Source organism: Novosphingobium sp. HII-3 (assembly GCF_002916655.1).
GTDB classification, from domain to species: Bacteria; Pseudomonadota; Alphaproteobacteria; order Sphingomonadales; family Sphingomonadaceae; genus Novosphingobium; species Novosphingobium panipatense.
Genome location: NZ_PPSM01000018.1, coordinates 1 through 48,974, shown reverse-complemented (window position 1 = coordinate 48,974; position 48,974 = coordinate 1). Strand labels below are relative to the sequence as shown.

Below are 48,974 nucleotides of genomic sequence, written 5' to 3'. Positions count from 1 at the left end.
ACCCATCGCTCCCCCTTTCTTGCGACCGGGGGAAACCAGCTGTCCGTCTCTCTTGGCGACCGCTGCAAAACCGTGTGGTCCGCTGCGGTGAAGCGCCCTCTAAGGTGACCCCGCGATTCGGTCAAACACTAATTTCAAAAATGTTTTCAACAGAACCCGGTGGATGTTCCATCGTCCTCAAACCATCGAAGCGGTGGCACTGCCGGTCCTGCTCCCCATATACAAAATGCAGTCGACAATCGCCTCTGGAGAATGCATGGCCGACATAGACCCCAAACAGGCATCGAAGGGCCGCTGGATTTTTCAGTGTGGCCTCAAGGGCCTCTGCCCCCGCTGCGGCAAGGGGCCGATGTTCCGCAGATGGCTCAAACTGCAGGATCACTGCCCCAGTTGTGGGCTGGACTACGGGTTCGCCGCGCCTGATGATGGCCCGGCTTTCTTTTCTCTCTGCATAGTGGCGTTCCCGCTCACCTTCTTTGCAGTCTGGCTGCAGGTTCGGTTCGAGCCGCCGCTGTGGGTCCACCTTGTGACGTCCTTCCCCTTGCTGGGTCTGGGGTGCGTTCTTCCCCTTCACTACATAAAGGGATGGCTGGTCGCTTCCCAGTATGTGAACAAGGCGCAGGAAGCAGGGACCGAAAAGCTCTGGGCGGACCTGAACTCCAGACATTCAGGAGACGCGGAAAAGCCCTGAAGGCCGCCTTGCGGCGCGAACCCGGAGGGCTTGCGCCTTGCACTTTTGAGCGATGCGCGTATAGGGCGTCGCGAAAACGTGCGCGCGATTCCTGCGCATGTCGTGGTCTGCGCCAGCGACACGATGGCAAACGCCGGTTTCGGCACCGCCCTTTGATGTACCAGTGTTTATCGAGGATAGAAGTTGATGAGCGATCGCAAGGCAGAGGCCGCCACCTTGGCTCCTTCGGCCGTTCTGGAGCCCACCGGAGCGTTGACGGTGGAAGAAGTGCTGTCCGTACGCCATTGGAACGAGCATCTCTTCAGCTTCAAGATCACGCGACCGGCTTCGTTTCGCTTCCGCTCGGGCGAGTTCGTCATGATCGGCCTGCCTGGCGACAACGGGAAGCCGATCCTTCGCGCCTATTCCATCGCTAGCCCCTCCTGGGCCGAGGAGCTCGAGTTCCTTTCCATCAAGGTTCCGGATGGCCCGCTGACATCCAAGCTTCAGCTGATCCAGCCCGGCGACCACATCTACCTCGGCCGCAAGCCCACCGGGACGCTGGTGACCGATGCGCTCCTGCCCGGCAAGCGGTTGTTCCTGTTCGGATCGGGCACCGGCCTTGCGCCGTTCCTCTCCCTCATCCGTGACCCTGACGTTTACGAGTACTTCGAGCAGGTCGTGGTGGTCCACTCAGTGCGCACTGTGGCGGATCTTGCCTTCCGCGAAGAACTGGAAAGCCAACTGGCGGGTGATCCGCTGGTGGAGGATCAGGCCCTGCTGCAGCTTACCTACGTGCCTACGGTGACGCGCGAGCCGTTCCACACGACGGGGCGCATTAATACGCTGATCGAGAACGGCCGCCTGTTCCAGGGCCTCAAAGGCGAAGCACGGCTTGATCCCGCGACCGATCGCGTGATGCTGTGCGGCTCGATGGCGATGAACAAGGACATCGCCGCAATGCTGGAAGGCATGGGCTTTACCGAAGGCTCGAACAACAAGCCCGCCGATTTCGTCATTGAGCGCGCTTTCGTCGGTTGAGACGAACACAAGCCGCCTGAAGACGGCCTGCCCCTGCCGGGCGGGCCGTTTTTTTTGTGCAAGCTGCCGGACGGCTAGGGATCGAAAAGCGGCCAGCACCATCTACCTTCATCTGTCGAGTGATGCGGGAACGCCGTGCGCATCCGCGTGTTAGCGGATGCAGCAACAGGAGGTTCGCACGTGTCGCACGGTTCCGCCGACTTTTCCTTTTCCCGTCCTGATCGGATGATCAACGAGCTTGGCGCGGAGTACACCGGAGAAGGCACGCATTTCGGCGTGTTTTCTGAAAACGCCGAAGCCATTGAACTATGTCTATTCTCCGAGGATGGGGAGGAGGAGACGGCGCGCCTCGAACTGCCCTCCCGCGAAGGGTCGATCTTCTCAGGCTACCTGCCCGGAGTGAGGCCGGGCCAGCTTTACGGTTTCCGGGCGCACGGGCCCTATGATCCGGCGAACGGACACCGCTTCAACCCGAACAAGCTGCTGCTCGACCCCTATGCGCGCGAGGTGTCCGGTTCACTCCACTGGGATGATGCGCTGTGGGGCTATGACCTTCTGACCGGTGACGACACCACGTTCGACACTCGCGATTCAGCCGCGTTCATGGTGAAGGGGGTCGTCCAGGACCCGGACTTCGACTGGGAGGGTGACAAGGCGCTGGCCCGCCCGTGGACAGAGACGATCATCTACGAGGCTCATGTGCGCGGCCTCACGATGCTGCACCCGGACGTTCCCGAAGCTCTGCGCGGAACGTACGAAGGGATGGCCAGCGAACCCATTCTCGATCACCTCAAGAAGCTGGGCGTCAGCGCGATAGAGCTGCTGCCTTCCCAATTCTTCCTTGATGACAGGATGCTGCTCGACAAGGGACTGTCGAACTACTGGGGTTATCAGACGCTCGGCTTCTTCGCGCCGGAACCGCGCTTCCTGCGCAACGGCGATCTGGCGCCCCGCGCCATCCGTCAGTTCAAGGATATGGTGAAGCGGTTCCACAAGGCCGGGATCGAAGTCATCATGGACGTGGTCTACAACCACACCGCCGAAGGATCCGAAAAAGGCCCGACCCTCAGCTTCCGAGGGCTGGACAATGCCAGCTACTACATGCTCAGCCCGGAAAACCCGCGGTTCAGCTTCGACAACACGGGCACGGGCAACACCCTTTCGGTCGCGCACCCGATGGTCATGCGGATGGTGCTCGACAGCCTGCGCTACTGGGTGCAGGTCATGCACGTGGATGGCTTCCGCTTCGATCTGGCATCGACACTGGGACGTGAAGGCCACGGTTTCGACCGCGAGGGCGGCTTCTTCGATGCCATTCGCCAAGACCCTATCCTTTCCGGCGTAAAGCTGATCGCGGAACCATGGGACATCGGCATGGGCGGTTACCAGGTCGGCGGCTTCCCACACCCGTTTCGGGAGTGGAACGACAAGTTCAGGGACGATGTCCGGGCCTTCTGGCGCGGTGACGAGGGGCTGGTGGGAGACATCGCCCAGCGAGTCATCGGGTCGCCCGTCCAGTTCAACCATTCCGATAGAGCTGCCACCAGCTCGATCAACTTCCTGGCGGCGCACGACGGCTTCACGCTGATGGACACAGTGTCCTTCAACGATCGCCACAATGAGGCGAATGGCGAGGAAGGCGCGGATGGTCACGACAACAACATTTCGGACAACATGGGCTGCGAAGGGCCGTCCGAGGACGAAGGCCTCAATGCGGCTCGCGCGCGGCGCCGGCGGGCCATGGTCGCAACGCTGATGATCAGCCAGGGCGTTCCCATGCTGTTGTCGGGCGACGAGATCGGCAACAGCCAGCAGGGCAACAACAACGTCTACTGCCAGGACAACGCCACGGCGTGGATCGACTGGGAAGCGGCGGACGGGGCGTTCCTGGATTTCTGCAGCCGCATGATCGAATTGCGCCACCAGTTCCCCGTGCTGGCGCAGGAGAACTTCCTTCTCGGCAAGACCGGCGACAACGAGCGTGTGGAAGTGGCATGGTTCCAGCCGGACGGGCGCGAAATGGACGAGGAGCTGTGGAGCCAGGCCGGCCTGCGTGTGCTGGGCGTGCTGGTCGACTATTCCACGCGCGAAGTGTTCCTGGATGGCGGCCGTCCGCTCTTTGCAGTGCTCAACGCGGGTGACGGGCTGAACTTTGCCCTGCCGGAAGGCAGCTGGGTCCGAATGCTCGACACCGCGAGAGACGATCCTTTCGCGGAAGAGCCGATCGGCGAGGGGGTGGCCGCCATCTCTCCGGCAAGCGTCTGCCTGTTTCGCCCTTCCTGATGGCCCGGCAGACCTGGGGCGCTCGCCCGCTCGACGACACGCGCTGGTCCTTCGCTCTGTGGGCGCCGGATGCCAGCAGCGTTGAACTGGAACTTGCCGGCAAAGCCCTGTCCGCGGCACCGGACGGCGACGGAGGGTGGCGCGTGGAGGCCGCCGCCGCGGCGGACCTGCCGTACCGCTGGATGATCGACGGCACGGCCTATCCCGACCCCGCAGCGCGCGCGCAGATGAGCGACGTCCACGGCCCGTCCCGTCTGGTCGATCCGCGAGCCTTCACATGGAGCTGCGAGTGGCCGGGGCGCCCCTGGCACGAGGCGGTGATCTACGAATTGCATGTGGGCACGTTTACGCCGGAAGGCACGTTCCGGGCCATGATCGACCAACTGCCTCGCCTTGCCGAGCTCGGCGTTACCGTCATCGAGCTGATGCCCGTCGCCCAGTTCGAAGGCGCGCGGGGCTGGGGTTATGACGGCGTACTGCCTTACGCTCCGCACCCGGCCTATGGCACGCCCGACGATCTGCGTGCGCTTGTCGATGCCGCCCACGGCCTCGGCCTCAGCGTACTGCTCGACGTGGTCTATAATCACTTCGGGCCTTCCGGGAATTACCTCGGCGCGTGGTGCCCGTCCTTCTTCCACCCCGAGCGGGCCTCACCCTGGGGGCAGGGCATTGCGTTCGAGACGCCGGCCGTGCGTGAGTTCTTCATCGAAAACGCCCTGCACTGGCTGGACGAGTATCGCTTTGACGGACTTCGCCTTGATGCCGTTCACGCGATTGAGGATCACTCAAGCCTTCATTTTCTGGACGAACTGGGTCAGCGGATACGCGCGCGGGGTTACGAGCGGCCGATTCAACTGGTGACAGAGGACGAGCGCAATCTTGCCCGTTACTTCGCGCCGGATGCGCCTTATGACGGCACCTGGAACGATGACTGGCATCACGCGGCGCACTGCCTGCTCACCGGCGAGGACGAGAGCTACTATGCTCCGTTTGCAGTGGATCCCGTCGGCGATCTTGCGACGGCACTTGCCGATGGGTACGTCGAGCAGGGGCAGGTTCGCAAGAACGGCGATGCTGAAGGCCGTGGTGAGCCTTCGGGTACCCTCCCGCGCACCGCCTTCGTGAACTTCCTCAGCAATCACGACCAGGTCGGGAACCGCGCGCGGGGCGAACGGCTGCACCACTTGACAGACGATGCGCACGCGTATCGCGTCGTGACCGCCCTCACCCTCCTTGCCCCCTTCCCGCCCATGCTGTTCATGGGAGAGGAGTTCCTCACCGAAGCTCCCTTCCAGTTCTTCGTCGATTTCGGGGGCGATCTGGCCGAGGCTGTCCGCAAGGGCCGCGCACAAGAGTTCGCAAGATTCAGCAGCTTCGGGGGAGAGGTTCCGGATCCTGTTTCCCGATCCACCTTCGAGGCCTCGAAGATCGGGAGTCCCAGCCGCTCGGAGCAGCAGGAACACCAAAACTTCATCCGTAAGCTTCTGGAGCTGCGGCGAAAGCATGTCATTCCGCTGCTGGGCAAAGACCCGCATCCGGTCTCCAAGGTGCGGCGAAGTGAGTCTGACATATCCGCCCGCTGGGATTTCGGCGGCGGCGCGCTGCAGATCGACGTTCGCCTGGGAAGTAGCGCTGATCCCTTCCAGCCGGGTTCCGAACCCTTCCTGCTCCTCACCGATGAGGCATCTCCCTTCGCCTTCTCGGCGAGCGTCACCCCGGAATGATAGCAATGCCGTTTCCCACTCCCGTCGCCACCTACCGTCTCCAGCTGCGCAACGGCGTCGATCTTGATCGCGCGATCGGCCTTCTCCCGTGGCTCCGCCATCTGGGTGTGAGCCACCTGTACCTTTCTCCGCCCTTTCAAGCGGCCCAGGGATCGACTCACGGCTACGATGTGATCGATCCGACCCGGATCGATCCTGTCCTGGGAGGTGATGACGCCTTCCTCCGCCTGGCCAACGCGGCCAGGGACGTGGATCTTGGCATCATCGTCGATATCGTACCGAACCACATGGCCTTCGTCCCGGACAACCCCTGGCTTGCCGACGTCCTGCGGAACGGCCGAGACAGCGAACATGCCAGGATTTTCGACATAGACTGGGACCGCGGGCGCCTGCATTTTCCCGTGCTGGACGGAACCCCCGCAGACCTGCTCGCGAACGGCGATATCGGCATGGAAGGCCCGTCCGACGATCCCCGCCTGAGGATCTACGACCGTTTTTATCCCCTCCGCCTGAGCCCTCTATCCGAAAAGCTTGCCAGGGACCCTGCCTTGCTGGACGACGCGACGATGGCCCGCCTGCTGGACGAACAGCACTGGTCGGTCGGCCACTGGCGCGCGAGTGCTGCGGACATCATCCACCGGCGGTTCTTCAACATCACCGAATTGATCGGCGTGCGCCAGGAGGACCCCGACGTCTTCGCGTTGACGCACCGCTGGATTATAGACCAGGTCGGCGCGGGTCGCATTCAGGGTCTGCGCGTGGATCACATCGACGGCCTGGCTCGCCCCGGAGCCTATCTGCACCACCTGCGTCAGGCGGTGGGCGACACCCCGATCTGGATTGAGAAGATCGTAAAGGCAGGCGAGGATCTTCCGGCCTGGCCGATCGAAGGCATGAGCGGCTACGAGTTCATGACTCCCGTCACCCGCCTTCTCACCCATAGCGAGGGCCTCGATACCATTCGCGAAGCATCCGACGGTGCCGTTCCGGCCGACTATGCGCAGGAAGTGCGCAAGGTCCGCCGGGAGTTGCTGGACGATGTCTTTCTTCCCGAGCGGCGCCGCGTCGTTACAGCAGCCATGGCCGCCCTGGCCGCTGCGGACGATCTTCGGGCTGACCTCGACGAGGCGATAGCTACGCTAGCCTCACTGTGGCCGGTCTATCGCTCATACGCGGCCGATCTCGTGCCATTGTCCAAACTGATCACCGATGCCGTGGCCACACCGGAGGCGGCGCACTGCAAGGCGCTGCTTGACCTGTTGCGGGCACCGGACGATCCCCTCGCCCGCGCCTTCGCCGCCCGCTTCGAGCAGCTAACGGGCGCGCTCACTGCGAAATCGGAGGAGGACACCGTCTTTTTCCGCAGCGTAGCCTATCTGCCGCTGTGCGAAGTCGGATCGGAACCGGACCTTGGCAGCCTCGACGCGGAGGCGTTCGCCACGCAGATGAGGGAACGCGCGGACCGAACTCCCCTCGCGCTGAACGCTCTCTCCACTCACGACACCAAACGTTCCGCTGATGCGCGGGCCGTGCTCGTGGCGCTCAGTCACTTTCCTGCCCTCGCGCGCCGCCTCTACGACAAAGCGCGGCGGCAGGCCCGCGAGGCGAACCTTCCCGAGGGCTGGGGTCTCTACGCCCTGCAAACGGCGCTCATGCTGGCCGGCGAATCCGAAGCGCACGAGCGCATCGCCGACCATATCGCCAAAGCCATGCGAGAGGCCAAGGATCTCTCCCGTCATGAACTGCCCGATGGGGCTGCGGAGGATGCGGTGATCCAGCTCTGCCGCAACCTCCATCACGAATACGCTGCAGGTGGCCTCCTCCACCCAGCGGAGCGGGACGCGCTGAGGGCGGCGATAGAAACGCTCGTGCTCGCCCAGGCTGCGCTGCAGCTTACCGCCCCCGGCATTCCGGATATTTATCAGGGAACGGAAGGGGTCGCGATTGGACTGACGGATCCTGACAACCGGCGCGCGGTCGACTGGGCTGCTCTGGAAACTGGCAACGCCACGACCCTTGCGTCTCGCAAAACAGAACTGACCCGCGCGTTGCTGGCGCGGCGGCGCTCGCAGCCGGATCTGTTCGCCCGAGGCTCCTACACCCTACGGACGGAAGACGACGCATGGGTCGTGGAGCGCCGCCTGGAGGAGGAAAGCTTCACCCTGCGGATCCCCTGCCCCTCGTCACAGCACGGCTCCTCGACCCGCAAGTCGTAAATTTCATTGCGATAACGCAGTATTTGCTCAAGGCTTCTGGCGGCCCTTTTTACTGGAGAATGCCTTGACCGGCTCCTTGTCGCGCCGCATCGTTGTGCTCTGCGCGACGATATGCCTCTTCCTCGCCATCCTGGCGGGACTGCTTCTTGAAGGTGCCGCCCAAACGCGGAGCAGCCTTGAGTGGGTGACGCATTCCACGCAGGTGATGCGCACTGCCAACCAGGCGCTCCTGCATCTCCAGCAGGCCGAATCCGGGGAGCGCGGATTCCTCCTGACCCGCCAGCCTGACTTCGGTGAGACCGTCCAGGACGAGGTGGCCGCCTCCCGCAAGGCGGCCGCCGAACTTGTGGCACTGACCAGCGACAATCCGGCCCAAAGCCTGCGCGCCAAGCAGATCCGCCTCCTGATCCATCAACGCGCCACCTTGCTTGAAGAGATAGCCCAGCAGGCGTCGAACGGCGATTTCACGACAGCGCTGAACGCGGTCGCCTCGAGGCGTGGTCGAAATCTCATGCAGCTCGTCAACGGGCGGGTGGGTGATCTCCTCGCAGCCGAGCGGCACCTGTCCACATCCCGTACGGCAGCCGTGAAACGCCGACTCGACTTCATTACCTGGGTCGTGCTGATCGGCGTGCCGCTCGGCATTGCGGCGGTGACGTTGCTTGCCGCCCTGCTCGTGCGCCGCATACGCCGTCCCATGGAAGCCATGATGACGGTCATGAGCCAGCTCGCCGCCGGGGATCGATCGGCACGCATCCAGACGGCCATGGAGTCCAGCGAGTTCGAACGCCTCGCACGCGAGTACAACGCCATGGCCGATCAGCTGCAGGCGGCCGTTGCGCATCAGGAGGAGAGCCAGGACCGCCTTCACGCCGCCAACGCGGAACTGAGCCGCAACACTGAAATCCTGCAGGAACGCGGCGAAGTCATCGAGCTGCTGGGCGGCATGGCACACCGTATGCAGGCGGCGCGCACGGATGAGGAACTCGCCGCCATCATCCGCGTTTTCGTGCCTCGGGTGCTGCCGGATCTTCCGGGGGCGCTCTACACCCACAACAATTCGCGTAACCTGCTGGCGCCTCTGGCGTGCTGGGGCGGTCTGGAGGTTCCCGCGGCCGGCTTTGCGCCGGAGCAGTGCTGGGCTCTGCGGCGCGGGCGCAGCCATCACGTGGCCGGTCCGCAGTCGGACGTCGTCTGCGCCCATGTCGACCGGCAGGTCGATTGCTACCATTGCGAACCCCTGCTCGCCGGCGGCGAAGTCATCGGCGTCCTGTATCTCGCCGGAGAGGTGGAAGCCGAGACGCGCTTCCGACTGACGGTTCTTGCGGAGAACATCGCATCCGCGCTCGTCAACCACCGCCTGCAGCGGGGCCTTCGCGAACAGACGATCCGCGATCCGCTCACCGGCCTTTTCAATCGCCGCTACATGGAAGAAGCGCTGCCGCTGGAGATCGCCCGCGCTTCCCGTTCGGGCGATCCGGTGAGCCTCGTGATGTGCGACGTGGATCACTTCAAGCGCTTCAATGACGAGTTCGGCCACGACGCTGGGGATGCGGTGCTGCAAGCGGCGGCGGCGGAGATGCGCAAGCGTTTCCGCGAAGGGGATGTCGTATGCCGTTTCGGCGGCGAGGAGTTTACGATCATCGCGCCGGGAACCTCGGCCACAGCGCTGTCAGGTCGCGTCGATGTAGTGCGCGAGGCGATCAGTCAACAGGTGGTGCAGGAGGGCGGCCGCACCCTCGGCTCGATGACCATGTCCTTCGGCATCGCGACCTGGGAAGAAGGCATGGAGCGCGACGGATCAACGCTCATAAAGGCCGCGGATGCGGCGCTTTACCGCGCGAAGCGGGAAGGCCGCAACCGCGTGGTCGTGGACGAGCGCTCGGCCGCCATCATCGACGGCGGAGGAGGTGCGAAGGCCGGGTAGGCCGACCTTCCGCCTACGCCCGCAGTCTCGCGGCGTGCCATCCCACGTGCTCGGCCATGAAGGTGGAGATGAAGTAGTAGGAATGGTCGTAGCCTTCCTGCATCCGCACGGTTGCCGGCTGGCCCGCCTTCTCACACGCATCGACCAGAAGGTGCGTCTTCAGCTGTTCCTCAAGGAACCCGTCAGCCGTCCCCTGGTCCACGAGGATATCGGGCACGCGGCAGCCGTCCTCGATGAGGGCACATGCGTCGTACTGGCGCCACCCAGCGCGATCCTCGCCGAGGTAACGGGTCAGCGCCTTGACACCCCATGCGCATTCCAGCGGGGAGACGATAGGAGAGAACGCGCTGACCGACCGGAAGCGGTCGGCGTTGCGCAGCGCCAGCGTGAGAGCGCCGTGACCGCCCATCGAATGCCCGGTTATGCCCTGCCGCGCCATGTCGGCCGGAAAGTGGTGCGCCACCACTTCCGGCAGTTCGCGTTCGATATAGGAGCGCATGCGGTAATGCTGCGCCCAGGGCTCCTGCGTTGCGTCGACGTAAAAGCCGGCGCCTTTTCCGAAGTCGTAGGCCTCATCATCAGGAACATCGTCCCCGCGCGGCGAGGTGTCCGGGGCAACGAAGATGATGCCATATCGTGCGCAAGCCTCCCGGAACTCCCCCTTCTCGGTCACATTCGCATGGGTGCAGGTAAGGCCTGAAAGATACCACAGGACCGGCAGCCGCACGCCTTCCTTATGATCGGGCACGAAGACGGAAAACGTCATGGGCGTTCCGGTCTCCAGGCTGGCATGGCGGTATACGCCCTGTTTGCCGCCATGGCTCCGGTTGGTTGAGACAGTCTCCAGTTCCATGATCACACCTGCGCCGTGTGCCACAGGCAGATCTTGTTGCCCGTGGCATCGCGCAGGTAAGCGCCATAGGCACCCGGGAACATCTCCCTCGGTCCCGGCTCACCCTCGCATGTGCCGCCGTTGGCAAGCCCTGCGGAATGTGCGGCAGTCACCGCCTCGGGAGTGGCGGCCGCAAAGCCGATAGTGCCGCCGTTGGCGAAGCTGGCGGCATTCCCGTCCCGGGGGATCACTGCCGCGAAGAAACCCGTGCCGTTGCTGTAGCCGACGCCGCGCCCTTCGTTGAGCAGGGTGCCCTCCCCGTATCCGAGAGCACCCAGGACCGCGTCATAGAAGCCCTTGGCAGCCTGAACGTCGTCTGTGCCGATCATGATGTGCGTGAACATCCCTTTGCCCCTCAGTAGACCACGACGGAGCGGATGGATTCACCCGAATGCATGAGGTCGAAGCCCTTGTTGATCTCTTCAAGCGTCAGGACATGAGTGATCATGGGATCGATCTCGATCTTGCCGTTCATGTACCAGTCGACGATCTTGGGCACGTCGGTCCGGCCCTTGGCTCCGCCAAACGCCGTGCCGCGCCAATTCCGCCCGGTGACGAGCTGGAAGGGACGGGTCGAGATTTCCTTGCCCGCCTCGGCCACGCCGATGACGATCGAGGTACCCCAGCCGCGATGGCAGGCTTCGAGCGCAGTGCGCATGACTTCCGTGTTGCCGGTGCAGTCGAAAGTGTAGTCCGCCCCCCCGTCAGTCAGCGCCAGGACCTCGGCTATGATCTGGTCACGGCTTTTGCCCTTCGCATCGATGAAGGCATTCATGCCGAAACGGCGCCCCCATTCCTCCCGATCCGGATTGAGGTCAACGCCCACGATCAGACCGGCGCCTGCAAGCCTGGCGCCCTGGATCACGTTAAGGCCAATGCCGCCAAGGCCGAAGACGACCACGTTGTCACCGACCTCGACCTTGGCGGTATTCACCACCGCACCCACCCCGGTTGTCACGCCGCACCCGACATAACAGCTGGTCTTGAACGGAGCATCCGTCCGGATCTTGGCGACGGCGATCTCCGGGAGCACGGTGAAGTTCGAAAACGTCGAGCACCCCATGTAATGGAAGATCGGCTGCCCTTTGTAGCTGAAGCGCGTGGTGCCGTCCGGCATCAGGCCCTGTCCCTGCGTGGCGCGAATGGCGGTGCAAAGGTTCGTCTTGCCGGAGAGGCAGGATTTGCACTGCCGGCATTCCGGCGTGTAAAGCGGTATCACGTGATCGTCGGGCTGCACGCTCGTCACCCCCGGTCCGACCTCCCGCACAATGCCGGCGCCCTCATGGCCCAGAATGGAAGGGAAGATTCCCTCGCTGTCGAAACCATCAAGCGTGTAGGCATCGGTATGGCAGATGCCCGTCGCCATGATTTCCACCAGCACTTCGCCTTCCTTCGGCCCCTCGAGATCGACTTCCACGATTTCAAGCGGCTTTTTCGCTTCGAAGGCTACGGCGGCGCGGGTCTTCATACGGTATCTCCTTGTCTGGAGCCGTTCTAGCGACCTGCCATCGCATCGTTAATAGGGTTCCTCGAAAAAGCGCGGCCTTGTGCAGAGCGCGAATTCAGGCGGCGGGCATCGGCCTGGCCGACACCCCCTCCCCGACTCCTTGCGGCGCGGACAATCGCACCATGCGCCGCCAGGCGTCAGCGGCTGCCGAAGGCGTAGCGCACGTTGATGCCAAACTCGCGAGGAGCGGTCGTCGTCACGCCTGTGTAAGTGCTGTTGAACGTCGTGGCTGCACCGCCCGCCTGAATGTTGCGATAAGACGTGAACAGCGGATCGGTCCGGGTCAGCGTCTTGGTGGTGTTCAGGATGTTTTTGGCGAACAGCGACACCTCCCAGGCACCCTTCGGGTCGCGGATGCCGGTGTAGAGATTGAGCAGTCCGTAGGAGCCGACGTCATCGAACACGTTGACCGGATCGGATTGCGATCGGCCAAAGACGTTCAGCAGGCCGCGTAGATACCCGTCCATGTTGTCGTTCAGGGCGAAGGTATATTCGCTCGTAAGGGTCGCGCTGAACGGTGCCTGGAAGCCGGAACGCTGATTCACGCGGCACGCGGAAAGATTGTCATCGCCGACTACCGCTCGCAGGTCGTCCAGCGAAGGTGCCGCGGTCACCGCATCCGGCACGCCATCCCCGTTCAAGTCATTGCACGGCACCAAGCCACCCTTGATCTTGCCGACCGAGTAGCTGGCGATCAGGCCGACATTCCAGCCGTCCATCACGTCGAACCCGATATCGCCTTCGATGCCGTTCACCTCCACGGGGACGGCGCCGACGAAGTTGAACTGCGTCACGACCGGGTTCGCCACATTGGTATAGTCGATGTAGTAAACTCCACGTCCGCCGGTACGGTAGGGATAGTTCTTGAACGTCTGGTGATAGGCGGTTGCATTGAGCCGCAAGCGACCACCCATCAGCGTACTTTTGAAACCCAGTTCGTACGACTTGGACGTTTCGGCGGGTAGGTTGACGAAGCTCTCTTCAAGTTCCGACGGTCGCTGGCTGAAGTCCCCGACCACGTTGATCCCGGGGCGCCAGGAACTTCCCGTGCTTGCATAGACCATGAAGTCGGGCGAGAAATTGTGCTTGATTGACGCTGAGTAGATCCACTTCTTCGCGTCCTGGCCGACGGTCTTCACCAGTGCGTCGTTGATGATCAGCCCGTTCTCCGATTTATAGGAAATGTGCCGGAGACCACCGGAGATCTCGGTGCCCTGTCCGAGATGAGCCGTGATGTTTCCAAAGAACGACTGCTCGTGGCTTTCGGAGGTGCGCTCAATGGCGGTGTCGATCGTGGCGTAGACGATGCCCGTGGATGCTCCCGGTGCAGTGGGGAAGCCTAGAATGGTGGGTCGGGTCAGAACGGTCGGATTGTCGTTCCTGTAGTCGAAGTAGCCGACGACATAATCGAAGATGTCGGCAATCCGTGCATCGTTCTGCAGGCGGATCTCGTGCGAAGTCGCTTTCGGTGTCGAATAGGTGTCCTGATTGATCGCGCCGGGAAAGAAATTCGCCTCGTCCTGCACTTCCACACCCCGGATCTTCTGAGTGTAGTGCTGTCCTTGATAAATCAGGACCTGCCCCATCCCGGACGCTTCCGCACGCCAGTTGTAGATGTCGTACACCTGGTGAATCGGACGCGGCGCTTCCATGATCGACCGTCGATCGGAGCTGTCGATATAGATCGGGCTCGCGGGGGCGTCCGGATTGACTTCGCTGAAGGAGGCAACCTGGTCATACAGATACGCCCGGCGGTCGAGCTTCTGGTACATGCCCTCCAATCTCAGCCATTCCAGAGGCTGGACAAGCGCGGAGATGCGGCCACTCTTGGTGCGGGAGAACGGATCGCGCGATGGCGTGATCGGACGGACGCGGTCCGCTTCGTTTTCATCCCAGACGCCGGCGACGCGGATCGCAGCGATGCCTTCGATCACGGGTACGTTGACGCCGCCCTTGAAGTTCAACGTGCCGATATCGTTGGCCGTCATGTCGGCAAAGCCACCGAAGGTATACAGGTCAGGCTTCTTCGCGCCGATCGTGATCGAGCCGGACGGCGCCGCGCGGCCGCGCAAGGTGCCCTGGGGGCCGCGCTGCACCTCGATCTGCCCGATGTCGTAGATCTGCTGGAGGACGACGCCGGCCGTGATCGGAGCATCGTTGAAGTAGAATTCCACCGTGGGGTTCGTGCCGCTGGCCGACACGTCGAAGTTCACGCCGCGAAGGCGGCCGCCCCCGCCGACGCCGTTCGCCTCGGTGGTGAGTTGAAGGCCGGGCACAACCGTCGAGACTTCCCTGAAGTCACGCAGGTTCAGCTTGGCGAGATCGTCAGCCGTAACCGTGTCGATGACGGCAGGAACATCCTGCACAGCCTCGTCTCGGCGTCGTGCCTGGACGATGATGACGTTACCCGGCGCGGCTTCATCGACGGCCGCGTCCGTGCTCTGCGCAAAGGCCGGAGTGGAAAGGCCCGCCAGGCTGGCGGAGCACAGGAGCACAGACGAAAGCAGCCTCATCACATCATCCTCGTTATTGGTCTTATCCCTCTGGCTGTTCGCCGCGATCCCTTGAGATCTCCGGAGGCAACCAGCAGCCACCCCGGCCGAGCCCGGGCAACTGTGTGATCAATCCTGCGAGAGGATCGGTCGGTCCAATCAGGCTTTCTGCAGTCCCTGGCTGGTCCTGCCAGCATACGTAGAGGTCTGCAGCGAATGAAGCGGCTGGAATGAACATCTTCCCTGCGATCATAGGATGTTCGATCTTCGCCCACGCGATGTATGGCGCACATCGACGAAGCTCCGACTTCTTCGTAATGTCATGGAAGTCATCGATATTTCAGAGGCTTACGTGTGGGGCTCCTGGGCGGGGAAAGCGCGAAGAAATTGGTAATGCCAGTCCTTCTTCGAGGGCACAGCGGTGGACAGGTCGGCTACTGGTCTGATGAGCGATCTGCGATTCGAGCATCCCGATCATCGAATTGGGTGGAGTGTCATGAATGACAAAGCGCAGGCCCGGTCCTGATAGGGGATTCTCGGGATTCCATTTCTGTGCTCTATTTCGACCTGCTATGTTCCATCATGCCCTCACCCAGCCGAATGGCGGCCAGATCAGCGAGATGGCGGCCCTGCTTGATCATGTGGCGCAGGCCAGCACCCGGCCGCGCTATGCATTCATGGTCCTGAACCTGATCGCCGAAGTTGCACGCCCCGATGGCAGTGCCGGCCCCTTCGTGTTTCGCGAGGGATCTTCCACTCTCCTGCGAGATTGGCTGTGCGATGCCTTGGCCCCCATGGGCGCGCGCGATCCGAAACGGTTGATGCTGGTCGAAAAGGTCCGGACCGAACTGCAGGCCACCGGATCGGCGCCTGAAGATCCTGCCGTAGAAGAAGCGGCGCTGGCGGCTGCAATGCATGAACGGATTCGAAAGTCCGGCAAGACCAACCTCAGCCGGGCCGTCTCCGAACTCGTCCGGGCCGGACTGATCCGTCGCCACTATCAGGGTTTTCGGGTGGATCACCACAACCGCGGCGCAGGTCGGCACGCCGTCTACACTCTCCTTGGACGTGCCCGTTGTCTGATGGGCCGGTCAGGCCCCTGCCCTCCCCCTTCTGAAACCAGGATCGACCCGAAGCCCCGCCAGGGCGAGTTGCGCTTCAACTGAGGCGGGAACATTGTTCAGGGGCTTCCTGAGAACTTCGCTGCCCTCCGGGGCGAACGGCACCGAGATCATCGGTCACTCCTCGTCGGAATTGCTCCGCCGTTTGGCGTAGCTGATCACGAAGGACTCCCAGACACGCAGCCATTCGGTTTCCGTGCGTCGCTTGGCGATACCCGGAAAGCCTGCGCGGAAGGCATCCGCCATCTGATCGACCGACCACGGATGCCCCTTCTCCAGCCCGACGCGCCTGAACGCCCCTTCCCGCTCGCCGAAGCTCAGACTTCCGCTTGGAAACGCCAGCAAGACCGGCTTCGTATCAGGGGCCGCAACGGTCGCCGTGTCGGGCACCGATGATCTCGGTGCCTTTTCCGCAGCCGACGCCCCCAGTAGTCGCAGGTGAGCGCCTACGAGCTTGCGTTCGAGCGGCGCGGGCGAAGGATGCAATACGACCTTTCGACCAGATAGATCGACATTGGCGTTGGGGTAGACCGCCGAAACCAATTGCATGGTCTCCCGTACGGTCTGACGAAACCGTTTGCTGTCCGCATCGTTGCCGAGGTGGCGGGCAAGCTGGTCCCACGAGATCGTCTGCCCCTTGTCACTTGCAATGCGCGGCAGACGATAGGCAAGGTAGGTATAGAGATCGAGCGCCGTCGGCGTGCCCTTAAGTTCACGGATGGCGACTTCATTGAGCGGCACGGCATGATCGATAAGGTGAGCGTAGAATCCTTCCGACATCCGGATCTCGCGGGCGAAGGCACCGTTCTTCTCAAGCGACCCGGCATATTCGTTGGAGATCTTGACGTCGCGTACGGCAAAGGCGTTGTCCTCTGCTTCGGTGCCGTCCCACCGGATCTGCCACTCACAGGCAAGCAGGCGATCGACCTGCTCCCGCATGCGATTGGCCGTCCCGCGTGGCCCATAGGAGACGGTCTGATATCCAAGGCGCCGCATCCACTCCGTGAAGTTGCGGCCGAGATAGACGTCGCGCGAACGCTTGGTGACGGCTTGGGACAGGAGGTAGATCAATGCCACGCGAGGATAGGCACCGTAAGGCACGCCCAGGCTCTTGAGGACGGGCTTGCCGTCTACATTCTGAAGAACCGGCCGCGGGTTGATCGCCAGGGCATACTTCCCGTCCTCCCGAAGGATGGGCTGCGTTTCATCTTTGGGTCGTTTAGTCGGGAGCGACATGGCACAGAGGGCGGAGTGAAGAAACGCCGGTACGGGTTCTTCATCCCGAACGCGAAGAAACGCGTCCATGGTGATCTGCGTGCCAGCAGCGCGGGCGACCGAACGCACCTGCTCCTCTCCACCGTCGAGCATGGCGAGAGCGTACTGGTGTCCAATCGGTTTGGTACTGTCCCCGTTCATGCACGCCCTGCCTTGCTCCGACTCAGGAGCGTTTCCACTGCCGTTTAGACAACAGGTTTCACGCAGGATGGCAAGTGTCTTGGCAGTTCCGGCTCGATCGGGCGGTTGAAACTTACAAATTGACCGATGATCTCGGTGCGTCCTGCAACGAAGGCAGATTCTACTCCTCAAAAGCCGATTACCGGAATCGGAATTGATTAGGGATTCTTGTAATAGGTTAGGGCTCCGAGATCATCGGTCTCAGACGCTCTGAGATCATCGGCGTTTCGCACCGCAATCATCGCTGCGCACCGAGATCATCGGTTACGCGAGGATCTGAGGTTTTGGCGGTTGCTTTCGCTCCCTCCCCGGCCCCTGCGGTCCTCAACACAGCTCAAAAGCGCACGGAGATCATCGGTCTGATCGGCGGCCCAGCATCGATCGGCGACTCGCAAGAGGGTTATAGAGCGGCAAAAGGCTCGGAGATCATCGGCATTGTTGTAAGGTCGATGGACGATCGTTGCTCGAAACTTACAACGCGGGTAGGGTGTGGTTTCAAACCTTCAAAATGGTAGATATGGCCACTCATCCCGCTAACGAAGCTCCCGCAGACGTTCACGGTGACGAACTGCTCGACGACACGCTCGGTTTGCTCCACCGCAAGGCGTTGACCATCCTCAAGCGCATTCGTGACGGGGCGCTGGATCCGGAGACGGGCCACAAGGTCGGCCCCTCCTACCCTATATCCAAAGCGGCGTCGCTGGTCGGCCGAACGGCTTCGGCCATTCGCGAAGCCGAACGGGACGGGCGGCTCCCTCCTCGCGATCGAACCGCCTCGGGGCATCGCGTGCAGTACACGCTGGAAGAACTCGATCATATGCGGGCTGTCTTTGGAACACGGCCGTGGCGAGCGCCCGGCGATGTTCCGGCCATTATTTCCGTCTCCAACTTCAAGGGCGGCGTGGGCAAGTCCACCCTGGCGCTTCACCTGGCGCAGCACTTCGCAGTCCGCGGCTACCGCGTCCTCTTTATCGACTGCGACAGCCAGGCGAGTTCGACGATGATGTTCGGTTACCGGCCGGACGTCGATCTGGGGGAGGACGACACGCTCTATGGACACTTCCATAACCCCGAGCTTCTGGGTGTCCGGTCCATCATTCGCAAGACGCACTTCTATGGTCTCGATCTCATCCCGGCCAATCTGAAGCTGTACAACCTTGAATACGAGATCGCCGGTTACCTTGCGCAGAACCAGAGCTTCGACATCATCGACCTGATCGCGCAGGCCATCGACACCGTAGTGGACGATTACGACGTCGTAGTGATGGACCCGCCACCTGCGTTGGGGATGGTGTCGATGGCGGTCTTGCAGGCGGCGAACGCCATGGTGATCCCTGCCCCGCCGAGCGTGATCGACTTCGCCTCGACCGTATCCTTCATCGACATGGCGCGCACGACCATGCGTCAGCTGGAACAGCTGGGCGGGCGTGTGAAGCCGGCTTACAACTTCATTCGGCTCGTCGGCAGCCGCGTGGATGAGAGCAAGTCGATGCATCGCGAGATCCTGTCGATGATGCGACAGGTCTTCGGAGGCTCCATGATCAGCTCCGTTCTGAAAGTCAGTGCCGAGATCGACAACGCGAGTTCCCGCATGAAGACGGTGTATGAGCTCGAGCGGCCGGTCACGTCCCATGAGGTCCACAACCGCTGCGTCCGCTTCCTGAACGACGTTTGCCATGACATTGAAATGGATGTTCTGCGCACGTGGGAAAGCCGTGCGCACAAGATCGACTGAGCCGTTGCCACGTGGCAACTGCAGCCCGGAGCAGTCCGCGCCGGGCGTTGCGGCAAAGCCGATCACCGAAATGACAGCCGTTGCCACGTGGCAACAAAAGTGGGGCGCGGAAAAGCCCGAAGGAAGATGAGTATATGGGCAAGGGTAATCGCGGCTTTGGCAGCAACCTCATGGCCGGCCTGGATGATGCGGAACTCGACTCGGCAGCGCCGTCCGAAAGCATCATGGCGAGCCGAAGCCAGACACTTGCCCGGCTCGCCTCAGGCAAGGTGGTGACGGATCGCACGGAGTGGGTCGACCCCGCTCGGTGCCGCCCGTGGCGTTTGCACAACCGTGACCTCGACCACCTCAGCGAGGAGAGCTGCCGCGATCTCATCGATGCGTTCCTGTCAGCCAAGAAGCAGCGCATCCCCGCCATCGTTCGCCGCTTGCACAATGACCCGGATCATGACTACGAGATCATCGCCGGTGTGCGCCGCTGGTGGACCGTCAAATGGCTCCGGGCTCATCACCACCCGGATTTCGAGTACCTCGTCACTATTCAGCATGTGTCCGATGAGGAAGCCTTCCGGGTTTCCGACATCGAGAACCGGTCGCGCAAGGACATCTCGGACTGGGAGCGTGCGAACGAGTACATGCGGGCGCTGGAGGAGTTCTACGACGGTTCGCAAAGCGAGATGGCGGAGCACCTCAAGATCTCTCGCTCATGGCTGAGCCGTCTGCTCGACGTAGCGCGCCTCCCGGCGGAGCTCGTGGAGGTCTTCGCCGACACGCATGACATCACGGTGCGAGTGGCGCGCGACATCAAACCTCTCTCCAACGATCCAAGAGCCCTCGCACTCATGCTTGAGGAAGGAAAATCCATTCGGACGGAGCGTGACGACCTTGGTGTCCGCCTCAGCGGACCCGAAGTCGCAAAGCGGCTTCTGCGGGCCACCATCGCCAAGACGCGAAGCGGGTCAGGCGAAGTGACGATCGCTGCTTCGAGCGGTGCACCTATGCTTCGCTATTCGCGCTCCCCACGAAATGGCCTCAACTTGCGCATTCTGCCCAAGTCTGGCGCCCCGGTTGACGAAGTGCTGTCAGCCATCCGGCAGTTGATTGAGGGATGAGGGGACGAGCTCAAAAGACCGGTAATTCCCGCCGCCCGGGCAGGCATTTGGCGATTTCTGGCCTGGAAGGCCGCGTGAGAGGCTATGCGTAGAAAATGACCCGCAGGCCGACTGCTCTGCCTCTTGGGCCTCTAAGCCCCGTTTCCGGGAAGATCTTTTTCGCAGAAGCCGTGTTTTTCGAGGCCTGAACATTTCGTCAAAGGGGGTGTCAGTCTTTCTCGTCCGGAAGAAGCCGGTCGAGGGCAGCGAGAGATGCTTCGAATTCATCCAGCGCGGCGGGTGAAAAGGCCGCTTCGGAGATGACCGCGACTGATGAACTTCGCTCCAGATGCGACCGCGCTTCGAACAGGTGAGAGCCTGCGATGCGACGCCGGTCAATCAGATGTGCTTCTTCAAGAGCGCTCGTCATGCTGCGGATGCCGAGCCGAGAGGCCGAGAGCATCGTTTCCAGCTGGCTTGAGCGGAGCGGCCCGAAGCCGGCGATCAATGCGAAGAGATCGGGTGCGCGGGACGAACTCCTGAATTGGGGAGGGCGGGGCTCTATAAATTGTGCCTGCTTGCTGGCCTCTGCAAGGAGGTCAAGCAGGGTGCTGATGGCCTCAAAAAGGTGAGTCGCCTCCGGGATCGAAGGCCGGGCATCCCCGCCATCCGGCTGTGCGCGAACAAGGCCGGGGCAGGGGAGGGCGGGAAGCCATCCTCCCGAGGAGCCAAGCCATTGTCCGACGAACAGATCCAACGCCCAAAGTGGCGGCGACAGTCCACACTCGGCGTTCAGGTCAAGCGGCCGCTTCAGATCCGGTTCCGGCTTGCGCGGAGCGAACTGGAGACTTTCCTTCATTTCCTTTTGGAGGCGCCGCAGCACGACGACCGGAGAAGGGTTTCCGAGGGAGAGTTGCGATACGAGCCGCGCGGTGAGCGCGCCCGCTTCGCGGACAACCTGGAAAGCTTCCTGATGCGCTTCGGGGCTGGCGAAATCCTGGGGTGCCAGAAACGCTTCCCTCAAGGAAAGAGCCAGCCCGGAGAGGGGCTCCCACGGGCTATGGCCAAGTTCCGTGAGGATCGCGAGGCACACGGCGCGAGGAGGGCGGCCCTTTCGCGGTACCGCGTCGGACAAGGTGGCGAGACCGGCGAACCAGGCATGAAAGCGCGTGTGGGTGAACGCATGACCTTCCTGCCGCAAAGCGATCATCAGGCAGGCTTTCAGAAGTTTACCGGCGAAAATGCTCCTTGCCGCTGACGACAGGTGCCGAAGCGATCCTTCCAACTGGCCAAGCGCGTACATGGCTCTTCCGGACCACTCCACGGCTTCCATGCCCGAGGATTCATCGAGGTAAGGCATTGGAACCGCTCACTAAAATTCATCATGTAAAGCTACAGCTAGTTAGCTATACACCATGGCAGATGCCCCTGGAAGTGGTCTTGTCTCCCCACCTGTGAGGCTGGACTCCAACCGAACTGTTGGCTCGCAACATGCCCGTCCGGCCCTTGTGCGATGTTGCATAATCAGGCCCGAGTGGGGCCGAGTGACCTTGACCCGCCGGTAGGCGCCGGGAACAAGACGGTCGGCAAGCCATTGACGGCATTGCCGACGACTTTGCACATTCGGACGTGGCCCCGCCAGAGGGAGCCTCGGTAGCCTTGCTGCCCGCCAGCACCTAGACGCAGGATCATGAGCACGCGATGAGCGTAAGCAAAAGCCCCCTCACTTCACCGGCTCCTCAGAAGTCTCCACTCCCCGACGTGACCGCACAGCTACCGGATCTGTGGCATTCGACGATGGCCTGGTTCCAGACCTATTGGCTGCAGATCATCATCTCGATCGGGATCGCGCTGCTCATTGTCACGGCTCTCTATGCGCTCCGGCGGCTCGGTGCGCGATTGTGCCGCGAGGAGCGTGGGCGCGGGGACTGGCTGACGATCCTGGGGCGGGTGGTCAACAAGACGATGAACTTCTTCATCATAATGGTCGCCGTCCGGGCGGTCGATGGGTACGCCAAGACGCCGCCGGCGCTGGACAGGGCGGTGGCGTTCTTCTTCACGCTCGCAGCCGTCATCCAGGCCGCGATCTGGGCGCGCGAATTCATACTGGGCGCTATCGAGCACAAGACCTCCGCCGAACACTTCAAGGGCGAGGCGATCATCAATGCGATGGGCCTGATCCGCCTGCTGGTAAGCGTAGCGGTCTTCGCGGTGGCGGCGATCGTCCTGCTCGACAACATCGGCGTCAACGTAACCGGACTCGTGGCCGGCCTCGGCGTTGGCGGCATCGCGATCGGCCTTGCGGCACAGGGCATTTTCGCCGACCTGTTTGCCGCGCTCGCCATCATCTTCGACCGGCCCTTCTCCAAGGGAGACCAGATCAGCTTCGACACCAGTTCGGGAACGATCGAGGCGATCGGGCTCAAGTCCACAAGGATCCGCGCGTATACGGGTGAACTGCGGATCATCGCCAACAAGGTCCTGCTCGACAAGGAAATCCTGAATGTGAGCGGGCGCGACCACATCCGCCTGCCGTTCACGATCGGCGTGGCCTACGAGACCCCGCCCGAGACGCTGGCTCGCATCCCGGACATGCTCAAGGAGATCGTCGAGGCCGAAGGGGGCAAGCCTTCGCGCGCGGGCTTCGAGAGCTTCGGTGCAAGTTCGCTGGACTTCACGCTGCTGGTCGATGTTCCAGGCAACGACTGGGCCGTCGCGCATCCCTTGCGCGACCGCCTTGTGGTGGCGATCATGACGCGCTTTGCGAAGGAGGGTATCTCGATACCCTACCCGACGCAGACGACCTATACAGCGGCCCCCGATGGAACGCTGATCATGCCCTATCCGGACAAGCTTCTGTCAGAGGCGCTGAAAGGCTGACGATCACAGGACGTTCCCCGACGATCAGGGAACGCGTTCGTCGAACCGCTGATGCGCCGCGCATGAGAATCGGCTACTCGTGCGCGGCAATGGAGCTGTCACGCCATATCTCTGCCGATGCGGGCAGACCGGAACTTGATAACGTTCTGATCGAGACGTTGGAACCGCCCAGGCCGCCGCGGCGCAAGAGGTCCTGGCGCAAGCGAATTGTGCGCGGGCTGGCGGTGCTCCTGCTCCTGCTGATAGTCCTCATCGGCTATCTGGCGGTCACCGCTACCCTTTCTAAGTCGCTGCAGCCGGTCGCGCCGCCAGAGATCACCTTGCTGGCGGCAGACGGCACTCCGATCGCGCGCAATGGTGCCGTCATCGCTGAGCCGGTCAAGATCGCGCAGTTGCCACCACACGTCGTTCATGCCTTCCTGGCGATCGAGGATCGGCGCTTCTACACGCATTGGGGTATCGATCCGCGCGGCATCGCGCGTGCGGCGCTAAGCAACCTGACCGGGGGCAGCACCCAGGGAGGGTCGACGATTACCCAGCAGCTTGCGAAATTCACCTTCCTCACCGCCGAGCGGAGCCTGACCCGCAAGGCGCGCGAGATGCTGATCGCCTTCTGGCTGGAGGCCTGGCTCACCAAGGACGAGATCCTGGAGCGGTACCTGTCGAACGCGTACTTCGGTGACAACACCTACGGCATCCGGGCGGCGTCCCTGCATTACTTCCACCGGCGGCCGGAACGGCTGACCATCGGGCAGGCGGCACTCCTCGCAGGTCTGATGAAGGCACCCTCGCGTCTGGCACCCACCAACAACCTGGACCTGTCCCGGAAGCGCATGCGGGTGGTGCTGAAGTCCATGGCAGACGCCGGCTACCTGACGCCTGCGGAGGCGCGGTCCGTTTCCGCGCCCAGGCTCGATGTCCGCAGCCGCGCGGAACTGCCGACCGGCACGTACTTCGCGGATTGGGCCCTGCCGCAGGCGCGACAGATAGAAGCGGCCGGCTATGCCGGCCCGACGTACCGCACCACGCTCGATTCCCGCCTTCAGGCTGCGGCGCATCGGGCCATCCGGCAGGCGGGTGCAGGCACACAGGTCGCGCTTGTCGCTATGCGCAGGAACGGCGAGGTCGTCGCGATGGTCGGCGGCCGGGACTATTCCAAAAGCGCTTTCAACCGCGCGACACAGGCGCGGCGGCAGCCAGGCTCCACCTTCAAGCTGTTCGTCTACCTCGCTGCGCTGAAATCCGGTATGGAGCCGCAGGATACCATTCCCAACGCCCCTATCGAGAGCGGTTCCTACAAACCACAGAATGCCGGAGGGGCATACTCCACCACCATCACTCTTGAGGACGCCTTCGCACGGTCCAGCAATGTCGCGGCGGTGCGACTGTTCAACCGGGTTGGCGACGAAGCCGTCATCGATATCGCGCGGCGGCTGGGTGTCACATCGCCGTTGCCCAAGGGTGATCCCAGTCTGGCGCTCGGCACGGCCACGATGACGCTGCTGGAGCTGACGGCCGCCTATGCGGGCGTTGCCGCCAACAGCTTCCCGGTCGTGCCCCGGGCGTTTCCGGTGCCGGAAGCAGGGTGGTTCGACTGGCTGCTCGACGGGAAGCGCTCGCTGTCCTCGCATGATCACAAGGCTATCGAAAGCATGCTGCGAGCGGCGGTCAACCGGGGCACAGGACGAGCGGCGATGCTGCAGGCGCCCAATTTCGGCAAGACCGGCACCAGCCAGGAAAATCGTGACGCGCTTTTCGTCGGCTACTCCGGCGACTTCGTCGTCGGCGTATGGGTGGGCCGCGATGACAACACGCCCCTTGCCGGAGTTTCCGGTGGCACCGTACCCGCGCGGATATGGCGTGATTTCATGCGGGTTGCTCTAGGTGAGCGGTCCGCCCCACCTCCGCGGCCTGCGGCCGATCCGCAGGGGCCAGTCCAACCCCTCGACGTGCCGGACCTCGAAGACATTCCCGTGGGAGGCGAAAGCCGCATTCGGATAGAGGATGGGCAGGCCGTGCTCAGTACCGCCATCGATGGAGTCCCGCTCGACGTTCGGCTGGACAGCGAGGGGCTACGGGTGGAACCCGCGCCCGCCCCTCCAACGGCACCGAGATCATCGGTCCCGTCGCCACCCGGCCCCTGAACGCGCTCTGCCCCGCGGCAAGCGGCCCTGACCCTCACGGGCGTGGTGTCGTTCCCGAACGACCGGCCGGTGAGCAGCCCTGAAAGGTCGCAGCCGGCCCGAGCGTGGGGTAGCGATCGAGCAGCGCGGCCGTGACGCCGTTGGTCCAGCCGAAGCCGTCTTGCAGCGGATATTCTCCGCCTCCTCCCGGCAGGCGTTCTTCAACATCGTACTTCTCGAGCATCTTGCCCGTTTCCAGGTACGTGCAGTTGACGGTGCCGATCCAGCGGGCGGCGATGTCCTGAGCGAGGGCATTGTGCCCATAGCGCCACAGTCCTTCGACCGCGACCCACTGCAAGGGTGCCCAGCCATTGGGTGCATCCCATTGCTGTCCCGTGCGAACAGTGGTGGTGCGCAGCCCTCCATCGGCCACAAGAGTGCTGCGCGTGGCCTTTGCCATCGCGCCGGCCTGGGCCGGGGTTGCCATGCCGACGAAGAGGGGGAACAGGCTCGCGCTCGAAACAACCTCGCTAGGCCGGGAGGACGGCGCGATCCAGTCGGCGAAGCGGTTCTGCTTCGTGTGCCAGAGAAAGCGCTGCACGGCGGCCTTACGGGCGGTGGCACGCTGGCCGAACTCACGGGTGCAGGGCTGGTCTCCTGCCTGACGGCACCCTTTTTCGATGCGCTTCTCCATCGCCCACATGAGGGCGTTGAGATCAACGGGTACGACGTCAGTGGCGTGAATGGTCGAAAGATCGTGAGGATCGGACAGCCAGCGGGAGCTGAAATCCCAGCCGCTCTCCGCACCGGCCCGCAGGTTGCGGAACACCTCGCCAGTTGGACGAGTAGAGGCTTTTGCCGCCGTCGCCTGATCCTCGGCAAAGGATTCGTCGCGAGGGGTATCCCTGTCGTCCCAGTAGCGATTGAGGACGCTGCCATCCGGCATTCGCACGACGCGCTTGCAGGCTTCGGCGGTCGTTGCGCAGACTTCGCCCGCCATCCAGTAGTTGTGCTCCTTGCGCAGCGCGGCCAGGCGGCGGGCACGGATGGTTCCGTCCGTCGCCTTCGACAAATCGAGCATCAACGCGAAGAAGGGCGGCTGCGAGCGGCTGAGGTAATAGGTGCGGGTGCCGTTCGGAATGTGGCCGAAGCGTTCGATCAGGCTGGAGAAGTCTTCGAGCATTCCTTCCACCAGATCGTCCCGTCCGTCTGCGACGAGCCCAAGCATGGTGAAGTACGAATCCCAATAGTAGATCTCCCGAAAACGACCGCCGGGCACGACATAGGGAGCGGGCAGAGTGATCGCCGAGCTTCCGGGCGGCACGTCCGGCGTCCTGCGCTCCAGCTGCGGCCAAAGGGCCCTGATGTGCTCGCGCAGCGGCGGCAACGGCCGATCGTTGACGCCGGGCACCACGAAGTTGTCCAGCACGAAGGCCCGCAGCGCGGCGCTACTTCCCGGAGCCGCCCGTTCGTAATCTGCCATGATGGCGTCGGGCGCCCGCTTTGGTACCGCGTCGGCGAACGTCTTTCCGTCCGCGAAAACATGCTCCTTCTGGACCGCGGCGAACAGGTCGCCGAACTGGTCGGCGGGGGAGGGCGGGGCATTGGCGCACAGCAACGCCGCGAGGACGGGTGCGCAGAGGAACATGGGAAGCTTGAGACGCTTGCGGGCCGAAGCCTCTATGTTCCCCAGGTCAGGCTTCCGAACCACGCTTGCCTCCTCGCCGTTTCGCACGAGGCAGCAACGAGTTGGACTGCGCGGGGTTTCTGCCTTCACGTCCAAGGCGTGGCAAGGGACAGATGATCTCCGAGCCGTTTTCCGCGAGGACGGGCTATTCGCCGCCCCCGAAAGACATCAGGGGCTGAATACGAGCACCAGGAACACCGCGAAAAGCGAAAGGTGCACGGCCCCTTCGAGCATGGTGGTCCGGCCTCCCGAGAACGTGATGCTGTTGAGGACCAGCGTCGCCGTCAGGAGAACCATGTTGGCCGCCGACAGGCCCAAAACGACGGGCTGATCGCTGACGAGGCCGATCAGGAGCACGGCGGGAACGGTCAGCCCAAGGGTCGAGGTGGCCGCACCAAGGCACAGGTTTATCGCGCGTGTCAGCTGGTTTGCGGCAACGGCGCGAAGGGCGGATATGCCCTCGGGCGTGAACACCATCATTGCGATGATTATGCCGCCAAGAGCCGTTGGCGCGCGAACGGCCTCGACGCCTGCATCCAGCAGCTTGGCAAGGCTCTTGGAAAGGATGACGATGGGCAGGATATTGGCGAGAAGCAGTATCACATGCCGCCCGATGCTCCTCCGTTGCCCGGCGTGGGGCAGGGGACTTGCATCCTCCACCTCGATCGCGGCCCCCAGGGGCTGGAAGAAGCCCCGGTGCCGCCCGGTCTGGAGCCAGAGGAAGAGAGTATAGAGTAGGATGGTCAGCAGCGAGAACAGGACCGACTGCGAAGGCGAGAGCGTCCCCCCGTTGCTCGAAACCGTGAAGTTCGGAAGCACCAGCGCGATCACGGCAAGAGGTATGATCACCGCAAGATAGGCGCTGGCGCCCTGAAGGTTGAAGCCTTGCTGATGGTGCCGCAGCCCTCCGATCAGAAGACCCAGGCCCACCACGCCGTTGAGCACGATCATAAGGACAGCGAACATGGTGTCACGTCCAAGTGTCGGTACCGCCTTTGCGCCCAGCATGACGGCGGAAATCAGCGTGACTTCGATGATGACGATGGAAAGGGTGAGGACGAGAGTGCCGAATGGCTCGCCCAGCATCTCGGCGAGTTCCTCTGCCTCGTGGACGACGCCGAACGCGGACCACAGGACCACTCCCAGCATCCAGGCGAAGAGCAGCCCGGCGAGGATCGGTGACATCGCGGCGGGCACTATCCGGGGCGCCACAAGGATGGCTCCGACCGTCAGCCACGCCAGGGGAAGCCGAAAAGTGGAAAGAGGCATGCCGTCAACCCTACACGAAGCGCTCGGACGTGTCGCGGGTGGAGGCGTCCTTCTCCTAGCGTGCCGTTCTGCCGGGCCGCAGGATGCCCGCAGCCCCCATGGCGTGACCGGTGCGCCGGACGGGCGGGGTCATTCCCGCCGCCACTCCCCGAGCGCCTGTTCCAGGTCCGCGATGAGATCGACCGGATCTTCCAACCCGATGGCGAGTCGCACGCCGTGTCGATCCTCCGGACACAAGGCCGAAGGAGGCCAGGGCATGACGCTGCGATGGCGGGAGGGTTCGATTGGGATGGCCAGGCTTTCGAACCCACCCCACGAGTACCCGATACCGAACAGCTTTAGTGCATCGATGAAGCGATTGCGCGCAGCGGCGTCGCCGCCCCGGAAGACGAAGCTGAAGAGGCCGCAACCCCCGGTGAAATCGCGTTTCCAGATATCATGGCCGGGCGCGCCTGGCAGCATCGGGCACAGCACCTGCGCGACTTCGGGACGAGTGCTGAGCCAGCGGGCCACAGCAAGGGCGCTCTGCGTTTCCTGTGCCAGGCGAAGGTGAAGCGTGCGCAGGCCCCGCAGTGCCAGCGCGGCATCGTCCGGAGAGACGATGTTGCCGAGCTGCTGCGCCCGTTCCCGCAGCTTCGCGTGGAGTTCCGGTCCGGCGCTGGCGCTGCCCATCATGAGGTCCGAGTGCCCGCCGACATGCTTGGTGAGAGCCATCAGCACAATATCCACCCCGCGCTGCAGGCCGGCAAAGCCAAGCGGGCTCGCCCAGGTGTTGTCGAGGACCGAAATCGCTCCCTTTTCCCGCGCGATGCGGGCGAGAGCAGGAACGTCGGCCACTTCCATCGACAGGCTTCCGGGCGCCTCGATCAAGACGGCCCGGGTCCGCTCACAGAAAGCGGCTGCATAGCCATCGAGGTCGAGCGGGTCGAAGAAGCGTGTCTCGACCCCGAAGTCGGTCAGCAGGCCAGTGCCCATGCTGCGGCTGGGATCGTAGGCATTATCGGTGATGAGCAGGACATCACCCGGCCGCAGGAGCGTGAGCATGACCCCGGTTATGGCCGCAACTCCGGAAGGATAGAGGACTGTTCCTGCGGCGCCCGGCTCAAGCGTGGTCAGGGCATCGGCCAAAGCCCATTGCGTCGGGGCGCCGCGCCGGCCGTAAAAGAACCGCCCGTCTTCGTTGACACGCGGTCCTTGAGCGAGGGCGGCGGTGTTCTCGTACAGATGCGTACTCGCCCGCCACACCGGCGGGTTCACCACCGGGCCGGTCCACTCTGCCCGGCGGCCTGCGCCCACGATGACCGTCGCCTCCTGAAGAGGCGCGGAGGCGTTTTTCGTGCTCAAGGTCGTCTCCGTCAAAGGGAAAGACTGCTCCTTAAGCGATTTAGCGCTGGTAGGAAAACTTTGGCTCGTTCAAACTCCGGCCGGTTGGGGCTGGAGCCACGAGAGCGGATAGGCACGCGCGGCCTCGACTTCGCGGACGAGGAGACCGCGATGTTCCATCGGTCCCTTGTCCAACCGGAGCGGTGCCAGCGCGTGGTCCCCCGGCAGACCTATGGTGAAGACCCGACGCACCGGCGCAACCTCGGCACTGTCGAAGACCAGACAGAGACGCAGCAGGGGCACGAACAGGGAGGCGTTGCCGCGCTGCAGGGGTCTGATCGCGCCGAGTGGCAACTGCACCTCGCCCTGGATCGTGGCGCTTTCCCCGGGTTGGAGGGGCTGGAGCGCGCCAAGCTGTTGCTGTGCCTCGACCGGAGGCGCCAGTTGTTCCTCGGCGGTCATAGAGGCGTGCGCACCAATCATGTCACCAAGGAGAGCGCCCCCGGGCGTCGGAGCCGAAGCGGTCAGCGTCACGCGGTACTGCAGGGTCGCAAAGACGAGGGAGAGCCGCAGTCCGCGCACCTCGACCGCCACTTCCACGATCTCGCCGGTCGCTGTGTTCGCCGGAGGAGAAGCGACCGGAGAGCTTCGCGGCGCAGGAGGCGTGCTGGCGACAGGAGCGGGCGCCGGCACCGGCACAGGCACAGACGCAGGGGGCGCGGCCGTTTGGGGCTCAGGCTGAGGGGCGGGGCGGGAACGCCTGCGAAGCATGAAAAACGCAAGTCCCACGATCGCCAGAGCCGCGAGGGAAACGATCCAGATCCAGGGCAGCTTACCATCCCCGGGATCGGCCGGCGCGGCTTCCACAGGTGAAACCTCCGGCGCCCCGGTCGGCGTGGCCGGCACAGGCGTCTGGACGGCCGGAGCAGGAGGTGAAATTGCTGCCGGAGAAGGGGGGGAAGCGGCCGGTGTCGGTTCGGGAGAGACTTCGGGTGCCTTTTCCTCTGCCGGGGGCGAGCCGGAAGGAGACGGCGCAGGTTGCGGGCGCCGGGTTGGCGTGGCGCTCGGCGTGGGGGTGGCGGCCGCTGTGGGACGCTGCGCGGTTGCCGAGGGGCGCAGCGCGGGCGGCGGTACGATCGTCGGGACGGGCGAGGGGACCGGCGTGCCGGTGGAACGGGGCCGCACGACGGGGTTCTGCGCATCGACCGGCCCCTGGGCACGGGGTGTGGGCGTACCGGTCGGCTCGGGAAGGCTCCAGGTTTCGCCGGATTGCGCCAATGCGCCCGCGCTCGGCACGGCAAGGAGCGCGCCAGCTATGGCCACGCAAACGGTTCTGGAAATGGTACCCCTCATGATCATCCTGGACTTCGCCGATTCCGGTGTGAATGGAGGGTTAATGCACTCTGCGGCTGCGGCAAGACGTGGGATGCATTCGTCCACCGCCGATGCTCTTGCGCTGCCTGCGCCTTGGCGGCATGGCAAAGGGATGACTGACGACTCCAAGACCACCCTTCCGCTTCACCTCGGGCATCAGAGCGGCCTTCCGGCCTCCCCCGAAGAGGCGGTGCTGGACTATGTTCCTAATCCTCGTGCGGGTACGCTTTACCTGGTGCGGTTTGCTGCACCCGAATTCACGTCACTGTGCCCGGTGACCGGACAGCCTGACTTTGCTCACTTGGTGATCGACTATGCTCCGGGCGAGACGATCGTCGAATCCAAGAGCCTGAAGCTCTTCCTGGGTTCGTTCCGCAACCATGGCGCGTTCCACGAGGACGTGACGGTCGGGATCGGGCAGCGTCTTTTCGACGAAATGAAGCCACGCTGGCTGCGTATCGGCGGCTACTGGTATCCGCGTGGAGGAATCCCCATTGACGTGTTCTGGCAGTCAGGCCCGGTGCCTGAGGGCCTCTGGGCTCCGGATCAGGGAGTAGCGGGATATCGGGGCCGGGGCTGAGATCAGTATCCGGCGGAAGCGAACTGCACCCCGTTCAGCCGGGTAAGATCGATCGTTCCATCGCCGATTGATGCCAGTTGCCGGCTGGTCAGGCACTGCGCATAGACAGTCGGAGCCTCGGCTTTGCGTGCGGCCTCGCTATCCAGCGCCTGATCCAGTACGGCGTCGCAACGGCTCATGCTCTCATAGGTCTGGACCGGAGCGTCGAGGCGCTGACAGGCCGTCCCATCGTCCGAGCAGGCGAACAGGGCGAGTGCGAAAAGGCTGGCGCTCATGTGATGTCTCCTTCCGTATTAGGAACGGCCGGGGCGCCGGAAATATCCCGAAAAGATGAGAAAACCTCACTTCGGCCAAAGTCCGGATGGTGCCGCAAATGGCCGGAACTCGCGGCCCTCCGGTGCGTTTCACGCGCCTCATGGACCAGATAAAAGCCAAGCTCATCATCCGCCAGGCCACCGTGGGGGATGCGCCCGCCATCGCGCGTCTTTCCGCGAAAGTCTACGGCAAGCCAGACGCTTTCACCCGTGCCGAGATCCGGGGCCAGGTGATAAATTTCCCGGAAGGCCAGTTCGTCGCCGAGTACGAAGGCAAGATCGTCGGTCATTGCGCGACGATGGTCGTTACCGCGGACCTGGCGTTCAAGCCGCATACCTGGGAAGAGATCAGCAACGGCGGCTACGGCCGCCCTCCGGCGCCGGACGGCGATGTCCTCTACGGCTTTGAGGTCTGCGTGGACCCCGACTACCGCCGCCTGCGCATCGGCCAGCGCCTTTACCGCAAGCGGCGGGAGGTGTGCCAGAACCTGGAGCTCAAGGGCATTGCGTTCGCAGGTCGGATGCCGGGCTACGCTCGCCGCCGGCGCCAGTTCCCAAACCCGGCCGACTACGTGCAGGCCGTGGTCGAGAAGAAGGTGCGCGATCAGGTCATCAACTTCCAGATCAACGAAGGCTATGAGCCGCGCAGTATCCTGCCGGACTACATACCGGCGGACCGTGAAAGCGGTGGCAATGCTGTTCTCATGTATTGGACGAACCCGCTGGCCCCCCAGGACACCGGCAAGGCCATCCAGGGGCTGAAGGAGCGGGTGCCTTCAAGCGTCCGTGTGGCCACGGTCCAGTTCATGATGCGCAAGATCGAGACGATTGACGAGTTCGAGGCGCAGGTGGAGTACTGGATCGATGTCGCGTCCGACTACGAGAGCGACTTCGTTGTCTTTCCCGAGTTGTTCACGCTCGAACTGCTGTCGATCGAGGAGCGCAAGCTCGAGCCCGTCGAGGCGATTGAGAAGATTGCGGAGTACACTGAGCGGTTCGTGACCTTCATGCAGCGCATGGCGGTAAGCTATAACATCAACATCGTCGGGGGTTCGCACCCGACCCGCATCGCGCTTGCATCCGGCGGCAGCGAGATCCGCAACGTAGCCTACACTTTCCTGCGCGACGGAGCGGTGCACGAAACGCAGAAGCTGCACCCGACGCCTTCCGAACGGCGCTGGTGGAACATCAAGGGTGGCTATGGGGCGAACGTCATCCCGACCGACTGTGGGCCGATCGGCGTCATGATCTGCTACGACAGCGAATTCCCCGAACTTGCGCGCCACCTCGTCAACCAGGGCGCGCTGATGCTGTTCGTACCGTTCTGCACGGACGAGCGGCGCGGATACCTGCGCGTGCGGTACTGTTCACAGGCGCGGGCGGTCGAAAACCAGTGCTACGTCGTCACGTCGGGCGTGGTAGGCAACCTGCCGAACGTCGAGAACATGGACGTGCACTATGCCGAAAGCGCGATTCTCACGCCTTCCGACTTCCCCTTCGCGCGCGACGGAGTGGCGGCCGACACGGCCGCCAACACCGAGACGATCGCGATTTCAGATCTCAGCCTCGATGCCCTGCTGACCGCGCGGCAGGCCGGCGCGGTGCAGAACCTCAAGGACCGCCGGTTCGATCTGTACCGGGTGGAGTGGGCGCAGCACTGAGCTCGGCTAGTGGCGCGACCGCGTCTTTGCCTCTATGCGCCTATCGTATCCAAAGGTACGTACAGGCATGATCAAAGACCCGCCCCCCGCCATTCCGCAAGGTGTCGCCAGCCAGCGCGTCGCCGACATTCTCGCCGAACGCATTCTCTCGGGCGACCTTGCCCCGGGCGCGCGCATCAAGCAGGACGAACTGGCCGAGGAACTCGCCACCAGCCGCATTCCCGTCCGTGATGCGCTGCGCATCCTGGAAGCGCGGGGGCTCGTCACGATGCGGGCCAATGCAGGCGCTCGCGTGACGAGCCTGACGCGGCGCGATCTCGAAGTCTCTTATGAAATCCGCGAAAGGATCGAGCCGCTGCTCCTGGCGGACAGCGTGCCGAACCTGACGGACGCGGATCTGGCGGATCTGCGCGATGTCATGGAGCGAAATGCACGCACCACCGACGTGGACGAAGCAATCGCCCTGGGGCGCCAATTCCACTGGATCACCTATCGGCGACACTCGGTCCCCCTGCTGGCGCAGATCGTAGAGCGGGTCTGGGATACGACGCAGAGCTACCGGCGCGCGTACATGAAGCTGGCGATGGCGGCACCGCATTCCGAGGCCGGGCGGACGCACGACGTGGAGCACCAGCTCCTCTACGAAGCCGTCGCGAAGGGAGAGGTGGAGACGGCGCAGGCCGCGCTTGTCATGCATATTCGCCGTACGCGCTCTGGCTTGCTGCGGTATGGCCACCTTCTCAGCGACGGGGCGATGCCGATACCGCTCACGTGATTGGATACATGCGGAGTTGCGCGGGCCCTTGGGCCAAGGCTAGGAACGTCCCCTCTCCTGGCTGCGGGGTGGAGGCTCCTGTCGCATGATAACTCTCGACCAATCGCGTTCGATCGTCGCCGCTGCCCGCGCAGAGGGGCGTGAATTGCAGTTGAACCCGCTGACCGTGGCGGTGCTGGACGCCGGCGGCCACCTCGTCGCGCTGGAGCGGGAGGATGGAGCCGCCTTCGGCCGGCCGGAGATTGCCGCCGGGAAGGCGGCGGGGGCTCTTGCGATGGGGCTGTCCAGTCGCCGGTTGGGTGACATGGCGGCCGAGCGGCCCCAGTTTATGGCGGCGCTTTCGGCGGCATGGCAGGGCAGGCTGATCCCTGCGGCAGGCGGCGTGCTGATCCGTGACGCGGACGGCACCTTGCTGGGGGCCGTAGGCGTCAGCGGCGATCTTTCCGACAAGGATGAGGAGGTGGCCATGGCCGGCATCGCAGCGGCAGGTCTTGTGCCCGGCTGACGCCGTAACGTGCCTTGCTCAAGGGCGGTCAGAGACGGTCGAGCACAGCCAGAAGGGCCGCCGCCCCGCGGCCTGTGGACCCCTCGTACTCCCCGAAGGCGAAGGCCACCGCCTCGGCCTGGCGTGGGATGAGCGCGTCGTGGCTGGCAATGGCCTGATCGATGGTCGCCAAAACATCGTCGGCACCTGTGGCCACACTGCCGAGGTGCCATCCGGCATAGCGCGGGTCTGCGGCCCAGTGGACAGCATGCGCATTGAGGAAGACTGCGGGGCGAGGTCGGGACAGGAACTCGTACAACTGGCTCGACATGTCGCCAAGGTAGACGTCGGCCGTGTTCACGTAGGTCATGTCGAAGAGGCGCGGAGAGTCAATGTCGATGATGATGCGTCCCGGGATGGCCAGCGCGTTCCATGCTTCGCGGCCCGCCGCCCCGAGGTTCTCGAAGGCCCTTACATGCGGGGCAAAGACGAGGTTGTAGCGATCCTGTTCGCGGAACCGGGCAATGACATCGCGGGCGAGCGCAATGGAGGAGATCGAGGCGTCGAAGTGCGGGTTGTAGAACACGACCTTTCGATCGTTATCGAAAAGGCTGCCGTGCGCGGTGAGATGGCGGAGGTAGTCGAGCTTGATGTAACCCACCGCTGTCAACCGTTCCCGCTCCACACCCTGCTTGACGGCGCGCTCGATATCTTTCGCTCCGGGCACGAAGATGGCGTCGAACGCCTTCAGGCGGGATTCCGAAGCAGGGGTCCGGTCCCCGGCACCGTGGCGAAAATGGATTAGCGGACGCCGCCATCCGAGCCAGCGCAGGTGCGCGGACGTCCGTTCGGGCGCGATGATCGCTCGGGCTTTTCTGGCGCGGCAGCGGATGGAGGCCAGCAGCGGCACTTTGGCCGCCGACCTTGCCCCGGCAAGCCGGGTAGCCAGGCGGCTGATCCGGATTGGACGCGTGATCTTTAGCCTTGGCGCGTCCAGCAACCTGCGCACTTCCTTGATCGCGGCAGTGGTGCTTTCGTCCGCGCAGATGCAGTGAACGGGGACTTGAGGGTAATGACGGCTTATTTCGGCGGCAATAGGTGCCAGGTGCAGGACCTGGTGTTCACCCCCGATGAACACAAAGACAAGTTCGTTTGCCGCCTGCGTCACCATGAACCGTTTGCGTCCGAGCGGATGCAGCGCTTACGCGCCAAGGTCGCTTGCAACCTCTCACGACCGCGCAGGCTTGGCAAGCGCGCGATCCGGAGCACGCCGGACGCGAGCAGACGGCATCTGCGTACCGGTCAGAGCGCTGCCATGTAGAGCTGGCGCCCGGGGACGGGCATCTCCGCCTTGTAGATCGTCCCCGAACTCGACTCCGTGAAGAACAGCCACCGGTTGTCGGGCCCGCCGTACGCCGCATTCGTGGTATAGCGCCCTTCGGGCACGTCAATCCGCAGCATCGGCTCGCCGCGATCCGAGAAGAGCCAGACGGCGCCGAAGCCGACATGGCAGACCACCAGGTTGTCGTCCACGTCGATTGCCAGCCCGTCCGGACCGGCCCCTCCAGACATCTGGATATAGGTTCCAACTTTGGAGATGACCTCGCCTCCGTTCACGAGCGGGCAGCGCCAGATCGCGTTGGCTCGGGTCACTGCGAGGTACAGGGCCGTTTCCGACGCATTCAGTACCAATCCGTTGGGGCTGGGAATGTTGTCCAGCATGAGCTCGAGGCGATCTGTTCCCGCGCGAATGCGAAACAGGCGGCCGTTGGGATTGTGCCAGCCGGACTGGCCCTGATCCGTGAACCAGATATCCCCGTTGCTGGCGACTGTCAGGTCGTTGCAGCCGAGGAAGGGTTCAAGCAGGTATCGCTCCATCCAGGGGTGGCTGGTTCCCGTGGCGGGATCGCAGACGACCATGCCCTTGTGATGGTCTGCGACGAGTAGTCGCCCGTCGGCCAGGAACTTCATCCCATTCGGCTGGCCGTCGTATTCGAAGCCGACCTCACAGACTCCATCGGGGCTGATCCTGAACAGCCGTCCCCAGGGAATGTCGGTGACCCAAAGGTTGCCTGCCGCATCGAAGACCGGTCCTTCGAGAAAGACCGGCGCGGCGGCCCCGTGAAGCTGCACCTGCGCCCACTGCGTGCTTTCTCCAAAGCGGCGGAACCTGTCGGGGATGCGGCAGAACACTTCGGCAGAGACAACTGGTGGGGCGGCGAACATCGTCCTCTCCTTTTATTGATCGCCCGGACGGCAAACGGCCGATCGGATACATGTTGTACGCCGAACCTGCTTATTACGCCTTGACCCGTGGGCATAGAGCTTTCACCAAATGGACGGCGAAATCGCCTCTATGGTATACATGCGGGAAGGGGTGTGCGGTGGCCGTGCGGGAGCTTGTGTGTATCATCGATCCGATCCACCCGCATGGTGCGGAACGCATCGCCTCCATGCACGAGGTCATCGGTCCTGAGGATCCACAGGCTTCGGAGGCGAGTGTGATCGTCATCCGAACCAGCCCCCTGGGGCCGGAAAGGTTCGGGCGGATGACCCGTTTGAAAGCCATCGTCAAGCATGGTGCGGGTGTCGACAATATCGCCATTCCCGCCGCTACCGCGCAGGGCGTCATGGTTGCCAACACCCCGGGGGGCAACAACTCCACCGCAGTTGCTGAAGGTGCGGTGTCATTGATGCTCGGACTGCTGCGACGGACGCGCGACATGGACGCGCTCGTTCGCGAAAACCGATGGGATGAGCGCTGGGCCATCCGGCTGGGCGATCTCACGGGGGCGCGGGTAGGGCTGATCGGATACGGGCGCATCGCAAGAGCGGTCGCCACGATCTGCGGCAAGGGCTTCGGGTGTGACGTCACTGCATACGACCCGCTGGTCTCTCCCGCTGCCATGCGGGCGGAAGGTGTCGAGCCCGGGGGCCTCGCCGCAGTGCTCGCCTCGGACATCGTATCCATCCACGTGCCGCTGACGGAGACCACGCGCAATCTCATAGACACGGTCGAACTCGGTATGATGAAGCCTCACGCCGTGCTGGTGAACTGCTCGCGCGGGGGGATCGTGAATGAGGCTGCACTGGCGGAAGCGCTGCGGTCCGGCCAGATTGCGGCAGCCGGCATCGACGTCTTCGCGCAGGAACCGCCGGGACCGGACAACCCTCTCTACAGTCTGCCCAACTGCCTGCTCTCGCCGCACGTCGCGGGTGTGACGGAGGCTTGCATGAAAGGCATGGCGCTGCACGTGGCCGCCGTCATCGACACGATCAGTCGCGGGGAGATCCCCGACACCCTGCTCAATCCGGAGGTTCTGCCGTGACCCTGCCTGTCAAATCCGTGATCTACGCGAAGGTGAACCGCCCGGACCCGACACTTCTGGCGCGTGCAGCAAAGTTCGGCGTCGCGGATCTTCATGAGGGGCTGGGTGAGATCGCAGGCCGCATGTGTCTGATGAGCCCGGCTATGATGCCCATCGCACCGGGGCAGAAGATGTGCGGACCAGCGATCACCGCATGGAACTTCCCGGGCGACAATCTGGGCATCCATGCCGCGCTGTACACGGCGGAGGCTGGCGATGTGCTGGTGTTGACTAATGGCGGAGGGCATCAGGGGGCCTTATGGGGCGATGTGGCCTGCACCTTCGCGCAGAAAAGGGGGCTTTCCGGCACGGTCGTCCATGGTGCTACGCGCGACGTCGATGCCATCCGCGATCTGGGCTATCCCGTCTGGTCCACGGCAATCTCTCCCGAGCATCCCAAAAAGCGCGGTCCTGCCGCTGCGAACGTGCCGGTGGTGGTTGACGGCGCGCTGGTGGAGCCGGGCGACGTCATCGTAGGCGACTCCGATGGCGTTCTGGTCATCCCACAAGGGCTGCTGGACCTTGCCGTCACCAGGGCTGAGGTGCGAGCCGCCGCCGAAGTGGAATTCCGCCGCAGGATCGGGGAAGGAGAGGTGCTTTTCGATATCCTCGGAATGCGCTCTCTCGTCGCCGACCTTGGCATCGAGATAAAGGACTGCACCTGGACGGACGACCGGCAAGTCTAGCCACACAGGTCATCCCTCAGACCCCGGGCGGTGCCATGCGGAAATGCAATGTCGCGCTGCACAATCGCTATTGCTGCAGAGCAGTGCTGTGCTAGCCATGGCGTGAAGGGCGTTCCTGCAGACGGGAACGCCTCAACAACCGGCCCGCGCGTCGAGCCAGCGGCACTGCGGGGCCCGCGCGAAGGAGTGCTCCCGTGGCCAGCGATCCCGTGTCTCAAACCAGAAATGACGCTGCGGCACAACTGGGCAAGGACATACTCCGGGTCCTGCGTCGCCGGATCGGAAAGGACCAGAAGGCGGCCAAGCAGCACGACTGGTATGCGTCCGCCATCCTCGCCCTGCGCGACAAGATCATCGACGTGTGGATCGAATCCACCCAGCGGACGTACGAAAACGGCGGCAAGCGGGTCTACTATCTCTCGATGGAGTTCCTCATCGGGCGCCTGCTGCGCGATGCGCTGTCCAATCTCGGTGTGTCCGACGACATGGAGGCGGCGCTTGCGGCCTACGGCGTCGATCTTGCGGAACTGGAAGAGCTTGAGCCCGATGCCGCCCTCGGCAACGGCGGGCTGGGAAGGCTTGCCGCGTGTTTCATGGAAAGCCTGGCGACGCTGGACATACCGGCTTACGGCTACGGCATCCGCTACGTGAATGGCATGTTCCGCCAGCGCATCGACGACGGCTGGCAGGTGGAGCTGCCGGAAACCTGGCTTGCGCACGGTAACCCTTGGGAGTTCGAACGCCTCGAAAGCACTTATCGCATCGGCTTCGGCGGCGAAGTCGTGATCGAGGGCGACGGCGTGATGTGGAATGCGGCCGAACAGGTGGACGCGACCGCAGTCGATACCCCGGTGGTGGGCTGGCGGGGCAAGCGCGTGAACACGCTTCGTCTCTGGACGGCAAATCCCATCGACCCGATCAGGCTGGACGCCTTCAACGCGGGCGATCACTTCGGGGCGTTGGCGGGCACCGTGCGTGCGGAAAGTCTCGTTCGCGTGCTGTATCCCGCCGATTCCAGTCCGGCGGGGCAGGAACTGCGCCTGCGTCAGGAGTACTTCTTCACTGCCGCGTCCATACAGGACATCGTGCGCCGGCATGTCCAATATGAAGGGGATGTGCGGACTCTGCCGGAGAAGGCCGCAATCCAACTCAACGATACGCACCCGTCGGTTGCCGTGGCGGAACTGATGCGGGTTCTGGTCGATGTCGAGGGGCTCGAGTTCGATGAGGCGTGGGAGATCTGCAAGCAGACGATCTCCTACACCAACCACACGCTCCTGCCCGAAGCGCTGGAGACCTGGCCGCTGCCGCTGTTCGAACGCATGCTGCCGCGTCACATGCAGATCATCTACGCGATCAACAGCCGCGTCCTGCGCGAAGCACGGCGAGCCGGCTGCTCCGATGCGCAGATCGCCGCCATTTCTCTCATCGACGAAAGCGGCGAGCGGCGGGTGAGGATGGCGAACCTCGCCTTCGTGGGCGCGCACTCGGTGAACGGCGTGGCCGCGCTTCATACGGACCTCATGAAGGAGACGGTCTTTGCCGACCTCCACGCCCTGTACCCTCAGCGCATCAACAACAAGACCAATGGCGTCACCCCGCGGCGGTGGCTTCAGCAATGCAACCCGGGGCTGACCAAGGTCATATTGGACGCGATCGGTCCAGCGTTCCTTGACGACGCGGAAGCTCTCTGCGCCCTGAACGCGTTGGCCGATGATCCCCTGCTCGGCGACCGCATCGCTGAGGTGAAGCGCTCCAACAAGGTGGCCCTGGCTGAACACATCCGCAAGACGATGGGCATACGGCTAAATCCCGATGCGATGTTCGACGTCCAGATCAAGCGTATTCACGAGTACAAGCGCCAGCTTTTAAACCTGATCGAAACCGTGGCCCTCTACGACCAGATCCGTAGCCATCCGGAACGTGACTGGGTCCCCCGGGTCAAGATTTTCGGGGGCAAGGCGGCCTCGAGTTACCACAACGCAAAACTCATCATCAAACTGGCGAATGACATCGCCCGCAGGGTCAACGCTGATCCGGCCGTCGGTGGTCTGCTCAAGGTGGTCTACGTGCCGAACTACAATGTGAGCCTGGCGGAGCGGATCATCCCGGCTGCAGACCTGTCCGAACAGATCTCCACCGCCGGGATGGAAGCGTCCGGCACGGGCAACATGAAGTTCGCGCTGAACGGAGCACTCACCATCGGCACCCTTGACGGTGCCAATGTCGAGATCAGGGACCGGGTGGGAGAGGACAACATCGTCATCTTCGGTCTCACGGCCGAGCAAGTGGCGGAGCGCCGGGCACAGGGCTACGATCCGCGCGCGGTCATCGAAGGCTCGCGCGAACTGGGCCAGGCGCTGTCCGCGATCGCCTCTGGCGTCTTCTCGCCGGACGATCCCCGTCGCTACGAAGGGCTGATCAGCGGCATCTACGACCACGACTGGTTCATGTGTGCCGCTGATTTCGACGCCTATGCCGCGGCCCAGCGCGATGTCGACGGCCGATGGGAAGATAAAGCAGGTTGGCGGGCCTCGGCGATACGGAACATTGCGAATGTCGGATGGTTTTCGTCCGACCGCACAATCTCCGAATACGCCAAGGAAATCTGGAAGGTCCTGTGAAGCCACCTGAAAGCGCACTCGAGTCCCTGCTTGAAGGTACCCATGCGGACCCTTTCTCGCTTCTTGGAACGCACCCGGGCCCTAAGGGTACTCTCGTCAGGGCGATCGTGCCGGGGGCGGAGGAGGTGGAGGCGTTCAGCCTCGATGGAGAGCGCCTGGGCGCGCTGACGAAGGTCGATGATCGCTTTCTGTTCGAAGCCTTCCTGCCGATCCCCTCGCAGCCCATCCGTTATCGGTGCACGGCGCGGGGCCACGACTGGCTGGTGACGGATCCCTACAGCTTCGGTCCGGTGCTTGGCCCGCTGGACGACTTGCTGATCGCCGAGGGCACGCACTACCGCCTTTACGACAAACTCGGGGCGCACCTGATCGAGCACGAAGGGGCGCAGGGCGTCCACTTCGCCGTCTGGGCTCCGAATGCCCGACTGGTGAGCGTCGTCGGCGATTTCAACGACTGGGACCCCCGGCGTCATGTGATGCGCCGGCGGGTGGACAACGGCATCTGGGAAATCTTCATCCCGGACATCGCCGACTATCGCGCCTACAAGTACCGGATCGTCGGTGATGACGGGTCCGTGCAGCCTCTGAAGGCAGACCCCTTCGCCTTCCGGGCGGAGATCCGGCCTGATACCGCCTCGGTCACTTCGGTTCCGGCCAAACTCGACTGGGGGGATGCGGCGCATCGGGAGCACTGGGCATCGGTTGATGCGCGCAAGGTTCCGGTCTCCATCTACGAAGTCCACGCGGGCTCCTGGAAACGGGATCGCTGGAACTGGTTCCTTGACTGGGATGCCCTTGCTGACGAACTGATCCCCTACGCCGTGGAGATGGGCTTCACGCACATAGAGTTCCTGCCGATCAGCGAGCACCCGTACGACCCGTCCTGGGGCTATCAGACGACCGGTCTCTATGCGCCCTCGGCACGGTTCGGTGAGCCGGCGGGCTTTGCACGCTTTGTGGACGGGGCTCACCGCGCGGGCATCGGCATCATCCTGGATTGGGTGCCTGCTCATTTCCCGACCGACCAGCATGGCCTTGTCCGCTTCGACGGCACCGCCCTTTACGAGCATGAAGACCCGCGGCTTGGCTTCCATCCCGACTGGAACACCCTGATCTACAATTTCGGTCGGCGGGAAGTGCAGAGCTTTCTCGTCAACAATGCGCTGTTCTGGGCCGAGCGGTACCACGTCGATGGGCTGCGCGTGGATGCCGTCGCATCGATGCTCTACCGGGATTACTCGCGCAAGGCGGGCGAGTGGATCCCCAACCAGGAGGGTGGCCGCGAGAACTGGGAAGCGGTGGAGTTCCTGCGGCAGACCAACCGCGCGCTCTACGGTCAGCACCCCGGTTTCATGACCATCGCCGAGGAATCGACCGCCTGGCCCGGCGTTACACAACCCGCTTACGAAGGCGACGGGAAGGGGCGTGAGACGGCGCTCGGCTTCGGCTTCAAGTGGAACATGGGTTTCATGCACGACTCGCTGCGCTACATGGCGCGCGATTCCGTGCACCGGCGCTATCATCACGAAGACCTCACCTTTGGCCTGATGTATGCCTTCTCGGAAAACTACGTGCTGGCGCTCAGCCACGATGAGGTGGTCCACGGCAAGGGCTCGCTGATCAACAAGATGAGCGGGGACGAGTGGCAGAAATTCGCCAACCTGCGGGCCTACTATGCCTTCATGTGGGGCTATCCCGGCAAGAAGCTGCTGTTCATGGGGCAGGAGTTCGCACAGCTGCGGGAATGGAGCGAGGACCGGGCGCTCGACTGGGACCTGCTCTCAATGCCGGCGCATGAAGGAATGCGCAATCTGGTGAAGGACCTGAACCGGGTCTATCGCACCCGGCCTGCGCTGCACGCTGGCGATTGCGACCCGCAGGGGTTCGAGTGGCTGGTGGTCGACGACAAATCCAACTCGGTTCTCGCATGGCTGCGCAAGGCGCCGGGCGAGAAGCCCGTGGCGGTGATCGCCAACATGACGCCCTCCATGCACGCCGGCTACGATGTTCCCCTGCCGCTCGATGGAAGGTGGAACGAGATACTGAACAGCGACTCAATCCATTATGGCGGCACAGGCAAGGGCAACCTTGGACGGGTAGAGGCGTTAGACGGCCGCGCGACCGTCACACTGCCGCCGCTTGCTACGATAATGCTGGAATACGCGGGATGACGCTATTCGTTGAAAGGCTTCCTCTTTCCCGTCGTTCCTGCTTTGATGAACAAGCGAGGGTACGCAGCGGCGCCGAGCAGTTTAGAAACAACGGAGAGACATGAAATGAGACCAGCTTCCGGCTCGCCGCTCGCGCGCGATGCCATGGCCTATGTACTGGCCGGCGGTAGAGGCAGCCGCCTGAGGGAGCTGACCGACAATAGGGCCAAACCGGCGGTCTATTTCGGAGGCAAGGCCCGTATCATCGATTTCGCGCTTTCCAACGCGATCAACTCGGGCATTCGCCGCATCGGCGTGGCCACGCAGTACAAGGCCCATAGCCTGATCCGCCACATGCAGCGGGCCTGGAACTTCATGCGCCCCGAACGCAACGAGAGCTTCGATATCCTCCCGGCCAGCCAGCGCATTTCGGAACTGCTCTGGTACGAGGGCACGGCCGACGCGGTGTACCAGAACATCGACATCATCGAGGCTCACGCGCCCAAGTACATGGTCATCCTGGCCGGCGACCACGTCTACAAGATGGACTACGAGTTGATGCTCCAGCAGCACGTCAACTCGGGCGCCGACGTTACCGTCGGCTGCCTGGTCGTGCCGCGGATGGAAGCTGTGGCCTTCGGGGTCATGCATGTCGATGAGCAGGACCGCATCACCGCCTTCGTGGAGAAGCCGGCGGATCCTCCCGGCATTCCGGGGCAGGAGCACCTGGCACTGGCCTCCATGGGCATCTACGTGTTCAACACCGACTTCCTTTTCGAGCAGCTGCGCCGGGACGCCGCCGATCCCGACAGCAAGCGCGACTTCGGGGGGGACATCATCCCCTACATCGTGAAGCACGGGAAGGCGCAGGCGCACCGTTTCACCAACAGCTGCATCCGCGCGGCCGAGGAGATCGGCGAGTACTGGCGTGACGCAGGTACGCTGGATGCCTACTTCGAAGCCAACCTCGACCTGACCGACACCGTGCCGCAGCTCGACATGTACGATCGGGATTGGCCCATCTGGTCCGATGCCGTGGTGGCGGCCCCTGCGAAGTTTGTCCACGATGAGGAAGGACGTCGTGGTCATGCGATCTCCTCCCTCATCTCGAACGACTGCATCGTATCGGGAGCTCTGGCCCGCCGCTCATTGTTGATGACAGGCGTGAAGATGGGAAGCTTCTCCAGCGCGGAGGAGGCCGTCATACTGCCTTATTGCAACATTGGCCGGGGCGCACGTCTGAAGCGGGTCATCATCGACTCCGGCGTTCGCATTCCGGAGGGCCTCGTCGTCGGCGACGATCCGGAACTGGACGCCCGGCGCTTTCGTCGCACCGAAAATGGGGTGTGCCTGATCACCAAGCCCATGATCGACCGGCTGGAGCTGTGACGGTCGCATGCCGTTGAAGGTCCTGTCGGTGGCTTCCGAGGTGGTGCCGCTCGTGAAAACGGGCGGTCTTGCCGATGTGGTGGGGGCGCTCCCCGCCGCACTCGCAGGCCATGGCGTGGAGACCACGACCCTGGTGCCTGGGTATCCTGCTGTGCTGGCGACTCTTGGCAGGCGGGCAAAGGCTGTTCACGCCTGGGATTCCCTCCTCGGCACGCCGGCGCGGTTGCTCACCGGCGAACTGGAAGGGGGGCATCCCCTGCTGGTGCTCGATGCTCCTGCCCTCTACGCGCGTGAAGGTGCGCCTTACACCGATGCGGCAGGGCGGGACTGGGGTGACAACTGGCAGCGCTTTGCCGCTCTCAGCCGTGCTGCGGCGGATCTGGCGGGAGGAGCCATGTCCAGGCGCGGCAAGCCTCTGGGCTATGACCTTTTGCACGCGCATGACTGGCAGGCTGCACTGGCTCCGGCGTATCTGCGCTATGCCCCTTTCAGCGGTCGGGCTGTCCCTTCCGTCATTACGGTCCACAACATCGCCTTTCAGGGCTGGTTCGGCGCTGAGGTGTTTCCGCAACTCGGCCTGCCGGGGGGGGCCTGGGCGCTGGACGGCGTGGAGTACCATGGCGGCGTCGGCATGTTGAAGGCGGGCCTTGCAAGCGCCGACGCAGTCACGACGGTAAGCCCGACCTACGCCCGGGAAATACGATCCGCCGCGTTCGGGATGGGACTTGAGGGGCTGGTGGTCTCGCGCGGGGCGGACGTCCATGGCATTCTGAATGGCATTGACGAGCAGGTTTGGAATCCGAGCACGGACAGGACGCTTGCCGCCCGCTACTCCCATCGCACCCTTGACAGGCGCCGCATCAACAAGCGTGCACTTGAGGCGGAGTTCGGCCTTGAGGAAAGCGACGGGCCTCTCTTCATCGCGGTGACCCGACTCACCTGGCAGAAGGGAATGGACGTCCTGGAGGAGGTCCTGGATCACCTCGTCGGTATCGGCGGTCGCCTTGCCTTGCTCGGCTCCGGGGACATAGCGCTCGAGCGCAGCCTGATCGAGGCGGCGGGCCGGCACCCCGGCAGGATCGGCGTTCGGATTGGCTATGACGAGGGGCTGTCGCACAGGATGCAGGGCGGCGGAGACGCCATTCTCATTCCCTCGCGCTTTGAACCCTGCGGCCTGACGCAGCTTTATGGCCTGGCTTACGGCTGCCTTCCCGTCGTCGCCCGCACCGGTGGGCTCGCGGATACGGTTATAGACGCCAATCCGGCGGCTCTCGCGGCAGGTTGCGCTACCGGGGTGCAGTTCGACAGCGTGACCTATGATGCCCTGGCGGCAGCCCTGACCCGCACCGTTCAGCTCTACGCCCAGCCAGCGATTTGGCAAAAGCTTCAGCGCAACGCCATGAAGTGCGACTTCGCCTGGCGAGCGAGCGGGCAGGCCTACGCGGAACTGTACAAGGGGTTGCTCGCCTGATGGCCTTGGGCGCAAGGGTGGAGGGGGGAAATACTCACTTCGCCGTTCGCTCACCGCACGCGGATATGATCTGGTTGTGCCTGTTTGGCAGCAAGGGCGAGACGCGTCACCCGATGGTGCGGGATGGTGCCGAATGGAGCCTGACCTTGGCTGGCGATCTTTCCGGCGAGCGTTACGGTTATCGCGCATCGGGAGAGTGGGCGCCGGAGCGCGGGCGCTGGTTTGATCCATCCAAGCTTCTTGTGGACCCGTATGCGGTGCAACTGGACCGGCGGTTTCAGCAAAATCCCGGCCTTTCCAAGTTCGGACAGGACACCGCCGCGATGGTCCCCCGCGCGGTGGTGCAAGCGCCGATGCCCTGCTCTGCCGTTGCGCCGCCGCACTTCACCCACGGCGGCCTGATCTACGAGATCAATGTACGCAGCTTCACCATGCTGCATCCGGATGTTCCAGAACAGATGCGTGGGACCATTGGCGCGCTGGCTCACCCGTCCATATTGGCGCACCTGCGCAAGCTGAAGATCATGGCGGTTGAACTGATGCCGATCGTCGCCTGGATCGATGAGCGGCATCTCCCGGCGCTCGGGCTCGTGAATTCCTGGGGTTACAACCCCGTCGCGATGATGGCGCTTGATCCGGGTCTCTGCCCCGGAGGTGTCGCGGAACTGCGCGACACGGTCGCCGCCCTTCACGCCCACGGCATAGGCGTCCTGCTGGACTTGGTGTTCAACCATTCCGGCGAAAGCGACAGCCTTGGCGGTGTCCTGTCGCTGCGGGGGCTCGATGACGCGATGTACGCATATGCAGCCGATGGAGGGCTCATCAACGACACGGGCTGCGGGAATACGCTTGATTTCGGTAATGGCGCGGTTCGGCGGCTGGTGCTCGATACACTTCGGCATTTCGTGAAGCACTGCGGTGTCGACGGGTTCCGGTTCGATCTGGCATCCGTGCTGGCCCGTGGGCCTGGTTTCGACCCCGCCGCCCCGATCTTTGCGGAAATCGCGCAGGACAGTCTCCTTGCTGACCGCATCATGATCGCAGAGCCATGGGACGTCGGGCCGGGCGGGTATCAACTTGGCCGTTTTCCCCCCGACTGGCTGGAATGGAATGACCGTTTCAGGGACGACGTGCGGCGGTTCTGGAGAGGGGACGGGGGCGTGGGCACGCTCGCCAGCCGCCTGGCCGGCTCCAGCGACATCTTTGGCTCACAGGCCGTGGGCAGCCCTTGCCGCTCCGTCAACTTCCTTGCTGCCCATGACGGGTTCACCCTTGCGGACACGGTGTCGTACCAGCAACGCCACAACTGGGCCAACGGCGAGGCCAACCGCGACGGTCACAGCGAAAATTTTAGCTGGAACAACGGTGCCGAGGGAGAAACCCAGGATGTCGCCGTGCTTCGCGCGCGTCAGGCTGATGTGAAGGCTTTGCTTGGCACGTTGTTCGCCTCGGTGGGAACCATCATGTTGACCGCCGGCGACGAATTTGGCCGAACGCAACGCGGCAACAACAACGCCTATTGCCAGGACAACCCCCTCACCTGGCTGGACTGGCGTGATCGCGACCAGGAACTGGAAGATTTTGTTGCGGCCTTATCGGCGCATCGCTCAGGGCGCCTGGGAAGCTACGCCCGCTTGCCGGAACCCGTCGTGTGGCTACGACAGGATGGGAACGAGATGTCCCACGAAGATTGGGAGCACCCTGGCGCAGGATGGCTTCACTGCAGGAGCCTCGCACAGGATGCCGGTTACGACGTCTCCATCGATCGTTTTACGGGGAAGGTCACATTCAGCTGACAGCAGTTTGCTCAAGCCGGAGCGAGCCATCGGTCAGTAGACGCCTCTGGAGCCGATGACGGCAGGAACGGTCCGCAGGCAGATGCCGAGATCGTACAGTGTCGATTTACGCCGGGCGTAGAACGCATCAAGCCGCACGCGTGCTTCGTAGGAAACTTCGTTGCGGCCGCTTACCTGCCACAGGCCGGTGAGGCCGGGCCGGACCGAGCAGTATGCACCGAAGCGGCTGCCGTAGCGCTCAATCTCCCCCTCAATGATAGGGCGGGGCCCCACGATGCTCATGTGGCCCATCACGATGTTGAAGAGCTGCGGTAGTTCATCCAGACTGCTTTTGCGCAGGATCGTGCCGATTTGTGTGATGCGCGGATCACGACGCAGCTTCTGGTCGCGGTCCCATTCCGCTTGGGCCTCTGGGCAGGTCGCCAGCAGCTCATGCAAGGCGTCCTGTGCGTTGACGACCATTGTCCGAAATTTCAGGCAGGGGAATAGCCGACCATCTCGGCCGACACGCTGCTGCACGAAAAGCACCGGGCCGGGTGCCGACACTTTGATGACCAGCGCCATTAGGATGAGCAAGGGTAGAAAGACAAGGATAGCGACCAGCGCCACCGTCACGTCGAAGGGACGTCCTAGCAAAGGCTGAACTCGCCTCGTGGCATCCAGCCCGGCTTGAAGGTTCGCTGCGCCGTCACGGTTCGCAATCACTGACAGATGATGCGGCTTACGCTTCAGGGGAGAGTGAGAACACCGGGAATAAAAGGGGCCACGGACCGGACCGGAGCACCGGGATAAAAAAGGGCCAGTCCTGTTAGACCTTCGCTTTTGTGCGGAGGTGGAAGGATGAAGAGAGTGGAGCTTTATCAGAA

36 protein-coding genes are annotated in these 48,974 nt (G+C 63.4%); 22 read left to right on the top strand and 14 right to left on the bottom strand.

What is annotated here, in order from left to right; all coding sequences use genetic code 11:
• Positions 1-256 precede the first annotated feature (256 nt).
• The 6 genes from C2R25_RS08450 (at position 257) to C2R25_RS08425 (ending at position 9,861) form a co-directional block, all read left to right on the top strand.
• On the top strand, positions 257-691 hold the full coding sequence (locus C2R25_RS08450) for a DUF983 domain-containing protein (protein ID WP_103728818.1): 435 nt from the start codon (positions 257-259) through the stop codon (positions 689-691).
• Between the two features lie 186 nt (positions 692-877).
• Positions 878-1,711, top strand: coding sequence for a ferredoxin--NADP reductase (locus C2R25_RS08445; protein WP_103728810.1), 834 nt, complete (start codon positions 878-880; stop codon positions 1,709-1,711).
• A 180-nt stretch (positions 1,712-1,891) separates the two neighbouring features.
• On the top strand, positions 1,892-3,994 hold the full coding sequence (gene glgX / locus C2R25_RS08440) for a glycogen debranching protein GlgX (protein WP_233203847.1): 2,103 nt from the start codon (positions 1,892-1,894) through the stop codon (positions 3,992-3,994).
• Positions 3,994-5,718 carry a malto-oligosyltrehalose trehalohydrolase gene (gene treZ, locus C2R25_RS08435; RefSeq protein WP_103728809.1) on the top strand — a complete coding sequence of 575 codons (1,725 nt, stop codon included), beginning with the start codon at positions 3,994-3,996 and terminating at the stop codon, positions 5,716-5,718. Before glgX (C2R25_RS08440) ends, treZ begins: the two co-directional genes overlap by 1 nt.
• A 5-nt stretch (positions 5,719-5,723) precedes the next feature.
• Positions 5,724-7,934 (top strand): malto-oligosyltrehalose synthase, encoded by a 2,211-nt coding sequence (gene treY / locus C2R25_RS08430; RefSeq protein ID WP_103728808.1) that lies wholly within the window; start codon positions 5,724-5,726, stop codon positions 7,932-7,934.
• 64 nt (positions 7,935-7,998) lie between these two features.
• Entirely contained in the window at positions 7,999-9,861 is a 1,863-nt protein-coding gene (locus C2R25_RS08425) for a diguanylate cyclase (RefSeq protein WP_103728807.1), read from the top strand.
• 13 nt (positions 9,862-9,874) lie between these two features.
• Here the strand turns inward: C2R25_RS08425 and fghA are convergent, their stop codons facing one another.
• The 4 genes from fghA to C2R25_RS08405 form a co-directional block, all read right to left on the bottom strand.
• Positions 9,875-10,714 (bottom strand): S-formylglutathione hydrolase, encoded by an 840-nt coding sequence (fghA, locus tag C2R25_RS08420; protein ID WP_103728806.1) that lies wholly within the window; start codon positions 10,712-10,714, stop codon positions 9,875-9,877.
• Positions 10,715-10,716: 2 nt separating this feature from the next.
• Positions 10,717-11,097: a VOC family protein gene (locus tag C2R25_RS08415; RefSeq protein WP_103728805.1), complete on the bottom strand. Its 381-nt coding sequence runs from the start codon at positions 11,095-11,097 to the stop codon at positions 10,717-10,719.
• 11 nt (positions 11,098-11,108) lie between these two features.
• Positions 11,109-12,221, bottom strand: coding sequence for an S-(hydroxymethyl)glutathione dehydrogenase/class III alcohol dehydrogenase (locus tag C2R25_RS08410; protein WP_103728804.1), 1,113 nt, complete (start codon positions 12,219-12,221; stop codon positions 11,109-11,111).
• A 176-nt stretch (positions 12,222-12,397) separates the two neighbouring features.
• Complete coding sequence (locus C2R25_RS08405; protein ID WP_103728803.1) at positions 12,398-14,773, bottom strand: TonB-dependent receptor; 2,376 nt, start codon at positions 14,771-14,773, stop codon at positions 12,398-12,400.
• A 551-nt stretch (positions 14,774-15,324) separates the two neighbouring features.
• Between C2R25_RS08405 and C2R25_RS08400 the strand changes: the two genes are divergently transcribed.
• The gene (locus tag C2R25_RS08400; protein ID WP_369825700.1) at positions 15,325-15,918 is read left to right on the top strand and encodes a hypothetical protein; all 594 of its coding nucleotides are present in this window, start codon (positions 15,325-15,327) and stop codon (positions 15,916-15,918) included.
• Positions 15,919-15,990: 72 nt separating this feature from the next.
• Here the strand turns inward: C2R25_RS08400 and C2R25_RS08395 are convergent, their stop codons facing one another.
• Complete coding sequence (locus C2R25_RS08395) at positions 15,991-17,289, bottom strand: replication protein RepA (protein WP_103728802.1); 1,299 nt, start codon at positions 17,287-17,289, stop codon at positions 15,991-15,993.
• A 556-nt stretch (positions 17,290-17,845) separates the two neighbouring features.
• Here C2R25_RS08395 and C2R25_RS08390 point away from each other — a divergent pair.
• Positions 17,846-19,063, top strand: coding sequence for an AAA family ATPase (locus C2R25_RS08390; RefSeq protein WP_103728801.1), 1,218 nt, complete (start codon positions 17,846-17,848; stop codon positions 19,061-19,063).
• A gap of 134 nt (positions 19,064-19,197) precedes the next feature.
• Positions 19,198-20,175 (top strand): ParB/RepB/Spo0J family partition protein, encoded by a 978-nt coding sequence (locus C2R25_RS08385; RefSeq protein WP_103728800.1) that lies wholly within the window; start codon positions 19,198-19,200, stop codon positions 20,173-20,175.
• Between the two features lie 208 nt (positions 20,176-20,383).
• On the opposite strand, the gene C2R25_RS08380 is transcribed toward C2R25_RS08385, so the two are convergent.
• Positions 20,384-21,514, bottom strand: a complete 1,131-nt coding sequence (locus C2R25_RS08380; RefSeq protein WP_103728799.1) for a hypothetical protein — start codon at positions 21,512-21,514, stop codon at positions 20,384-20,386.
• Between the two features lie 341 nt (positions 21,515-21,855).
• Between C2R25_RS08380 and C2R25_RS08375 the strand changes: the two genes are divergently transcribed.
• Together C2R25_RS08375 and C2R25_RS08370 are read left to right on the top strand one after the other, a co-directional pair.
• Positions 21,856-23,034, top strand: coding sequence for a mechanosensitive ion channel family protein (locus C2R25_RS08375; protein WP_103728798.1), 1,179 nt, complete (start codon positions 21,856-21,858; stop codon positions 23,032-23,034).
• A 62-nt stretch (positions 23,035-23,096) separates the two neighbouring features.
• Positions 23,097-25,178, top strand: coding sequence for a transglycosylase domain-containing protein (locus C2R25_RS08370; protein ID WP_369825699.1), 2,082 nt, complete (start codon positions 23,097-23,099; stop codon positions 25,176-25,178).
• Positions 25,179-25,212: 34 nt separating this feature from the next.
• Here C2R25_RS08370 and treF read toward each other — a convergent pair whose 3' ends face one another.
• From treF to C2R25_RS20170, 4 genes are all read right to left on the bottom strand, one after another.
• Positions 25,213-26,805, bottom strand: coding sequence for an alpha,alpha-trehalase TreF (treF, locus tag C2R25_RS08365; protein WP_103728815.1), 1,593 nt, complete (start codon positions 26,803-26,805; stop codon positions 25,213-25,215).
• A gap of 207 nt (positions 26,806-27,012) precedes the next feature.
• The gene (locus C2R25_RS08360) at positions 27,013-28,113 is read right to left on the bottom strand and encodes a calcium:proton antiporter (protein WP_103728796.1); all 1,101 of its coding nucleotides are present in this window, start codon (positions 28,111-28,113) and stop codon (positions 27,013-27,015) included.
• A 129-nt stretch (positions 28,114-28,242) separates the two neighbouring features.
• Positions 28,243-29,457 carry a cystathionine beta-lyase gene (metC, locus tag C2R25_RS08355; RefSeq protein WP_103728814.1) on the bottom strand — a complete coding sequence of 405 codons (1,215 nt, stop codon included), beginning with the start codon at positions 29,455-29,457 and terminating at the stop codon, positions 28,243-28,245.
• Between the two features lie 69 nt (positions 29,458-29,526).
• The gene (locus C2R25_RS20170) at positions 29,527-30,789 is read right to left on the bottom strand and encodes a hypothetical protein (RefSeq protein WP_146049631.1); all 1,263 of its coding nucleotides are present in this window, start codon (positions 30,787-30,789) and stop codon (positions 29,527-29,529) included.
• A 133-nt stretch (positions 30,790-30,922) separates the two neighbouring features.
• Between C2R25_RS20170 and queF the strand changes: the two genes are divergently transcribed.
• Positions 30,923-31,390, top strand: a complete 468-nt coding sequence (queF, locus tag C2R25_RS08345; RefSeq protein WP_103728813.1) for a preQ(1) synthase — start codon at positions 30,923-30,925, stop codon at positions 31,388-31,390.
• A 2-nt stretch (positions 31,391-31,392) separates the two neighbouring features.
• Here the strand turns inward: queF and C2R25_RS08340 are convergent, their stop codons facing one another.
• On the bottom strand, positions 31,393-31,665 hold the full coding sequence (locus C2R25_RS08340; protein WP_103728794.1) for a hypothetical protein: 273 nt from the start codon (positions 31,663-31,665) through the stop codon (positions 31,393-31,395).
• A gap of 140 nt (positions 31,666-31,805) precedes the next feature.
• Here C2R25_RS08340 and C2R25_RS08335 point away from each other — a divergent pair, with 140 nt between their 5' ends.
• The 3 genes from C2R25_RS08335 (at position 31,806) to C2R25_RS08325 (ending at position 34,645) form a co-directional block, all read left to right on the top strand.
• Positions 31,806-33,365, top strand: a complete 1,560-nt coding sequence (locus C2R25_RS08335) for a carbon-nitrogen hydrolase family protein (RefSeq protein ID WP_103728812.1) — start codon at positions 31,806-31,808, stop codon at positions 33,363-33,365.
• Positions 33,366-33,432: 67 nt separating this feature from the next.
• Positions 33,433-34,140 (top strand): GntR family transcriptional regulator, encoded by a 708-nt coding sequence (locus C2R25_RS08330; protein ID WP_103728793.1) that lies wholly within the window; start codon positions 33,433-33,435, stop codon positions 34,138-34,140.
• Positions 34,141-34,225: 85 nt separating this feature from the next.
• A complete protein-coding gene (locus C2R25_RS08325) occupies positions 34,226-34,645 on the top strand; it encodes a heme-binding protein (protein WP_103728792.1) in 420 nt (139 codons plus the stop codon).
• Between the two features lie 28 nt (positions 34,646-34,673).
• Here C2R25_RS08325 and C2R25_RS08320 read toward each other — a convergent pair whose 3' ends face one another.
• Together C2R25_RS08320 and C2R25_RS08315 are read right to left on the bottom strand one after the other, a co-directional pair.
• A complete protein-coding gene (locus C2R25_RS08320; protein WP_233203844.1) occupies positions 34,674-35,792 on the bottom strand; it encodes a hypothetical protein in 1,119 nt (372 codons plus the stop codon).
• A gap of 134 nt (positions 35,793-35,926) precedes the next feature.
• On the bottom strand, positions 35,927-36,850 hold the full coding sequence (locus C2R25_RS08315) for an SMP-30/gluconolactonase/LRE family protein (RefSeq protein ID WP_103728790.1): 924 nt from the start codon (positions 36,848-36,850) through the stop codon (positions 35,927-35,929).
• A gap of 164 nt (positions 36,851-37,014) precedes the next feature.
• On the opposite strand from C2R25_RS08315, the gene C2R25_RS08310 reads away from it, so the two are divergent.
• The 7 genes from C2R25_RS08310 to glgX (C2R25_RS08280) all read left to right on the top strand — a co-directional run bounded on the left by C2R25_RS08310 (position 37,015) and on the right by glgX (C2R25_RS08280) (position 48,108).
• The gene (locus tag C2R25_RS08310) at positions 37,015-37,953 is read left to right on the top strand and encodes a hydroxyacid dehydrogenase (protein ID WP_233203842.1); all 939 of its coding nucleotides are present in this window, start codon (positions 37,015-37,017) and stop codon (positions 37,951-37,953) included.
• Positions 37,950-38,678, top strand: coding sequence for an RraA family protein (locus C2R25_RS08305; protein WP_103728788.1), 729 nt, complete (start codon positions 37,950-37,952; stop codon positions 38,676-38,678). Before C2R25_RS08310 ends, C2R25_RS08305 begins: the two co-directional genes overlap by 4 nt.
• A gap of 194 nt (positions 38,679-38,872) precedes the next feature.
• A complete protein-coding gene (locus C2R25_RS08300) occupies positions 38,873-41,302 on the top strand; it encodes a glycogen/starch/alpha-glucan phosphorylase (protein WP_103728787.1) in 2,430 nt (809 codons plus the stop codon).
• The gene (gene glgB, locus C2R25_RS08295; protein WP_103728786.1) at positions 41,299-43,473 is read left to right on the top strand and encodes a 1,4-alpha-glucan branching protein GlgB; all 2,175 of its coding nucleotides are present in this window, start codon (positions 41,299-41,301) and stop codon (positions 43,471-43,473) included. Before C2R25_RS08300 ends, glgB begins: the two co-directional genes overlap by 4 nt.
• 105 nt (positions 43,474-43,578) lie before the next feature.
• A complete protein-coding gene (glgC, locus tag C2R25_RS08290) occupies positions 43,579-44,841 on the top strand; it encodes a glucose-1-phosphate adenylyltransferase (protein ID WP_103728785.1) in 1,263 nt (420 codons plus the stop codon).
• Positions 44,842-44,848: 7 nt separating this feature from the next.
• A complete protein-coding gene (gene glgA / locus C2R25_RS08285; RefSeq protein ID WP_103728784.1) occupies positions 44,849-46,312 on the top strand; it encodes a glycogen synthase GlgA in 1,464 nt (487 codons plus the stop codon).
• Positions 46,312-48,108, top strand: coding sequence for a glycogen debranching protein GlgX (gene glgX / locus C2R25_RS08280; RefSeq protein WP_103728783.1), 1,797 nt, complete (start codon positions 46,312-46,314; stop codon positions 48,106-48,108). Before glgA ends, glgX (C2R25_RS08280) begins: the two co-directional genes overlap by 1 nt.
• A 33-nt stretch (positions 48,109-48,141) precedes the next feature.
• Here the strand turns inward: glgX (C2R25_RS08280) and C2R25_RS08275 are convergent, their stop codons facing one another.
• A complete protein-coding gene (locus C2R25_RS08275) occupies positions 48,142-48,723 on the bottom strand; it encodes a sugar transferase (RefSeq protein WP_233203841.1) in 582 nt (193 codons plus the stop codon).
• Between the last annotated feature and the right edge of the window lie 251 nt (positions 48,724-48,974).

Coding starts and splice junctions, on each gene's coding strand:
- C2R25_RS08445 (WP_103728810.1), top strand. CDS start 878: ATGAGCGATCGCAAGGCAGAGGCCGCCACCTTGGCTCCTTCGGCCGTT.
- C2R25_RS08395 (WP_103728802.1), bottom strand. CDS start 17,289: ATGAACGGGGACAGTACCAAACCGATTGGACACCAGTACGCTCTCGCC.
- glgX (WP_103728783.1), top strand. CDS start 46,312: ATGGCCTTGGGCGCAAGGGTGGAGGGGGGAAATACTCACTTCGCCGTT.
- queF (WP_103728813.1), top strand. CDS start 30,923: ATGACTGACGACTCCAAGACCACCCTTCCGCTTCACCTCGGGCATCAG.
- C2R25_RS08370 (WP_369825699.1), top strand. CDS start 23,097: ATGAGAATCGGCTACTCGTGCGCGGCAATGGAGCTGTCACGCCATATC.
- C2R25_RS08315 (WP_103728790.1), bottom strand. CDS start 36,850: ATGTTCGCCGCCCCACCAGTTGTCTCTGCCGAAGTGTTCTGCCGCATC.
- C2R25_RS08405 (WP_103728803.1), bottom strand. CDS start 14,773: ATGAGGCTGCTTTCGTCTGTGCTCCTGTGCTCCGCCAGCCTGGCGGGC.
- C2R25_RS20170 (WP_146049631.1), bottom strand. CDS start 30,789: ATGAGGGGTACCATTTCCAGAACCGTTTGCGTGGCCATAGCTGGCGCG.
- C2R25_RS08410 (WP_103728804.1), bottom strand. CDS start 12,221: ATGAAGACCCGCGCCGCCGTAGCCTTCGAAGCGAAAAAGCCGCTTGAA.
- fghA (WP_103728806.1), bottom strand. CDS start 10,714: ATGGAACTGGAGACTGTCTCAACCAACCGGAGCCATGGCGGCAAACAG.
- C2R25_RS08375 (WP_103728798.1), top strand. CDS start 21,856: ATGAGCGTAAGCAAAAGCCCCCTCACTTCACCGGCTCCTCAGAAGTCT.
- glgA (WP_103728784.1), top strand. CDS start 44,849: ATGCCGTTGAAGGTCCTGTCGGTGGCTTCCGAGGTGGTGCCGCTCGTG.
- treZ (WP_103728809.1), top strand. CDS start 3,994: ATGGCCCGGCAGACCTGGGGCGCTCGCCCGCTCGACGACACGCGCTGG.
- C2R25_RS08380 (WP_103728799.1), bottom strand. CDS start 21,514: ATGCCTTACCTCGATGAATCCTCGGGCATGGAAGCCGTGGAGTGGTCC.
- C2R25_RS08335 (WP_103728812.1), top strand. CDS start 31,806: ATGGACCAGATAAAAGCCAAGCTCATCATCCGCCAGGCCACCGTGGGG.
- C2R25_RS08360 (WP_103728796.1), bottom strand. CDS start 28,113: ATGCCTCTTTCCACTTTTCGGCTTCCCCTGGCGTGGCTGACGGTCGGA.
- treY (WP_103728808.1), top strand. CDS start 5,724: ATGCCGTTTCCCACTCCCGTCGCCACCTACCGTCTCCAGCTGCGCAAC.
- C2R25_RS08330 (WP_103728793.1), top strand. CDS start 33,433: ATGATCAAAGACCCGCCCCCCGCCATTCCGCAAGGTGTCGCCAGCCAG.
- C2R25_RS08340 (WP_103728794.1), bottom strand. CDS start 31,665: ATGAGCGCCAGCCTTTTCGCACTCGCCCTGTTCGCCTGCTCGGACGAT.
- C2R25_RS08415 (WP_103728805.1), bottom strand. CDS start 11,097: ATGTTCACGCACATCATGATCGGCACAGACGACGTTCAGGCTGCCAAG.
- C2R25_RS08450 (WP_103728818.1), top strand. CDS start 257: ATGGCCGACATAGACCCCAAACAGGCATCGAAGGGCCGCTGGATTTTT.
- C2R25_RS08325 (WP_103728792.1), top strand. CDS start 34,226: ATGATAACTCTCGACCAATCGCGTTCGATCGTCGCCGCTGCCCGCGCA.
- treF (WP_103728815.1), bottom strand. CDS start 26,805: ATGTTCCTCTGCGCACCCGTCCTCGCGGCGTTGCTGTGCGCCAATGCC.
- C2R25_RS08390 (WP_103728801.1), top strand. CDS start 17,846: ATGGCCACTCATCCCGCTAACGAAGCTCCCGCAGACGTTCACGGTGAC.
- C2R25_RS08400 (WP_369825700.1), top strand. CDS start 15,325: ATGTTCCATCATGCCCTCACCCAGCCGAATGGCGGCCAGATCAGCGAG.
- C2R25_RS08385 (WP_103728800.1), top strand. CDS start 19,198: ATGGGCAAGGGTAATCGCGGCTTTGGCAGCAACCTCATGGCCGGCCTG.
- glgC (WP_103728785.1), top strand. CDS start 43,579: ATGAGACCAGCTTCCGGCTCGCCGCTCGCGCGCGATGCCATGGCCTAT.